The 56,162-nt window shown below is 65.0% G+C and carries 53 protein-coding genes and 2 pseudogenes (1 of these 55 running past the window's edge); 41 read left to right on the top strand and 14 right to left on the bottom strand.

Annotation, left to right across the window (positions count from 1 at the left end; all coding sequences use genetic code 11):
• From HV742_RS26355 to HV742_RS32600, 20 genes are all read left to right on the top strand, one after another.
• Window positions 1–289 carry the 3' portion of a hypothetical protein gene (locus HV742_RS26355; RefSeq protein WP_175146763.1) on the top strand. Its footprint begins 164 nt before the window's first position, so only the last 289 of its 453 coding nucleotides appear in the window; its start codon lies off the left edge, out of view; it ends in the stop codon at window positions 287–289.
• Window positions 290–293: 4 nt separating this feature from the next.
• Complete coding sequence (locus tag HV742_RS26350) at window positions 294–707, top strand: hypothetical protein (RefSeq protein ID WP_175146762.1); 414 nt, start codon at window positions 294–296, stop codon at window positions 705–707.
• A gap of 127 nt (window positions 708–834) precedes the next feature.
• Window positions 835–1,293 carry a phage neck terminator protein gene (locus HV742_RS26345; protein ID WP_175146761.1) on the top strand — a complete coding sequence of 153 codons (459 nt, stop codon included), beginning with the start codon at window positions 835–837 and terminating at the stop codon, window positions 1,291–1,293.
• Window positions 1,294–1,358: 65 nt separating this feature from the next.
• Entirely contained in the window at window positions 1,359–2,717 is a 1,359-nt protein-coding gene (locus HV742_RS26340) for a DUF3383 family protein (protein ID WP_175146760.1), read from the top strand.
• 15 nt (window positions 2,718–2,732) lie between these two features.
• Window positions 2,733–3,161 (top strand): phage structural protein, encoded by a 429-nt coding sequence (locus tag HV742_RS26335; protein WP_045953074.1) that lies wholly within the window; start codon window positions 2,733–2,735, stop codon window positions 3,159–3,161.
• On the top strand, window positions 3,161–3,670 hold the full coding sequence (locus HV742_RS26330) for a phage tail assembly chaperone (RefSeq protein ID WP_175146759.1): 510 nt from the start codon (window positions 3,161–3,163) through the stop codon (window positions 3,668–3,670). Before HV742_RS26335 ends, HV742_RS26330 begins: the two co-directional genes overlap by 1 nt.
• 142 nt (window positions 3,671–3,812) lie before the next feature.
• Window positions 3,813–6,275: a tape measure protein gene (locus tag HV742_RS26325; protein WP_175146758.1), complete on the top strand. Its 2,463-nt coding sequence runs from the start codon at window positions 3,813–3,815 to the stop codon at window positions 6,273–6,275.
• Between the two features lie 13 nt (window positions 6,276–6,288).
• Window positions 6,289–6,909 (top strand): phage baseplate protein, encoded by a 621-nt coding sequence (locus tag HV742_RS26320; protein WP_175146757.1) that lies wholly within the window; start codon window positions 6,289–6,291, stop codon window positions 6,907–6,909.
• 4 nt (window positions 6,910–6,913) lie between these two features.
• Complete coding sequence (locus HV742_RS26315) at window positions 6,914–7,246, top strand: phage baseplate plug family protein (protein ID WP_175146756.1); 333 nt, start codon at window positions 6,914–6,916, stop codon at window positions 7,244–7,246.
• Complete coding sequence (locus tag HV742_RS26310; RefSeq protein WP_175146755.1) at window positions 7,233–8,150, top strand: phage protein; 918 nt, start codon at window positions 7,233–7,235, stop codon at window positions 8,148–8,150. Before HV742_RS26315 ends, HV742_RS26310 begins: the two co-directional genes overlap by 14 nt.
• Window positions 8,147–8,845 (top strand): Gp138 family membrane-puncturing spike protein, encoded by a 699-nt coding sequence (locus HV742_RS26305; protein ID WP_175146754.1) that lies wholly within the window; start codon window positions 8,147–8,149, stop codon window positions 8,843–8,845. The genes HV742_RS26310 and HV742_RS26305 overlap by 4 nt, the downstream gene beginning before the upstream one ends.
• The gene (locus HV742_RS26300; protein ID WP_059269816.1) at window positions 8,845–9,213 is read left to right on the top strand and encodes a contractile injection system sheath initiator; all 369 of its coding nucleotides are present in this window, start codon (window positions 8,845–8,847) and stop codon (window positions 9,211–9,213) included. Before HV742_RS26305 ends, HV742_RS26300 begins: the two co-directional genes overlap by 1 nt.
• Before the next feature lie 21 nt (window positions 9,214–9,234).
• Complete coding sequence (locus HV742_RS26295; RefSeq protein ID WP_175146753.1) at window positions 9,235–10,686, top strand: baseplate J/gp47 family protein; 1,452 nt, start codon at window positions 9,235–9,237, stop codon at window positions 10,684–10,686.
• Window positions 10,686–11,351, top strand: a complete 666-nt coding sequence (locus HV742_RS26290) for a baseplate wedge 1 family protein (protein ID WP_175146752.1) — start codon at window positions 10,686–10,688, stop codon at window positions 11,349–11,351. Before HV742_RS26295 ends, HV742_RS26290 begins: the two co-directional genes overlap by 1 nt.
• Complete coding sequence (locus HV742_RS32145; protein WP_217482422.1) at window positions 11,351–12,682, top strand: phage tail protein; 1,332 nt, start codon at window positions 11,351–11,353, stop codon at window positions 12,680–12,682. Before HV742_RS26290 ends, HV742_RS32145 begins: the two co-directional genes overlap by 1 nt.
• A gap of 9 nt (window positions 12,683–12,691) precedes the next feature.
• Window positions 12,692–13,312: a phage tail assembly chaperone gene (locus HV742_RS26280; RefSeq protein ID WP_217482421.1), complete on the top strand. Its 621-nt coding sequence runs from the start codon at window positions 12,692–12,694 to the stop codon at window positions 13,310–13,312.
• 98 nt (window positions 13,313–13,410) lie between these two features.
• Window positions 13,411–13,854, top strand: coding sequence for a hypothetical protein (locus HV742_RS26275; protein WP_054446237.1), 444 nt, complete (start codon window positions 13,411–13,413; stop codon window positions 13,852–13,854).
• A 2-nt stretch (window positions 13,855–13,856) separates the two neighbouring features.
• Window positions 13,857–14,348, top strand: a complete 492-nt coding sequence (locus HV742_RS26270; protein WP_175146751.1) for a hypothetical protein — start codon at window positions 13,857–13,859, stop codon at window positions 14,346–14,348.
• Window positions 14,345–14,746 (top strand): hypothetical protein, encoded by a 402-nt coding sequence (locus tag HV742_RS26265; RefSeq protein WP_254601260.1) that lies wholly within the window; start codon window positions 14,345–14,347, stop codon window positions 14,744–14,746. The genes HV742_RS26270 and HV742_RS26265 overlap by 4 nt, the downstream gene beginning before the upstream one ends.
• A complete protein-coding gene (locus tag HV742_RS32600) occupies window positions 14,661–14,840 on the top strand; it encodes a hypothetical protein (RefSeq protein WP_437340603.1) in 180 nt (59 codons plus the stop codon). Before HV742_RS26265 ends, HV742_RS32600 begins: the two co-directional genes overlap by 86 nt.
• A 160-nt stretch (window positions 14,841–15,000) precedes the next feature.
• On the opposite strand, the gene HV742_RS26260 is transcribed toward HV742_RS32600, so the two are convergent.
• Window positions 15,001–15,780, bottom strand: a complete 780-nt coding sequence (locus HV742_RS26260) for a hypothetical protein (protein WP_175146750.1) — start codon at window positions 15,778–15,780, stop codon at window positions 15,001–15,003.
• 957 nt (window positions 15,781–16,737) lie between these two features.
• On the opposite strand from HV742_RS26260, the gene HV742_RS26255 reads away from it, so the two are divergent.
• Complete coding sequence (locus HV742_RS26255; RefSeq protein WP_175146749.1) at window positions 16,738–17,289, top strand: hypothetical protein; 552 nt, start codon at window positions 16,738–16,740, stop codon at window positions 17,287–17,289.
• A gap of 191 nt (window positions 17,290–17,480) precedes the next feature.
• Here HV742_RS26255 and HV742_RS26250 read toward each other — a convergent pair whose 3' ends face one another.
• The gene (locus HV742_RS26250) at window positions 17,481–18,143 is read right to left on the bottom strand and encodes an Arc family DNA-binding protein (RefSeq protein ID WP_155868127.1); all 663 of its coding nucleotides are present in this window, start codon (window positions 18,141–18,143) and stop codon (window positions 17,481–17,483) included.
• Between the two features lie 100 nt (window positions 18,144–18,243).
• Here HV742_RS26250 and HV742_RS26245 point away from each other — a divergent pair, with 100 nt between their 5' ends.
• Both HV742_RS26245 and HV742_RS26240 read left to right on the top strand, forming a co-directional pair.
• Window positions 18,244–19,002: a BRO-N domain-containing protein gene (locus HV742_RS26245; protein WP_175146748.1), complete on the top strand. Its 759-nt coding sequence runs from the start codon at window positions 18,244–18,246 to the stop codon at window positions 19,000–19,002.
• A 222-nt stretch (window positions 19,003–19,224) separates the two neighbouring features.
• A complete protein-coding gene (locus tag HV742_RS26240) occupies window positions 19,225–19,518 on the top strand; it encodes a hypothetical protein (protein ID WP_026385306.1) in 294 nt (97 codons plus the stop codon).
• Window positions 19,519–20,394: 876 nt separating this feature from the next.
• Here the strand turns inward: HV742_RS26240 and HV742_RS26235 are convergent.
• The gene (locus HV742_RS26235; protein WP_223821377.1) at window positions 20,395–20,721 is read right to left on the bottom strand and encodes a hypothetical protein; all 327 of its coding nucleotides are present in this window, start codon (window positions 20,719–20,721) and stop codon (window positions 20,395–20,397) included.
• Window positions 20,722–20,802: 81 nt separating this feature from the next.
• Between HV742_RS26235 and HV742_RS26230 the strand changes: the two genes are divergently transcribed.
• Window positions 20,803–20,991, top strand: coding sequence for a hypothetical protein (locus HV742_RS26230; RefSeq protein ID WP_175146747.1), 189 nt, complete (start codon window positions 20,803–20,805; stop codon window positions 20,989–20,991).
• 11 nt (window positions 20,992–21,002) lie between these two features.
• Here the strand turns inward: HV742_RS26230 and HV742_RS26225 are convergent.
• Together HV742_RS26225 and HV742_RS26220 are read right to left on the bottom strand one after the other, a co-directional pair.
• Window positions 21,003–21,669, bottom strand: a pseudogene (locus tag HV742_RS26225) (SOS response-associated peptidase).
• 76 nt (window positions 21,670–21,745) lie between these two features.
• A complete protein-coding gene (locus tag HV742_RS26220; RefSeq protein ID WP_175146746.1) occupies window positions 21,746–23,266 on the bottom strand; it encodes an AAA family ATPase in 1,521 nt (506 codons plus the stop codon).
• 290 nt (window positions 23,267–23,556) lie between these two features.
• On the opposite strand from HV742_RS26220, the gene HV742_RS26215 reads away from it, so the two are divergent.
• The 10 genes and pseudogenes from HV742_RS26215 to HV742_RS32385 all read left to right on the top strand — a co-directional run.
• On the top strand, window positions 23,557–23,787 hold the full coding sequence (locus tag HV742_RS26215; RefSeq protein WP_080977462.1) for a hypothetical protein: 231 nt from the start codon (window positions 23,557–23,559) through the stop codon (window positions 23,785–23,787).
• Entirely contained in the window at window positions 23,784–25,163 is a 1,380-nt protein-coding gene (locus tag HV742_RS26210; protein ID WP_175146745.1) for a pilus assembly protein TadG-related protein, read from the top strand. The genes HV742_RS26215 and HV742_RS26210 overlap by 4 nt, the downstream gene beginning before the upstream one ends.
• Window positions 25,160–25,759, top strand: coding sequence for a TadE/TadG family type IV pilus assembly protein (locus tag HV742_RS26205; RefSeq protein WP_175146744.1), 600 nt, complete (start codon window positions 25,160–25,162; stop codon window positions 25,757–25,759). The genes HV742_RS26210 and HV742_RS26205 overlap by 4 nt, the downstream gene beginning before the upstream one ends.
• Window positions 25,760–25,854: 95 nt before the next feature.
• On the top strand, window positions 25,855–26,511 hold the full coding sequence (locus tag HV742_RS26200; RefSeq protein WP_254601258.1) for a hypothetical protein: 657 nt from the start codon (window positions 25,855–25,857) through the stop codon (window positions 26,509–26,511).
• Window positions 26,508–27,347, top strand: coding sequence for a Flp pilus assembly protein CpaB (gene cpaB, locus HV742_RS26195; RefSeq protein WP_175146743.1), 840 nt, complete (start codon window positions 26,508–26,510; stop codon window positions 27,345–27,347). The genes HV742_RS26200 and cpaB overlap by 4 nt, the downstream gene beginning before the upstream one ends.
• Complete coding sequence (locus tag HV742_RS26190; RefSeq protein WP_175146742.1) at window positions 27,344–28,711, top strand: type II and III secretion system protein family protein; 1,368 nt, start codon at window positions 27,344–27,346, stop codon at window positions 28,709–28,711. Before cpaB ends, HV742_RS26190 begins: the two co-directional genes overlap by 4 nt.
• A gap of 4 nt (window positions 28,712–28,715) precedes the next feature.
• Window positions 28,716–30,374 (top strand): TadA family conjugal transfer-associated ATPase, encoded by a 1,659-nt coding sequence (locus HV742_RS26185; RefSeq protein WP_175146741.1) that lies wholly within the window; start codon window positions 28,716–28,718, stop codon window positions 30,372–30,374.
• Entirely contained in the window at window positions 30,371–31,216 is an 846-nt protein-coding gene (locus HV742_RS26180) for a type II secretion system F family protein (protein ID WP_175146740.1), read from the top strand. Before HV742_RS26185 ends, HV742_RS26180 begins: the two co-directional genes overlap by 4 nt.
• A gap of 262 nt (window positions 31,217–31,478) precedes the next feature.
• Complete coding sequence (locus HV742_RS26175) at window positions 31,479–32,138, top strand: type II secretion system F family protein (RefSeq protein ID WP_254601257.1); 660 nt, start codon at window positions 31,479–31,481, stop codon at window positions 32,136–32,138.
• Window positions 32,139–32,194: 56 nt separating this feature from the next.
• Window positions 32,195–32,368 (top strand): annotated as a pseudogene (locus HV742_RS32385) (DUF192 domain-containing protein); the annotation flags it as partial.
• Window positions 32,369–32,374: 6 nt separating this feature from the next.
• On the opposite strand, the gene HV742_RS32380 reads toward HV742_RS32385, so the two are convergent.
• Window positions 32,375–33,178 (bottom strand): BPSS1780 family membrane protein, encoded by an 804-nt coding sequence (locus HV742_RS32380; RefSeq protein WP_049075141.1) that lies wholly within the window; start codon window positions 33,176–33,178, stop codon window positions 32,375–32,377.
• Window positions 33,179–33,242: 64 nt separating this feature from the next.
• A complete protein-coding gene (locus HV742_RS26165; protein WP_054417777.1) occupies window positions 33,243–34,211 on the bottom strand; it encodes a homoserine kinase in 969 nt (322 codons plus the stop codon).
• Window positions 34,212–34,397: 186 nt separating this feature from the next.
• Here HV742_RS26165 and dusA point away from each other — a divergent pair, with 186 nt between their 5' ends.
• On the top strand, window positions 34,398–35,414 hold the full coding sequence (gene dusA, locus HV742_RS26160) for a tRNA dihydrouridine(20/20a) synthase DusA (protein WP_081330275.1): 1,017 nt from the start codon (window positions 34,398–34,400) through the stop codon (window positions 35,412–35,414).
• A 126-nt stretch (window positions 35,415–35,540) separates the two neighbouring features.
• On the opposite strand, the gene HV742_RS26155 is transcribed toward dusA, so the two are convergent.
• Both HV742_RS26155 and HV742_RS26150 read right to left on the bottom strand, forming a co-directional pair.
• On the bottom strand, window positions 35,541–35,999 hold the full coding sequence (locus tag HV742_RS26155) for a CBS domain-containing protein (protein WP_049075134.1): 459 nt from the start codon (window positions 35,997–35,999) through the stop codon (window positions 35,541–35,543).
• Window positions 36,000–36,030: 31 nt separating this feature from the next.
• Window positions 36,031–37,344: a YihY family inner membrane protein gene (locus HV742_RS26150; RefSeq protein ID WP_049075132.1), complete on the bottom strand. Its 1,314-nt coding sequence runs from the start codon at window positions 37,342–37,344 to the stop codon at window positions 36,031–36,033.
• 17 nt (window positions 37,345–37,361) lie between these two features.
• Between HV742_RS26150 and HV742_RS26145 the strand changes: the two genes are divergently transcribed.
• From HV742_RS26145 to HV742_RS26135, 3 genes are all read left to right on the top strand, one after another.
• Window positions 37,362–37,733, top strand: coding sequence for a DUF2069 domain-containing protein (locus tag HV742_RS26145; RefSeq protein WP_049075127.1), 372 nt, complete (start codon window positions 37,362–37,364; stop codon window positions 37,731–37,733).
• Window positions 37,730–39,217, top strand: a complete 1,488-nt coding sequence (locus tag HV742_RS26140) for a protein adenylyltransferase SelO (protein ID WP_175146738.1) — start codon at window positions 37,730–37,732, stop codon at window positions 39,215–39,217. The genes HV742_RS26145 and HV742_RS26140 overlap by 4 nt, the downstream gene beginning before the upstream one ends.
• Window positions 39,218–39,431: 214 nt before the next feature.
• Window positions 39,432–40,151 carry a response regulator transcription factor gene (locus HV742_RS26135; protein WP_049075123.1) on the top strand — a complete coding sequence of 240 codons (720 nt, stop codon included), beginning with the start codon at window positions 39,432–39,434 and terminating at the stop codon, window positions 40,149–40,151.
• Here the strand turns inward: HV742_RS26135 and HV742_RS26130 are convergent.
• Together HV742_RS26130 and HV742_RS26125 are read right to left on the bottom strand one after the other, a co-directional pair.
• Window positions 40,133–41,548: a sensor histidine kinase gene (locus HV742_RS26130; protein ID WP_254601256.1), complete on the bottom strand. Its 1,416-nt coding sequence runs from the start codon at window positions 41,546–41,548 to the stop codon at window positions 40,133–40,135. The genes HV742_RS26135 and HV742_RS26130 overlap by 19 nt on opposite strands.
• Window positions 41,549–41,556: 8 nt before the next feature.
• Window positions 41,557–43,530, bottom strand: coding sequence for a bifunctional diguanylate cyclase/phosphodiesterase (locus HV742_RS26125; protein ID WP_175146736.1), 1,974 nt, complete (start codon window positions 43,528–43,530; stop codon window positions 41,557–41,559).
• 533 nt (window positions 43,531–44,063) lie between these two features.
• On the opposite strand from HV742_RS26125, the gene HV742_RS26120 reads away from it, so the two are divergent.
• From HV742_RS26120 to HV742_RS26110, 3 genes are read left to right on the top strand one after another with little or no spacing between them, the layout of a single operon-like run.
• Window positions 44,064–45,530 (top strand): putative bifunctional diguanylate cyclase/phosphodiesterase, encoded by a 1,467-nt coding sequence (locus HV742_RS26120; RefSeq protein ID WP_175146735.1) that lies wholly within the window; start codon window positions 44,064–44,066, stop codon window positions 45,528–45,530.
• A gap of 34 nt (window positions 45,531–45,564) precedes the next feature.
• The gene (aroC, locus tag HV742_RS26115; RefSeq protein WP_049075116.1) at window positions 45,565–46,632 is read left to right on the top strand and encodes a chorismate synthase; all 1,068 of its coding nucleotides are present in this window, start codon (window positions 45,565–45,567) and stop codon (window positions 46,630–46,632) included.
• A gap of 40 nt (window positions 46,633–46,672) precedes the next feature.
• On the top strand, window positions 46,673–47,512 hold the full coding sequence (locus HV742_RS26110) for a M48 family metallopeptidase (protein WP_175146734.1): 840 nt from the start codon (window positions 46,673–46,675) through the stop codon (window positions 47,510–47,512).
• 115 nt (window positions 47,513–47,627) lie between these two features.
• Here HV742_RS26110 and HV742_RS26105 read toward each other — a convergent pair whose 3' ends face one another.
• From HV742_RS26105 to HV742_RS26095, 3 genes are all read right to left on the bottom strand, one after another.
• Window positions 47,628–49,595 carry a bifunctional diguanylate cyclase/phosphodiesterase gene (locus HV742_RS26105; protein ID WP_059269755.1) on the bottom strand — a complete coding sequence of 656 codons (1,968 nt, stop codon included), beginning with the start codon at window positions 49,593–49,595 and terminating at the stop codon, window positions 47,628–47,630.
• A 19-nt stretch (window positions 49,596–49,614) separates the two neighbouring features.
• Window positions 49,615–50,298: a transglutaminase-like cysteine peptidase gene (locus tag HV742_RS26100; RefSeq protein WP_100503775.1), complete on the bottom strand. Its 684-nt coding sequence runs from the start codon at window positions 50,296–50,298 to the stop codon at window positions 49,615–49,617.
• Between the two features lie 136 nt (window positions 50,299–50,434).
• On the bottom strand, window positions 50,435–56,162 hold a 5,728-nt coding region (locus tag HV742_RS26095; protein ID WP_175146733.1), incomplete at its 5' end, for a VCBS domain-containing protein.

Raw genomic sequence — 56,162 nt, 5'->3', positions numbered from 1 at the left:
GCACATCCCCGCCCGGCCAGCCATCCGCGACTTTGCCGAGAAGAATGGCGAAGTGCTGGGCGTGGCCATGGAGCGGATGGCGGGCGCCGTCCAAGACGGCAGCTTGACCGTGGAGCAGGCTCTGGATCAGTTGGGTACGTTCGCTGAAAAGCACCAGAAGGCGCACATCCAGCATTCCAAGGAATGGGCCAAGCCCAACGCGAAATCGACGGTGGCCAGGAAGGGGAGCGATGTGCCCCTGATCGACCACGGGCTGCTGGTGAACGCTGTCCGGTACCAGAAGGTGTAGTGGCGTGAGTTTCCGAAAGCCGCATGTCATCCGTGGCCAGTTGCCCGGCCGCCGGGAGCGCGGGCGCTGGATCGAGGGCGAGCCCATTCCCGATAGAACCATTTCCGCCTCGGTGCAGCCGGCCAAGGTGGGCGACTACGAGCAATTGCAGGCAACCCCCGAAGGGCGCCGCATACGGGCGGCCGTCCGGATCTACACCTGCGAGCTGTTGAGCGTGGCCGGCCAGGACTGGACCGGCGGTGATCGGCTGGTCTGGGGCGCGGGGCCACTGGCGGGTGAATACCTGCTGGTGGGCGTGGCGCCCTGGCAGTCGGGCGTCATTCCCCATTACCGCTACCTGGCTGTGCTGTTGGCCGACCAGGAACAACAGAATTCCCAGCACACCCCGGCCACCTGGACCGGGCGCGGACGGGGCTAAGCGTCCGCAGGGTCTCTCCCTGGGTCCGGCCGGGCAATCCAGGTCACCGGAGAGGGCGGCGCCGAGTCGCAGACCGTGCAAGCACGGGCGCGATAGTCCCATCGGCGCATACATCCGCAGGACAACCATGACACCGGAAGACGCGATTTTCGAACTGATCGAGGCGGCCGCCGCCGGCATCCCCGTGATCTTTGCCAACGAGAACGGCACACGGCCGGCGCCGCCGTACATCGCCATGGCGGTGCGCTGGGCGCAGGCCAGCCGGGCCGAGCAGGGCGAGGTGGATGAGGACGGCAACGCGTTGATATCTCAACACAATGACGCCACGGTGGAGCTGCAAGGGTTCGGCGCCGGCGCCTATGACGGCCTGGACACGCTTCAGCTACGCCTGCAGCAACCTGAACTCGAGGAGCGCGCCGAAGCCCTTGGCCTGGCGGTCTTTGATCGAGGCCGTCTGCAGAACATCCCCGTCTTGCGCGAGGGTGCGCGGTATGAGCAGCGCGCCCTCCTGGAGCTGGGCGTGCGCTATGTCGTCGCGAGCCTGGCGGCCGTGCCTGTTATCGAATCGGTCGCGCCCGCCACGTAGGCGCGCGGCCGCTTCCCCTTTGCCACCTGGCCGCCTTGCTGGCGGCTGTTTTACTGGAGCCACGCATGGCAAACCTTGAACGGATCGTCAATGTGGCGATCTCCCTGAACACCACCGCGATCAAGCAGCAGAATTTCTCGGACATCCTGGTGCTGGGCGCGCACGCGCTGGCGGTCGGCCGCATCCTGGTCGTCTCGGAGGCGGCCGAACTGCTGGAGCTGGGCCTGAGCCAGGCCGACCCGCTGTACATCGCTGTGCGCGACGCCTTCAAGCAGATTCCGACCGTGCGGCGAGTCTTCGTCGGCCGGCGCCACATCGAGACCTCGCATGTCGCGGTTACGCGTGCAAGCGCCAGCGATTATGTGATCAGGCTGTCCTGGCCAGTTTCGAGTGGCACCTTGCCGCTGGTGGCGTGCCGATTCACGGGGCGGGCCGATAGCACGCCGGCGGACATAGCCGCCGGCCTGGTTCAGGCCATCGTCGACAGTGGCGCCCCGGTGTCGCCGACCTCGGTTGGCTCGGATATCTACATCACCGCCAAGCAAGCCGGCCTTGCCGTGGCGGTCTCGGTTAAAGGCGATTTGTTCTTGAATGTTGCCCGCAGCCAGGAAACGCCTACGGCTGCGCTGACCGCCTGCAGCAAGGAGAACGCTGATTGGTATGGCGTTGCCCTGGCCAGCCGCTATGAGGAGGATATCCTCGACGCGGCCGAATGGGTCGAATCGAACGGACGGCTGTTTGGCGTTTCCAGCGCCCAGGCCGGCATCCTCGACGCGGCCGCCACCGACGATCTGGCCTCGAAATGCCAGCAGAAGCAGTATTTCCGCACGCACGTCTGGTTTCACGGTAAGGCTGACAGCGAGGCGCTGGATGCGGCGGTGGCGGCCAACCGCTTCACGTTCTACCCGGGCGGGGAAACCTGGGCCAACGCGCGCCTGGCCGGCATTACCTACGACGGGCTGGCCGAGGGCCAGGCGCTGGCGGCGCACGCCAAGAACGCCAACACCTTCGAGCAGATGCGCAGCTTCGCCGTGACCCAGAACGGCAAGGTGGCCGCGGGCGAGTGGATCGACGTCATCCGCGGCCGCGACTGGCTGGCCGAGCAGGTCAAGATCGAGGTGGCCACCCAGCTCGTCAACGCACCCGGCAAGGTGCCGTTCACCGACGACGGTATCCAGGTTCTGGTGGCCGGCGTGCGCAAGGCCCTGATGCTGGCCCAGGCCCGCGGCCTGGTGGCGCCCGATGAGGTCGACGCCGCCGGCAAGATCATCCCGGGCTTTGTGATCTCGGCGCCGCTGTCGATGAACATTCCCACCAATGACAAGGCCAATCGCGTCCTGCGCGATCTCAAGTTCAGCGCTCGACTGGCCGGCGCCATCCATGTCGGCGACATCAAGGGCAACCTGACCTATCAACAAATCTAAGCGGAGCACCTGAGCATGTCCGTAAAAAGCTATGCCCCGAGCCGGGTAAAGATCGTGATGGGCGCGATCGCGCTCAGCGGCCTGGCCGAAGACACCTTTGTCACCGTGGCCGAGATCGGCGAGGGAATTACCTCGGTTTCGGGCGTCGATGGCGAGGTGGCCCGCGCCATGTCGCGCGACACACGCCTGCGCATCACCGTGACGCTGTTGCAAACCAGCGCCAGCAACGCGCATCTGTCGGCCTTGCACCAGGCCGACAAGGCCACCGACGGCGACGGCGCCGTGCCTGTGGCCGTGACCGACCTGCGGGGCAAGTCGCTGCACGCCTCGGATTCCGCCTGGATCGTCAAAAGCCCCGAAGCCGGCTACGGCGCCAAGGTCGGCACCCGTGAATGGGTGATCGAAACGGGTCCTTCCATCAACGTCATCGGAGGCAATAGCTGATGAGTCGCACGCTGTCGGTTCCCATTGGAACCACCACCTTCCATATCCTCAAGTTCGACGCGTTCACCCAACTCAAGCTCCTGGGCGACCTGCAGAAAGAAATCTTGCCAGCCGCCGGTTCGCTGTTTGGTGCCGTCGTGGGTGGCCAAGCGAGCGACGGCTCGGCTGGGGCTGGCGAGGCCACACTGCAGGACGAGCAGGCCGTCATGCAAGCCCTGCGACACCTGTCCAGCCGCCTGGGTGGTGACGACCTGCAGAAGTGGTTTGGGCTGCTGGTCGGCCCTGACAACGTCAGCTTCGAACTTGATGGCCGCGAGCCGCAAAAGCTCACCGATGCCCATCGCGGGCTGGCCTTCCAGGACTTCTCCGAAATCCTGGAGCTCATGTACCACGTCCTGATGCACAACTTCGCCGGCCCTTTGGCGCGTTGGGCCAGCCGCTTTGGTCTGGCCCGCGGGAAGCTGGGGAATCTGTCGGCGTCTTCCGCCCCGACTTTGAGCGAGAGCTGATCATCTGGCGGCCGATCCTGGCCCGTCTCGTCAGTCCCGAGGCAGCGCGCCAGGGGCATGTGGACCTGCTGGACATCCTGAAGCTGAATGCCCTGATGGACGCGCAGGAGGCCCAGCAGGCCCACGCCAATAGGAAAGACCGATGAATGTAGTTCGCGAGCTGGTTACCCTCCTGCGGTACGAGGTGGACGATTCGGGCCTGCAGCGGTACCAGCAGGCCTACGCGGATGTCCAGAACGCCATTGCACGGGTCACAGAATCCGCCGTGCAACGCATGCGCGAGAGCTTGCGGCAGGCTGCTACGCTGCGGCCCGCAGCGGTACCCACGCCGGCCATCAGCACGCCTACGTCCGTAGGTCTGCCGTCCGCACCTCGTGGCGCGGCGGAGGCTGTGGCCGGCGTTGGGGCGGCATCGGCTTTTCCGGTCAACGTCGCGGATGCGCGAGCTCGGATTGGGCAGGTTCAGGCCGCCTACGGCACCCTCATGGCCAAGGCGCGCAGCGGCCTGCACACGGTTCGGGAAATCGGAATCGGCACCTGGGAGGGCATTCGCCTGGGCATCCAGGACGCGCGCCAGGCTCAGGACAGAATGACCCGCGCGCAATGGCAGGGCGTGCGCGTACTCAAGGAGCAGGCCGGCGCCTTCTCGGGCCTGCGCAAGATCGTCGGCACGGTGTTTGGCGTGGCTGTTGTCCGGCGGATCTTCAGCGACATCGATGCGTGGGGCCAGATGGAGGCCCGCATGCGCCAGGCGACCGCTTCGGCGCAGGAGTACACGGAGGTTGATCAACAACTGGCCCGCGTGGCCCGCCTGGCCTACAAATCGTACGAGTCCAGCGCCGAGCTGTTCGTCCGCACGCGCCGCACCATGGCCGACCTGGGCAAAAGCACCCAGGACACGGTGGACGTGACGGAAGGCCTGGCGCTTGGGATGGCGCTATCCAGCACCAAGGCGCAGGACCAGGAATCGGTCATCGCCTCGCTGACCACAGCCATCATGCAGGGCAAGCTGGCCATGCACCAGTACAGCACGCTGATGCGGGCGGCGCCTCGCCTGCAGGTGGCGCTGGCGGACGGGCTGGGCTTAACCACGGACAAGCTGCTCGAGCAGGTGAAGGCCGGCCGCCTCACCAGCGACAGGTTCCTGCCGGCGCTCCAGTCGCAACTGGTGAAGATGCGCATCGAGGCGCAGGACATGCCGGTGACCATGGCGGACGCCATGACGGTCTGGAACAACGCCTTTCAGCGGTTCTGGGGGCAGGCCTGGCTCGGGCGCCAGGCGGTGCTGGCTGTCACCCGCGCCATTGAGTTCCTGGCCGATCACATTCAGACGGTGGTTGGGCTGCTGGCCCTGACCGGCGGCGCCTGGGGCTTGGTGAAGCTGCGGGCTTGGCTTCGCCTGGCCACGGTGCAATCGGGCGGGCTCATCCGTTCGCTGGTCTCCGCCACGCGCGCGGCGATCGGGCTGGATACGGCCATGGCGCTACGCCGCGGCCCCGCCGGCGCGCGCCGGATGCTCGCCCTCTGGAACCGTACGCTTGTGCCGATGCTCCGGATGGCTGCGTTGCTGTACACGATCTACCTGCTGATGGACGACATTGGCGTTTGGTATCGGGGCGGCGACTCGATGCTGGGTGACCTGATCGGCCCGGTGGAGGAATGGAAGGACGAGATCCAGACGGTCAAGACTTTCCTCATACAGATCAAGGACATGCTCGGCGGAGCTGGTCAGGACCTGAAGCCCTGGCTCAAGGGGCTTGGCACGATCCTGATCATGGCCTATGGGCTATGGAAGATCTTCCGAGGGCTGTTGTGGGTCCTGGGCGTGGTCCGCAATGTGTTCGTGTTCTTGGCGACGCGGGTGGTGCCGATGCTATGGCGTGCCTTCGTGATGACGCCGTGGGGCCGCGTCGCGACGCTCGTCATCGGCGGCCTGTGGCTGATCTGGAAGTACTGGGATCAGATCAACAAGGCCCTGGGTGACGCCTGGACCTGGTTGCGGAGCAAGGCCAAAGGGACCTTCTTCGAGCCGGTCCTCGAGTACATCGACGCATTGTGGACGTTCTGGGTGGGGCTGGTGAGGGGCGTCGTTGCTCTGTTCACCGGCGACTGGGACGGCGCGATCGCGCATTGGCGCAACGCCTTCAGCGGGTTGTGGAAGTTCTTCGAGGATATCGGCGGCCGCATGATCGCCAAGATCCAGGAGATCGGGGCCGCCATCACCAAGTGGATTACCGACAAGGTCGAGGCGGCCGCGAAGTGGCTGGAGCGGCTGCTGCCGGGGGAGATGCTGACCGACGACCAGAAGGCCGCCATGGCCGCCCCGAAGGAGCTGCTGGGCCACAAGGCTGTCTGGCAGGCGTTTGCAAACGGCACGGGTGTTCCGCTCGTGTCGGCCGGTGCTGCCGTGCGCGCCGGCGCGCCTGGTGGGCGAGGCCCTATGACCGTAGAGATCCACAACGAAACCACGGTCAATGCGCCTGGCGCCGATCCGAGCGCGGTTGCCGGCGCGACCGCGCGCGGCTTGGCCAACACCCAGCGGCGCAGCATTGACCGCCTGGCAGAGTTTCTGGACTTTCATACGGGCGTAGAAGCCGCAAGGTAGGGGTAGAGCCGCGATGAGCTTCGTGTCGATGGTGTTCGGGTGGGGCGGGGGCAGCAGCATCGGCGTGCTGCCCCTGGATGCCCTGATCAGCGAGAGAACCTCGCTCAACAGTCGGGCGACCGAGTACCCGGTCGAGGACGGCCCGCCGGTGACCGACCATGTCGTCCAGGAATCGGAGCTGCTTACCCTGGAAGGCTGGGTGACGGCGGCGGAAGCCTCGTTGCTGGGCGGGATGAAGACGATCGCTTCGCGCATTGGCGGGCATGGCGGAGGCGGCCGCTCCAAGCTGATCGGGGCCAAAGAGGCGCTGCGCAAGATCCACGCAGACCGGCTGCCAGTGACCGTGGTGACCGGCTTGGATGTCTATGTCGGGTTCGCCATGGAGCGGTGCGATATCGACCGCAACAACGAGGACGGCGAGCGGTTCAGTATCAGCGCGGACTTCCGCAAGATCCGCAAGGTCGCGATGCGCCAGGCCGTGATCCCGCCCGAAAAGGTCAAGGGCGGCGTGAAGGGCAAGGCGGGCGCCACCAAGACCAACGCCGGCAAGGCCACCCCCAAGGAAGTGTCGGTGCTCAAGAGCGATACCGGCCAAATCATCGGGAAGATCAAACAGGTCATCTTCGGGAAATGACGCGATGCTGCAGATACCGATCCTGGACGCCAATGACAGCCTCACTGAGGTGGAGCTGGACGGCGCCACGTTCTTTCTGGGCCTGTCCTGGAACAGCGAGGCCGAACGATGGACGCTGTCCATCGAGAACGCCTACAACGAGGTGATCGTCGCCGGCATCGCCGTTGTGCCCGACTCGCCGTTGCTGGCGCTGTATCGGCACTTGGCGGTGCCGGCCGGCGAGCTGGTGGCGCTGGCGCCCGACCGGCGCGATGCGATCGACCGGCAGGCCTTACCTGCCGGCAAGGTGGCGCTGGTGTACGTCGAGGCGGCTGAGGTGGCCCATGGCGCGGTTTGATCGCGTGTACCGCCTGCTGGTGGGCAAGCCTAACCAGAAGGGGCTGGAGATCCGGCAGCCCATGCGGGTCACCTTCGAAGTCAGCAAGGACGCCCAGGAAGAGCCCAACGACCACAAGATCAGGATCTACAACCTGGCCGCGGACACTCGCCGGGCGCTGGAGGAGCCGGGTTTGCGCTGCGTGCTGTACGCCGGCTATGCCGAAGAGGGCGGGCCGCTGTTGATGGCGTCGGGCAGCGTGGTTTACGCATACACCTGGTACGAACTGCCGGATGTGGTGACGGAGCTTGCCGTGAAGGACGGCTACACCGAGGTGAGGGACACCGTCGTCTCGATTGGCCTGGGGCCGGGCGCGCAGGCCAGCGCCATCATCCGGGATGTGGCGCGCCAGATGGGATTGCCCCTGGTGATGGCCGACGACGTGCCGGACCGCCGATGGCAGCAGGGGTTTTCGTTCTACGGAGCCGCCCGCACCGCGCTGCACAAGGTGACGCAGGGCACCGGCCTGGAATGGTCGATCCAGAACCAGCAATTGCAGGTTGTGCGCCGGCGCGGGACGACCCGTCGCAAGGCCGTGGTGCTGGCGGCCGACACCGGGCTGATTGGCTATCCGGAGCGCACGCGCGAGGCGGCAAGGGAAAAAGCCCGTGTGCGCGACAGCCAGACAAACGACGACGTCCGCCTGGTCAGCGCCCGCCAGCAGCTCGACGGCTGGCGCGTGACTTCGTTGTTGCTGCCTACGATCAATCCTGGCGACCTGGTCAAACTGGAGAGCCGCACGGTGCAGGCCTTCCAGCGGGTGGAGGCGGTGCGTCACTACGGCGACAGTGCCGGCGGCGACTGGCAGTCCGAGCTGCAGTTGGTCGATCCGCATTTGCCGCATCGCGAGAAGAGAAAGACATGAAAAACCCGATCGCGGGGCTTCGGGCCCTGATCGACGCCGAGCTGGCGGACGTGTATACGACCCTGCCGGGGGAAGTCGTGTCCTATGACGGCGTCACGGTGACCGCTCGCCCGGCCCTGGCCAAGCGCCTGGCAAACGGCGAAGTCCTGAAACCGCCCCAGATCGTCCGGGTGCCGGTCAGGTGGTTCACCGGGGATGTGAACGGCGCGCTGGCGCTCATATCCGTACCGCTCAAGCCAGGCGACCCGATCACGCTGTCGTTTTCGGCCCGTTCCATCGAGAACTGGCTGGCCGGCGACGATGGACCGCCCGACGATCCCCGTCAGTTCGACCTGTCGGATGCGTTCGCCAGCCCCGTGGTGCGGCCGGGAGTCGCCAGGGCCGATACCGAGAATCTGAGCATTCAGTACGGCCAGGCCTCGATGAAACTGTCGCCCACCGGCGCACTGAGCTTCGTGGTGGCGTCCTGGACAGTGCAGGCCGAGCAGACCACGTTCAACACGTCGCTGACCGTGAACGGGCCGCTGCGGTACACGCAGGGCCTGTCCGGCGAAGGAGGCGAGGGCGGTGCATCGATGACCGTCCGCGGCGGTGTGGCGTTCGAGGGCGGCCGGCTTACTCATGACGGCAAGGATGTAGGTGCCACGCACGTGCATCCCAACGGCATGGGCGGAATGACGGAGAAACCTGTCTGATGACGATCGATCTTGCACTGTCCGACGATCACGACCTGGCGCTGGACCTTGTCGGCCGCGCTTCGTTGATCGACGGCGCCGCCAAGGTGGCGCAACAGATCAAGGTGACGCTGCTGGCTTTCCTGGGCGAGTGGTTCCTCGATACCAGCTTCGGCGTGCCGTACTTCGAGGAAGTCCTGGTAAAGGCCCCCAACCGAGCCGCGGTCGAGGCTGCGTTTCGCGCCCGGATCGGTGACGTGCCTGGCGTGTCCCGCGTCCGGCGCCTGGGTCTGGAAATCGATCACGGCCGCCGGCTTCTGCGCGTCTCCTACGAGGCCGACACGTCGGCAGGCCTGCTTGCCCAGGTAGTCGACCTGCATCGCCCCTGAAACCATTTTCTTGAGTAATCCATGGCCTACGGTCTCACGCCGGACGGGTTCGTCCGCATGCGCCTGCCTGAAATCCGGCAGGAAATCATCGAAGACCTGCGCGCCCGTTTGAGGGCGGCAGGCGTAAACGACGCCATCGAAACGCGGCCAGACAGTGTCATCGGCCTGCTGATCGACACCTTCGCCGAGCGAGCGGCGGCCCTCTGGGAGCAGATGGAGGGCGTTTACCTGTCGATGTATCCAGGCTCGGCCGTCGGCGTGTCGCTGGATCGGTCGGTCGCCTTCACCGGGGTGACGCGCCAACCTGACCAGCAGGCACGGGCTTATGTCGTCCTGTATGGAGTTGAGGGTACGGCTGTTCCCGCCGGCGCCTTGGTGCGCCACCGGGTCAGCCAGAACCTCTGGGCGCTCGTCGGGGATGCGCAGATCCGCAGAACCGCCGCCGCGGATGTCTGGCTGCGACCCGTGGTGACGCCCGCGGCGTTGTACGAGGTGGCCGTCGACGGCCACGCCTGCTCCTACACTTCCGGTCCCACCACCAACCTGCCGACGATCCTGGCCGGCCTCGTGGCCGCGTTGGCGTCCACAGGCCTGGCCGCTTCCAGCGACGGCGCGGCTATTCGCCTTCGAACCGATGGCCGGGTGGCGCGCGCTTTCACCTGGTCACCGAACTTGGACCTGGTGCGCCTGGGCTCACCGGCGCTGGCCGTCTCGGCCGACCCGTCGGAAGAAGCGGCCGCGCCGGGCGACTTGAATGGCATCGTGACGGCCGTGGATGGTTGGGATGCGGTGGAGAACCTGCAGGCCGGCGTTCCGGGGCGCTTGGCCGAGAATGACGCCGCGCTGCGAGCGCGATATCCCACCGGCTTGTTCCGCCTCGGTGCGGCGACCCTGCCAAGCCTCGCGCCAAACATCCGGGATCAGGTGCCTGGCGTACGGGCGCTACGTGTGTTCCAGAACACCAGCGATGACGTTGACGTGGCAGGCCGGCCGCCGCATTGCATCCATGTGGTCGTGGACGGTGGCCTGGACGACGAAGTTGCCCAGGCAATCTTCTGGACCAAAGGGGGCGGCATCGATACCCATGGGGCGACACGCGTGGTTGTGACCGACAAGCAAGGCGCCCGGCATCCCATCCAGTTCGACCGGCCGCAGCGGGTCTTTGTCTGGGTGTGGTGCGCGGTGACGCTGCTGCCGCCCTCTGAACAGGCGTTCCCGCCGGATGGATTCGACGCGATCACGGCAAGTCTCGCCGCGGCGGGAGATGGCTTCTCGATCGGGGACGACGTGATCCGCCAGCGGCTCTTCGGCGCGATCTACCGCACGCCGGGCATTGCCACGGTGGATCTGCGGCTGGCCTATTCCACGGATCCCACGTTCGTTCCCCGCCAGGCTGACTACACCACGTCCAACATCGACATCCTGGATTCCCAGGTGGCCGTGTTTGACCAATCTCGTATCAAGGTGACCTGATGGATCTGCAGCAAGACCATGCCGGCATCGCCTGGTCCCACTGGCTGGGCCAGTTCCAAGGCAAGCCGAGGCTTGAAGCCTTGGTCAAGGCGTTGCTGAAGCCGGTCGACGGCCTGCAGGGCGCGTTGCTCGCCATGTACGAGCAGCGCTGGCTGGATACGGCCGAGGGGCGGCAGCTCGACGGCATTGGCGAAATCGTCGGGCTGCCACGCATGATCGATGACGCGATCTATGTGCGGTTCTTCGGCTTTGCCGGGCAACCAAACGTCGGCGGCTTTGGTGAGGTGCGACTGCGCCGATCCAACGAGCGGTCGGTGGCTGGCTCGACCCGGCTGCTCGATGCCGAATACCGAAAGCTGCTGTATTGGAAGATCGCCCTGAACAACGGCCACGGCACGACGCCCGAAATCATGGCCTCACTCAAACCGATTTTCGACGTCAACAACGTGGTGGTGCAGGACGCCGGCAACGCCAAGATCCGCATTTGGGTCAGCCGGATTCCAGGCCCGAACGACCCGCTGATGGTCAATCCCTACAAATGGGTGCCGGCGGCCGCTGGCGTGGGCGTGCAAATTATCTCCGGCTCAACGGAAAAGCCGTTTGGCTTTCGTGAGCAGGGTTTCTACGGTTTTGGCGCCGGCGTGCTGGCGCGGGAAATTCACTGATGGCTGAAACCAACTTCTTCCAGCTCTTCAAGGCAACGTGGGCACAGAACGGCACCACGGACCGGATCTCGGCTGCCCAGTACAGCACAGGGTGGGCCTACATCGGGTCGTTGCCGCCGACGGTGGAGCAATTCAATGCTGTGCAGCAGTTCACGGATCAGAAGCTGACCTGGGTTTACCGGCATCTGGAGGCCGTGGCCACCTTGACCGGCCGGGAGCTCACGGCGGCGGGTAGCGATGCGATCTCGTACGCATTCCAGAACTTGAATGCCTCGAGGCTGACCGCTGGCACCGTGCCGGTTGAGCGCCTGCCGGAAAGGGCCCCATCTATGACGGTAGGCGCGGCCTCCAAATGGGAAACGCCGCGCAATATCTCCATCAGCGGCGGGGCGACGGCGCGAGCCAAATTGTTCGACGGATCTGCGGATGTGGCGCTGCAGGTGACAGGCCTGAGCATGAGCGCGGCCACGGGCGTGCTGCTGCCGGTGAATGGTGGCACAGGGCTGAATTGGATTCCACCCGGCAACTACCTGGTCGGCAATGGCACTGCGCCGATGACTTTCAAGACGCCAGGTCAGGTGTTCAGCGATCTCGGCATTGCCGAGGCCATCATCGACATGGCTCGGAGGATCTTGTATAGCCCAGCGTTCACGGGTGCGCCTACCGCCCCGACGCCGGCGCTGACGGACAACAGCACCCGGCTCGCCACCACGGCATTCGTATCCGGCAACTCCCTGCGCAAGTGCTCGGCCAACGCGCTGCCCGTCACTAACATTGGTCCTGTCTTCGTGACCGAGTTCGGTGAAATCTGGAGCTGGGTCAGCACGCTCAGCTACACCGGCTATAGGTCACCAAACTGCGGCCAGATCGCTTACTTCGCAACGGATCAAGTTCCGATGGGCTGGTTGAAGGCGAACGGCACTGAGGCATCCCGAACCGCCTTCGCCGGCATTTTCTCGGTCATTGGGACAAGGTTCGGCGTTGGTGATGGCGCTACGACATTTGGCTTGCCCGATCAGCGCGGCGAATTTATCCGTGGTTGGGATGACAGCCGAGGCGTCGATAGCGGCCGGGTTGTTGGTTCGGCGCAGGCGGCCACAGCAATTCGCCTGCTGATTGACAACTACGTAGGCTACGCCGCGGGCACGTTTGCTATTGGCATGCGGAACGTCGATGGGGTTCTGTTCGGCGAAGGAGGTGAAAGCCGCACTGTCGGATCAGATTCGACTTTCTATGTCGCCAGCACCCTGGTTAGAGGCGGCGCGAATGACAACACTGCCTATTTCGTCAGGCCGCGCAACGTCGCGCTAATGGCCTGCATCAAGATTTAAGAGAAATCCATGGACATCCAGAAAACCAAAATCGTCTCGCAGCTGGGGCCGGATGGCTACCTGGTCGGGCCGACCATTGCCGACGAGTCGCCGCTGGAGCCGGGCGTGTTCCTGATCCCCGGTGGCGCCATCGACCGCGTCCCGCCCGAAATGCAGCCCGGCATCGCGTACCGCCCTGATGATGCCGGCGACGGCTGGATCGAGGAAGAGGATCATCGCATCGAAACGCTGTATCGCACCAGCGACGGCTCGGTGTATCCGTTCGGTGCGCAGCACGCCGATGAAACCTACAACGGCATCGGCCCCATCCCCGCCTGGCTGACTGCCAATCCCCGGCCCGACGCCTGGAGCGTCTGGAAAGACGGAGCCTGGGTGCGTGACGAAGCCGCGTGGCAGGCGGAAAAGATGGCCACTGAACGCGCTTGGCGCGGTGCACAGCTAAATGCCACCGATGCCCTGGTTCAGCGTCATCGAGACGAAACAGAAAACGCTGTGCCGACCACATTGAGCGCTGAGCAGTACCAGGAGCTGCAGGAGTTCCGCCACTCCCTGCGACAGTGGCCGGAGACGGAAGGCTTCCCGTCGACCGATCTGCGCCCCGTGGCGCCGGCCTGGCTGTCCCTGCGCTGATCAGGCGCCCGTATCCACATCGCTCATAGACCGCCTCGGCGGTCTTTTTTTCGTCCATCCGGGAGGCAGCAATGCGACCCCATCAAAGGAATTTCTGCATGGAACCCACATCTGCCGGCTTCGGCGGCGGCGCCGCGGTGAAAGTGGCGCTGGCCTACGGCGCGCCTGCCGCGCTGGCCGCCATCCTCGGGCTGCTGATCATGCCGCCCAAGACCTCAAGGGAGTTCACCGTGCGCTCGATATGCACGGTCGCTTGCTCGTTCATCTTCGGGCCAGCGCTGGCGGTCGCCGTCCTTACGTGGAAGCCCAGCCTGATGGAAGCCATGACCTGGCTCGCCCGGCATGGTGCCGACGGTGACGATCTGGCGCTGGCGAGGTTCTATGTCCTTGGGCCGAGCATGCTGCTCGCGGGCCTGCCGGCCTGGTGGGTGCTGGGCGCCTATATGCAGTGGATGTCGCGCATTCGGGAAATTGGGGTGGTGGCTTGGGTGAAAGAGGTGCTGGCGCTATTGCCGTGGCGCCGGACTGGCGGGGAGGGATGAGCATGGACTTGAAAGAGGTTGTAGAGCGGGCGATCGAGCCGGCGCTGGCGTTGCTGCCGGCTCGCATGGATACGCCTGCGTCGCGCGTCATGTTGCTGGCCATCGGCCTGCAGGAAAGCCGGTTCGAGCACCGGCGGCAGATCGGTGGGCCGGCGCGCGGTTTCTGGCAATTCGAAAAAGGTTCAAGAGCGAGCCGTGGCGGCGTCTGGGGCGTATGCCTGCACCCAGCGAGCAAGGGCCACCTGGCAGTGCTGTGCAAGGCCCGTAGCGTGGCGTGCGATCCCGATGCGATCTATGCGGCGCTGGAATATGACGACGTGCTGGCTGCAGGTGTGGCGCGGTTGCTGCTGTGGACCGATCCGAAGGCGCTGCCGACTATCGGTGACGCTGACGCTGGATGGGCGCTGTACCTGCGCACCTGGCGGCCGGGCAAGCCCAAGCCGGACAGTTGGCCGGATCTCTATCGCCAGGTCGTCGCGCAGGTGCAGCCGTGAACCCGTTCTGGAGGATGGCCGCGCCCTGGATCGGCGGCGCCGCGGTGGTGCTGGTGCTGGGCGCCGGTGTGGTGCTGTACGGGTCCAGCCGCTACCACGACGGCATCGCCAAGGCCAACGCCGATCATGCGCTAGCCGAACTCAATGAGTTCAAGGCCCAGACCGGCCGTCTGGCCGCCATCGCCACCACATTCGAAGCGAACATGGCGGTGCTGCGCGCCGCCGCGCCCAAGATCATCGAGAGGTACACCCGTGTCGAAGTCCAAAGTCCTTTGCCTGCTGGTTGCCGTATTGACGTTGGGCGGCTGCAGCATATCAACGAAGCCGTCCGCCTGGCCAATTCTGCCGGCCAACCTAGCCCAGCCGTGCCCGCCGGTGCCCGAGGTGACCAGCGATAGCTGGGACGACTTTGCGCGTAGCTATCTGGCGCTAGCTGTTTTGTATGGGCAGTGTGCAGCGAGGCATCGGGCTGTGGTCAGGGCGTGGCCCTAGTAGCTGCGTCACTTGGCGGGCTGGCTAAAAAGAAGTTTTTTCCATTCCCTCTATGAGAATTTTTTGAAGAACAAGTACATGATGTATCTGGGTGGTTGTAAAGGTTGAAAGTCGTTTCTTTGTAACTTCGGTCGGCGTGGTGATGATTGCTAAACGTTTATTATTTTAATCGCCCTATAAAGGCGGCAAGGATGGCAATGGCGGCGGAAAGGATCCCTAGAAGGATTTGAAACCCGATCTGATTTCTGTGTCTCCTGGTTTCTTGGATGTATTTGTCCAATGTAATGAGTGCGCGGGGGGTTATATTGTATTTGTTTCCATTTGCTTTTTCTAATTCTTTTGTTTCAACCAATGAGTTGAGAACATATTCCCAGCTTATTAAAGATTTGCTGTAATCTGGGTGGCGGAGTAGCCATTTTTTGGAGGGGAGGAAGCTTTGAACTGAGATGGTTGGGCTCCGTTCGGTTTTTGCGATAAGTACCGCCTTTTTTAGTGCTGTTATTCTCCCGGATCGGAGGAGATTCTTCTTGTTGAATGCCCATTGTGCAATTGTGTCGTGATGGTAGTCTAGGAGGTGCTGACCTTTCCGTATGTGTGAAATAAAGTCGGCTGGTGAGTTGAATTTATATTTTCTTAGAGCGAAATGATGCTCAATTGTTATTGGGGTTCGAGTTAAGCAAACAAAGCTCTGGTTGGAAGTGTCTTGGTCAGGAATTCCATATGCCTTTATGGATGCTTTGTCTTGGTGGACTTCAGTTATTTCCCAGTATTCGTAATTGGATTTACCTGGGATTTTTACGTGGAATTCTTCATAAATTTTTTTCTTGGTTTTTTTGTGGATTTTTTTTTGTTTCGTAGAAGGGCTTTGAAGCGCCCTGGTTAATGCTTCACTCAGAATATGGTAATCATGAGGGGTGGTTAGGTCGCTAGGTATGTCCATGATGATTGGGTATTATTTGATATTTTAATATTTGAAATTGGGTTTCGAATGTTCTTTTTGGGGTGGGTGGAACGGCGGGGGGCGCGCTTTTATGATATTTCTGAGTGCTCACGTTGTTTGAAATTGGATGCGGTAAAAACGCTCCAGTCTTTGAGGGAGGAGGAAATGTATTGCGAGATAGGTATGGGCGTCGCGAGCGTTGTGGAAATATCGCCATCGACCGAAAAAGATACATGATGACGCACTGCGCTGTTTGGGCGTTGGCAGAGCGCTTACGGTCTCTGTGCACTGTAAGCGCATGGCAGGTTCGGTGCGGCAACTATATAACCCACAATTAATACTGATCCCCTGGGATATGCGGCGGCGTAACTCGGTTTCTGGGCGCAAGCCAAACCGTGTTACGTTGTGTTTGCCCGTTGAGACCAACCACGCCCATATCTGCCAGAATGGGAAGAATGTAGTTAATTGTCCTCTGTCGGCCTTGTCTCGTTGCTCGGCAGAGCGGTCCGGCTGTGTCCAGATCGTCGGATGACCGGATTTCAATAGGGTTGTTTGGCCCTACATTGTTGTCGAGAAGAAACTGATAGGCGGCTTGGACTCGTTCAAGGTCAATAGACAGACGTGACAGCCCAGATTCAGTTCGTATGGCGTAGAAGTTGGATCCCGTCTCTTCAACGGTAAAAATACTTCCCTGCGTGAAGTCAGGTGTTAGATACTGATGCCCAACTGCGACATGTTGGAGGAATCGGTCGGCAATTTCTACTGCAGTGTAGGTGCGGCGTGGTGGTAGAGTATTCACGATTTCGTTGGATAGGTTTCTGAAGGTTAGATTCTGATTGGTTCTGTGAATTCTCGTCAACTCATTCTGGGTTAAACAGCAGCTGCCAATGAGTGCGGCCTAAACGTCATGAAATCGCTTTATCATGCGCAAAGCTAACTTTTTAAGGTGAAGGCGCGATGGTAGAAGTCTGGTGGATTCAAATGTTGGGGACGGGCCTCACCGCAGCTATGATCAACCAGCTCGCGCAATGGTTCATTCAACGTCGGCGTGATCGGCTAGCCTCCCGCAATGCGGCTTTGACCACTTGCGTGAAGTTGGAGGCCTATGCGGTAGCATGTGCCGAAGCGGCGACAGAAATACATGCATATCTGGACGACCCAGAACATGAGACGGAGCCGTCCTACTCGATACCGGACTTCGAGGGGCTGCCGGACGGCGAAGATTTGAGGCACATGCCAATGTCGCTCGCTGCCCAGATACTCAACTTCCCTCTAGTTGTTTCGTTTCATCGCAGCTATCTTTATTCATGTTGGAAGCATAGTGGTCCGCCCCAGACTCTTGAATGGGCACGTGAAGAAATCGCGTTAGTAGGTTATAGAGGACATGTCCTAGCCACTGACATCGCCCGCATGTACGGATTCCGTGCGTGGACGCCGGCGCTGCCCGATTGGGATTTCGTCTCAGTTCTTGAGCGGCACAAGAGGTCTGTCGATTTGAAGAGAGTCTAGGAGGCTGTCTTGGTGACCTCGCGATGTGGACGGTCATCACCCGTCAGATGAAATCTGTCTGATGTCTTTGGGGTAGACGGCATCGCGGGCAGCCTCGATAGCAGACCTTCCCTACGACAAAAAGCCGGCAACTTGCCGGCTTTGCTTTTGGGTGTCGATGTTGGAAGCGGTCTCGGCGGGCCGGTGCGAGGTCAGTCCTTCTGCTCTTTGTCGCCCTTTGGCGCGCGGCCTAGCCCTTTCTTTGGTGCGTTCTGACCCGGAATCTTGGGTGTGCGTGAGGGGGTTCCGTTGTCACCAAGAATGGGGTTGCCGTACTTGTCCTTGTTCCGCCCCTCAAAAATGCCGGCGATCGTGCTTAGCGGTTTTAGCATCGCGTCGCGTGATGTTGGGATCAAAACGAGATCTTCTGACGAGGGTTCGGGAAGCTTCCCAGTCATCCGCAGAACGGCCAGCGCGAGCTGGGTTGCAATGGCGTCTTTCTCGGATTCAGGTGGCGGAAGGCTGGCCACCATCTCCATTAGGCGAGGGCCATCAGGGATAGGCGGCTGTAAATCGCCTTCAGATCGAACGACCGCCGGAGCGTACCCATTCACCGTTTCGGCACCGCCGGCAGCTTTGACTCGATCCAGCAGCATGCTGTATTCGTCTTTGGTCAAAAGCTTCAGCATGGCTCGACTGATGTCGGTCACCATGCGCTCTTCCCAGGGCCTTTCCTCCCAAGGCGTAAAGCTGTGCTCGAGCCGTTGGATGATCTCCTGAGTGACGGAGCGGCCCTGCTTTTTTGCTGCATCCTCAAGTCGCTCTTTGAGATCTGCAGGCATTCGGAAATTCACTTGGGGATCTGTACGTGCCATGGCCCGGAGGATAGTACATCACCGTGCTTGACAGCAATAAAGCACGGTACTAGTATTTTCGCAAACAAAGCACGGTGCTTTGTGTTGCGGAGACTCTTCAATGAGCAAGATCCTGCCTTACCAGAAGGATGGTTTTTCCATCCGCGCGATTGAGATCGGCGGCGAACCGTGGTTTGTCGGCAAGGATGTCGCGGTGGCCCTCGGCTACGCCGATACCGTGAATGCCCTCAAGCAGCATTGCAAGGGGGTGGTAAAGCACCACCCCCTGCCTACGCCAGGCGGTGTGCAGGAGGTCCGCATCATCAACGAGCCTGACTTATTCCGGTTGGTTGTGAGTAGTGCTCTACCAGGGGCCGCGAAGTTTGAGCGTTGGGTGTTTGAGGAAGTCCTGCCTTCCATCCGGAAGACCGGTGGCTATCGTGCCGCGTCGCCTGTGCGGTCGGTCACAGAAGCCGCCCGAGCTTTCCCGCCGCTGTTTCGTGCTGCCCGGTTGCTGGGGTGCGACAAGAACGCGGCCGCGATTGCCGCCAACCAGGCTGTCATATCCGCCACGCAGGTCAACCTGTTGCAGCAACTGGGTCACACCCATCTGGAAGCCGAACACCAGGAAGCGCATTTTTTCACGCCTACCGAATTGGGCCAGATGCTGGGCGGCCTATCGGGCCGAAAGGTGAACCTGCTGCTGGCCGAGGCTGGGATGCAGGCCAAGCGCGGCGACGAATGGGAGGCGCTGCACGCCGGACGATCTTTCGCACGCATCTATGACACCGGCAAGAAGCATGGTTCCGGCGTGCCGATCCAGCAGGTGAAGTGGTCGTCCGCCGTGCTACCGCTGCTGAGGAAAGAGGATGTCGCATGAGGCGTGGCCAGGCCATGGTGAGCACACCGCGCACCTACATCATCCGAGATGGTGATGCCCATGAGAACAGTCTCGTTAGAGACCAAAAAGTCGCACAAAGAATTTGGCTCTCCGGACCAGGTAGGCATACTGATCTGGCGGACCCAATAGGAAACGCCCCGCTGGCAGCAACCAGCGAGGCGTTAGGTCTGTGACAAGCCCTGTAGGAAGGAAGAATCACAAATGGAAGTTAGCACCGACTCAAAATTCGCTCAAGCGTCCCAGGCGCCGGAGGTTGCCTATCTACCTACTGCCGGCCTGCAGCCGGTGAAGAACGCAGCGCGCCGTGGCCGGCTGCCGAAGGGCGTGGCGTTGATTCGTAGGCCCGCTGTTTGCGCGGGGGACGTCCAGGCTGCGCCGGCGATCACGGACCCCATCGAAACGGTGCGGCAGATGTTGGCCTCGATGCAGGCGTCGTTGAATTTCGCCGTGGCCATGCTCGCGGAATACGAGAAGGCTCACCGGCGGGCGGGGTAGGGGCGGTCATCGGAGGCAGGCGCACGAGTATCAACTTGGCGCTGGCGCGCCACCGCGGCAATGAACGAGGCGGTCAATGCCTCGATCATTGCCTTGTCCTCGTCCGGAAGGGCCGCCCAACGCTCGGGCGTGATGGTGTCGAAGGGCCAGGGGTGCATGCGGCAAGACTACTCTTGGCCTCTCGTGGCTGCTCAGGCGAAGCCCAATTTCAGACGATATGCGGGGGCTGGTCGATGAATGCGCGTTGTCGCGGCATCAGGCGGCTTGCCTCCTAGCCTGATCTAGGATCGTAGTCATACACGGCCGGCGACTTCTACGGCTAGCCGCCGGCTCGCGTTTCATCACTTGCGGGTCATCACTATCCGGAAGCGCATTCCGTTCAGAATTCGCATGATCCGGACGTTCGTACGAAAGTTGATCTCGAAAATCACCTTTCGGCGAACCGGAAAGTCCAGGTCCATAAGCGGGGTCCTTGGAGAGGAGCTTACTTGGAACTCGGCGCCGTTTGACAGCGGATAGGTGACCCGAATACGATCACATTGTGTTTAGCTATCTAAACCACGCCTAGATGCACGAACCGCAGCCTGTAAGCGCGTGCATTTTGGTCGGCCCCAGTTCCGTTGCAGCGGATCTGGGGCTTTTATTTTGTGGCTTTGACCACGGATTGAAGTCTAACAGTTGCGTACAATCCCCAACGCGGAGTTCCGCCTCTTTTTGGTTTCGTATTTGGCGTAAAAATATGGGACGTTAAAGGGAGATTTCGTCTTGTTGTAGGGGTGTTGGTGGATTTTAATTTTTCTCTTTATCCTCTTTTCTCGCGTGTTTGGAGATTGGGTGGATGTTGTTTTTCCACACGACGGAAAAATTGCTATGAGGTTAAGGCGTCACCCACTGCATCCACCACCCCTGGTAGTACCTACAGCCTGCGATTTCCTCGAACCCCACCACCATCATGCCTCGGTCTGAGGCGAACGTCAGGAGTTGAGGTTCCAGTAGATCCGGGATGGCGCTAGGCACAGTGGCGCCGAACTTCGCCAGGGCGTCCATGGTCATGCGCGGAACGTGCCGATTCAGGCCCTTGTGAAGCATGGAGTACATCCGGACCGTGCCCACGATGGGCTGGCCTGGATCGTTGTCGCGGCGGCGCTCGCCGAGGTGGTGTGTGCGTAGCACGCTGCACTGAAATTGCACGGTCTTGCTCAAAAATACTGTATGTTTGTACAGTATAATTTGGTCTGAGATTGGCGCAATTAGGCCCCGATTTCGGTCGTGAGGGGACGGAACATGGCGGACGTGACGGACTGGCAGCAGCGGGACGAATACTACTGGGCAGGGCCTGGCGGTTGGACCATCTGCCGGGTGTTCGCGCAGAACCGGTGGCAGTACGAGGTCTGGGCGGCAAACAGCACGCGCCACGGTATGGAGCCGTCCCTGGCTGCCGCGATCACGCTCTACGACAAGGCGACAAGGTGAAAGGCTGACGCCTATTTCTCCATGGGCGTGGCCACGAGGCGGTCCACAGGAAAGGGCACCAGGAAGTCTCGTGTCGCATCCGCTGGTGCGGTGAGCCAGTCGCCGTAGGCGCCCTCGGGCAAGATGACGACCATCCGCTTCTCCTTGCCGGCCTAGTGGTAGTCGCGGAACAGTGGATCCTGGTCGGCGTTGATGGTGAGCATGGTGTAGCTCTCCTGCAGCTGGCCGGCGGCGTCGCGCCAGCGGTCCCACAGGCCGGCGATGCCCAGCGGCGCGCCGTCGGCCCGGGTGAAGCGGGTCGCCAACGCGGCGCCCGACCGCCAGTCAGGTTCGAAGATGGCGTCGGCCGGGATGATGCAGTGCTGGGCCCGGCGCCAGGCGTTGCCGAAGGTGAATGACTTCGCTGCGGTCTCGCTGCGGGCGTTGATGGTCGACAGCTTGCCGGCCTTGTCCAGGCCGTCGGCCTTCGTCATCGCGCTGATCAGCCTCCCAGCGCCCCACAACCGCCTCGCGGTCCGGCACTGCCCCATCTCCGGCCTCATGCTCGACCGGCCGCCGGATGAAAACGCCCGGGTAGCGTGGCCACATGTCGTACTTGCCGCTGGCCGGCTTGTTGGGCGCGCCGAACTTCTTGAGCAGCAGCTCGGCGTCTTTCAGGCTCTGGTAGTGGCTGCACATCGCACCCTCCCACATCACACCCTTCCATTGGATGAGCCAGTATATGGTTAGTCTGTTATGCGCCGTACGGACTGCGTCAGCTCAGCATCGAGGCAACTAGCTCAATCATATCGTCAGTGCGGGTATTGAAATAATGCTTCGCGAGCGTGCTGTACAAACGTTGTCGAATCATGGGTTTGCCAAGCGCAGGATAGCGGGCGGCCAGCGTATCGACGACAACCCTGACCGCCACCTTGGCCTGTCTGCGGATCTTGCCTTCTTCGGGATTTAACTGAGGGCCTAGCTCTTGCCGGCGGAATGTGAGTTGAGGGTCGTTAAAGGCAATGCGTAAGGCCCGTTCCGCGTTTGCCTGGTCGTTCACCAGGTAGTCTATGAGTCCGACTTCGGGTGTGGTCGGCAGATACTTGACTTGATTTCCCAACTGCGCGAGTGCTTCTAAGCGGGGATAGTTTTGCCTGGTTTGCCAGTCAGGGACGACCTCTGTTTGGACATCTTGATCTAACAGGGCATATGCTTGAGTCGCTTGCGGCAGTATTTCGCCTTGTCGAGCCACAAAGCGTAGGACAGAATCGTATGTCCCCAGAGGAACAATCCTAAAACTAGGGCGAGGAATGGGACGATCCGGCGGATAGATGAGTGCGAGGCAGTGATCGACCAACACGCTCGTGAACGCTTCGGCGGCCTCGTCTTCAACGTAGATGATCTTATCTGGCACCCTCTCCTCAGTATGGGCAAGGCTTCCCAGGATGTACGTGGGAAAGCACCCCTTGTAACCCCTGATGATCTCATCCCCCCGGGCTTCAAGGAATATCAGGTTGCTGCGCGGGGCGCTCTTTATTAGGCTGACCGAATGAGTTGAGAAAATGATAGTCAGATTTCTCGCTTCAGCAACTTCTTGAAGATAATCATGTAGCTCAATTTGGGCTCGCGGGTGTAGTGCAATTTCAAGTTCGTCAATCAGCACCAGCGAGTTGGCCGGCCATGTCATCAGGTTCTTGATCAGCTTTATTACGCACAGCTCCCCAAGACTAAAATTACGTTCGGTGTAGTATTGCGTGCGCTCGCCGGGAGGCGTTGTTTTTTGAAGTAAATAGACTGGTGTTTGTACCCCGCGCGTCACGTTTATTGTGCGCAGTTCCGTAAACTTACTTGTGCCGAAAATTCGGTTGGCGGCGGCAATAATCTCTGGTGGAGCCGCTTGAACATTATTGGGACGAACCTCTTCAGGCCTAGGTGTTATCCGCTCGGCGGTCGCGCCTACATAGTTCACGCCGGAAAACCCGATTGCGTCGAGTACATCGCCACCCGATTTGGGCCGGGGGACCCACCTGGTACCACCATATGTGTAGGTCACCTGGCGACCGTCGCATGCGTATGTGACGGCGGCTCCGTCGAAGTTATCGATACGGGGGGAGATTGACGATGGACGGAAATGCAGCGGAAATGCATTTGGCTTGCCGATGCGGAGTAAGCACGCTAGGAGGGAAGTCTTCCCCGATCCATTGGCACCCGTTAACAAATGAACGCCCGGACCGGGAATCGAGAACTCCAGTTGTCTTATGTGCTTTAGATTCTTGATGACAATCGTGGCTGCCATTTGCGCATCCTGTTGTAGCTAGATGCAGCAATATATGTCAAAAATCAGTGCGATGGTACCTTACACGATCACGGTGCTAGCTTGGTACAGGCTTCTTATCAATGCCCTAGCGCTCGTGAAACGAGTACCTACGTAACATAGGGCGTCCGCTTCGGTACCTATGTGTCTAAAACTAATCTCAAAGGCCCTATAAATCAGGGCATTAGAGAAGAAGGTTGGTCGTCATGTTTTAGACAAGTCGATGGTAATTTCCTTTCAATTTCAAAGGCATATCTCCGGTTCGATGTAGTCTGACGGAATATGTTGTGATCGTAGCCCTGGTGGCGGTGGCGGCGATCGCCGTTTACCAATACCTTGGCCAGGTCGTGCGTTCGCAGACCGCCGCCATGGCTCGGGAATTGGCGGGCGAAGACGGCAGCGCGCAATCGCGTGCCGCCCAAGCGGCGGTGCGCAAGGCCGCGGGACAGACGGGCGCGCGTTCGCTCAAGTCCTTCACTGGCAACGCGGTGGTCGAGCCATGACGCGGCACGTCCCCGGTCTCACGTGGCAAGCCGGACAGCGCGGGCAGGTGTTGGCGCCGGGCCTGCTGTTGCTGGGCGTGCTTGCGGCCGTGCTGGCCATGCTGCATGGCCTGGGGCGGATGGTCGAGGCGCGGGCGCGACTGACCCACGCGGCGGATGCGGCGGCCTACAGCGGCGCGCTGGAACAGGCGCGCCGGCTCAATTTCCTGGCCTATGCCAATCGCGCGCAGGTCGCCCACCAGATCGCGATGGCACACATGGTGACGCTGGGCGCGTCGATGGCCTTCACGGACACGCTCGCCGGCCAGCGGCGGCGCAACAATCCTCCTGGGAACCTGCTCGCCACCCTGTTTGGCCGCGACGTGGGGCAGGCCTATCGCGCGGCGCGTGCCGATCCCCAGACGCAAGTTGGCCTGGCACAGGCGTATGCCGAACACGACCGGGTGGTGCACGAAGTGCTCGCGGCGGCGTCTGCCGCCGCCGTTGCCGGGCTGCCGGCCGCGCGTGAGCGGCTGATGCGGGCGGTGCTGCAAGACAACTATGGGGATGGCACGTCGGCCGCGCAACCGGTGCCGCGGGTACTGCGCGACGCGTGGCCGGGCTACGTGCGGCGGCGCGCCGCGACACCCGGCATCGGCCTTTGGTCTGCGGTCGAACAGGCGGTGGACCGCTACGGCTTTCTCGGCCGGCGCGACGGGACGCGGCGCAATGCGCTGCCGGCCAACGCGCGGTGCCCGAAATCGCCGCATGTCTTGCGGCGCCGGGGCTCGACCTGGCTGGGCGCGGACGGACGTTGGGGGGCGCTGGACACGCAGTCGTTCCATTCCTCGCGCTGGAATCGCTGGGCGGGTTGCTACTACCGCGAATACAGCATGGGCTGGGGCGCCGTGCTCGGACCCGATGGCAAGCCACCGGCCGAGGTGGAATATGCAGTGGGTCCGCCTGTCGATTTCACCGCGCTGGATTTCTGGCGCTGGGTGAAGGAGTCGACCACGTGGGACCTGGGTACCGGCATACAGACGCCACTAGCCAATTCCTACGCCCTGGCACACGTACGGCGTTGGCCCGGAAGGGGAGTGCCGGACGATTACGAGGTGACGAACGGTGCCGTGCCGCTGCGCTTTACGCTGGCCGTGAGCCTGCAATCGCGCGCGGCGCCGCTTGCACGACCCCGCAATGTAGGGATGGCGCCTGGCGCCAGCGCCGCCGGGGGCACGGCGATCACCGTCACCAGTGCCGCCGAGACCTATTTCGCAAGACCGTTGCCGCGGCCCGATGGCCAAGACGAATTGGCCACGCTGTTTCGTCCTTACTGGCAGGCACGGTTGTCGGCGCGGACGCAGGCATCCGCGCCGTCGGGTGGGGAAGCACCATGAGGCGTCGCATCCTTGGACAGCATGGGCAGGCCATGGTCGAGGCGCTGCTCCTGCTGCCGATCCTGATCCTGCTGCTCCTGGCGATCGCCTGGGTGGGCAAGACGCAGTACACCGCGCTGACACTGCTCCAAGACAGCCGCGCAGCTGCGATGTTGATCGCCATGGGCGCGGGCGCGGAAGCGCATGACGTCCCGCGCGGGGTGCGTCTCCAGCTCGTGGCCGGTGCCGGCGATGACGAAGGGCAAGGCGAATGGTCGGCCGCGGATGCGCGCCGGGTGTCGGCCATGTCCTCCGCGGACGTATCCGGCGGGGCGGGCTGGGGCGATGTGCGCCTAGTGCGTCGCATCGCGGTCGCGGCGGGGGCGGGCAATGCGCGGGACGACGACGAGGTACAGCGGCGTATAGGCGCCGCCATGACGATGCGGAATCGGGCAGCCGCGAACTCGGTATCCCTGGCGCGTGTTGTCGCGCCGGTGATCGAAGCGGTGGACGCACCATGGCACCGGTCTTCGTTGTCCCTCGATTGGCTGTCGTCCTGGGCGGACGTGGTGCCTGCCGACAAGCGCATGAACGACGACAAGCGGGGACATCCATGAACGCGCGGTCGGCGATGAGAGGGCGCCGTCATCATCGTGCCAGGTATGGCTGGGGCCGTGCCCTGGCTGGGAGGCTGGCCGTTTGCGGATTGGCGATGACAGCCGTCGTGTGGCCGGATCCGGCGAGCGCGACCACGCCAGCCACTTCCCAGCCGACGGCGATGACGCCGGCGGCAATGCGTTTCCCGGCTGGGTCGCGGGTTGAGCCCTTGGCGGATCGATTGTGGCTGTATGGCTTGCCGCTGCAGGCGGTGGTGTTCGATGCGCCCGTCGACGTCCCGGAATTGATCCGCACCCTGTCGCGCCAGCAACCCGCATTGCGCGATCTCATGGTGCTGCCCGGCGTGGCGATCCTGTCCGGGCGCCTGGGCGATGCCCTCTGGATGGCCGTGTTGGCAAGTCCCGTGGCGGGGCGCAGCGTGGGCAGCGTGTCATCGTTGCTGGTGTCGACGACGCGTCAGGATGCGCCACTGCCGGCCTGGTTGCCACCCGCGGCGCGCTTGGAGCTTGATGTCGTCGTGGCAGACGGCGGGGTGCGCATGTCTGAGCGCATCTGGCAACATCCACTCCCCCCGGCGCGCCTGGCGTCGGTCATACGCCAGGGATTGCGGCGCCACGGTTGGGAGGACGATGGCAAGCGTGCCGATGCCGGCGACTGGCAGTCGTGGCGCCGCCGCGGTGAGCGGTTGGACTGGCTGCTGTTGCCGGTGGATGCTGGCAGCGGTTTGTGGATCCGGCGGAGGGTCCCATGACGCGCGTCGTTTTCCCGGGCCTGCGCAAGTTGGCGGTCCCATTGTTGGCGCTGGCAGCCGGGCTGGTGTCGGCCTGGGCCGTCCGAGAGCACGTGCGGCAGCGGATAGCGCGCCTGGAGGCCGCGGCCAGCACGCCGCTGGTCAGCCGCCTGGTGGCGGCGCGTGACTTACCGGCGGGCACCGTGCTGGAGGCGTCGCAGTTGGCGGTACGCGAAGTTCCGGCGATATGGGCACCCGCGGCCAGCATCGATCCGCAGGCGGTTGACGGGGTACTGGGCACTCGACTGGCGGCCGACCTGGCGGGCGGCGAACTGTTGCTCAGTGCGTGCCTGGGTGCGGCCGATCCCACGTCATCACGTTCGCTGGCCGCGCGGATCGCGCCAGGACAGCGTGCGTTCGTGGTGGCGGCTGCCGATCTGGGGGGCCTGGCGGGCATGTTGAAGGCGGGCGATGCCATTGATATCTACGTCTCCCGGACAATCCGGGGACGAGAGGCGACCGTGCCGGTGTTGCAAGGCATGCGGGTACTGACCGCTACCGATACCGGCGACGGCGGTGGCCACGGCCAGATCACGCTGGCGGCTCGTCCCGACGAGGCCGTGCGGTACCTCTCGGCCAGACAGTCGGGAACGCTGACCGCGGTGCTGCGCAACCGGAACGACCCGGGGGACATCGACGCCGGCCCCGCGCACGATCCGCTGCCTCCGGTTGGCCCGGCGCCGACACCGCAGCGCTCTTCGGGGGTGGTCATCCTGTACGGCGACCGGCCGGACGAACGCGCCCAAACCCTTGCGCCGACCTCGGCGCTGGCGGATTTCGAATCGGAGCACCCATGAGGATCGGACGGATTGAGTCTATCGAGGTCCTGGCCGCGCTGTGCCTGGCACTGGCCTGCCCGCCGGCGTGGTCAGCGGTCGAGACGCTCGAGATGCAGGTCGGCGAGAGCCGCGTACTGGCGCAGCCTGGCGTCACACGCGTGGCCATCGGCAACAGCCAGGTGCTGAGCGCGGTGGCAACCGACGATCGCGAGGTCGTGGTGTCGGCGCGCGCCGAAGGCGTGTCCTCGATGCATGTGTGGGCGGAGGCGGGCCTTGCGAGCTATGACGTGCGCGTGGTGGCGGCCGGCACGCCGCGTCTGCTGGCCGAAGTCGACTCCCTGTTGGCGCGTATTCCCGGCACGCGCAGCACCCTGGTGGGCGGTCAGGTCGTCATAGAGGGGGAGGGTCTGTCCGACGATGACCGCGCCCGGGTGGCGGCGCTGGCACAGCGGTATCCCGAGGTCGTGGACTTCACCGGACAGGTGGGCTGGGACAGCATGGTGTTGCTGGACGTGCAGGTGGTTGAAATCCCCAGTTCGCGATTGCGCGAGTTCGGCGTTCGTTGGGATGGCGTGACGCAAGGGGGGCTGAACGCGGCGCTGGCCTGGGACGCCGGCTCGCGGGGCAGGATGAGCCGGCCCGGCGAGCAACCAGTAGACACCCCCTTGCCGGTCTCGTCCGCGGCAGGCTATTTCGGCGTCAACGCGCTGCTGTCGGCCCGCATCGCGGCGCTGGCCCAGCGTGGCGAAGCCGTGATGCTGGCCCAGCCGCAATTGCTGGCGCGCAGCGGCGCCAGCGCGACCTTTCTTGCGGGGGGCGAAGTGCCTTACGTCTCGACCGATTCGCGTGGCAATCCCACGACGTTGTTCAAGCCCTATGGGGTGTCGTTGCGGATCACGCCGCGTATCGATCGCAACGGCGTCATCCGTTCGCAGATCGAGGTCGAGGCCAGCTCCGTCGACATGGCCTTGACCGCGGCCGGCGGGCCGGCGCTGCGTACCCGTCGGGCGTCGACGGAATTCAACGTGCGGTCCGGTGACACGCTGGTCATCGGCGGCTTCCTGTCGCGAGAGCGTTCCGACGAGGTCACCGGCCTGCCCGGGCTGAAGGACATCCCGATCCTCGGCGCGCTGTTTTCGTCACACCGCTACCAGTTGCGCGAGACCGAATTGGCGATCTTCGTGACGCCAAGGATCGTGTCGCGCAATGAGCCGGCCATGGCCGACCAGCTGCGGCGCGGGCGTGAGCTGGTCGATGCGGCTTTTCCGCAGGCGCCGCGGTTGGGCGGGGCCGTGCCTGCGTCGGGTTGGAGCGTCTACGCGGGAGCGGGATCGCAATGGCTCCGCGATACCGGGGCCCCCATTTCTGCTGACAAGGAGTAGTGCCATGCTTGATATCGAGATGACTTTTGAAGATGCCGTCACACGCAGGATCAGGGCAACCGCGCCGACGCTGATCGGTCGGGGTGTCCATTGCGACCTGCGCATCGCCAATTGGCGGGTGGGGCGCCAGCATGCGCGGCTGCGGCGCGAGGCCTCGGGAATCGTGCTCGAGGATCTTGGCGCCTTGGGCGGGACGTTCGTCAATGGCTTGCGCGTCACACGTCATGCGCCCGTGCGGCCCGATGACGAGATTCTCATCGGACCTTGCCGCCTGCGGGTGGCGCCGGCGCGTCCGGAGGGGCACATCGGCATAGTGGCTCGGCTGTCGATGCCCGCGTCCGCCGACCAGCGCACGGATTCCGCGGCGGACGCACCGGTGTCGTCGTTGGCCAACCTGGACCTGCGCCGCCGCCTGCACACCGCGCTGTTGGCCGCGCTGGACCTGCGCCGACGCGATGTGGCCGGCATGAGTGATGCCGTGCTGCGCGCCGAGGCGGCCCGGTTGCTGACACGCATCCTGGCCGACGACGAGGCGCTGCCGTCAGGGGCGGATCGGGCGTCGCTGTGTCGCGAGGTGCTGGATGAGGCGGTGGGGCTGGGACCGCTGGAACCGCTGCTGGCGGCGCCCGATATCACCGAGATCATGGTCAACCGGCACGATGAGATCTATGTCGAGCGCGATGGCCGGCTCTGGCGCCACGCCGCCGCGTTCACCGGCGAGCAGTCCGTGCGCCGGGTCATCGAGCGCATCGTGATGCCGTTGGGACGCCGCATCGACGAAAGTTCGCCAATGGTCGACGCGCGGTTGCCGGATGGCTCGCGGGTACACGCCGTCATCCCGCCGGTCGCGCTCAAGGGGGCCAGCCTGACGATCCGCAAGTTTCCCGCGCATCGGCCGGACATGTCCGACCTGCTGGCGGCGGGTTCGCTCAGCGCCGCCATGGCGCAATTCCTTGCCCATTGCGTGCGGCTGCGCAAGAACCTGGTGGTTTCGGGAGGGACCGGAGCGGGCAAGACCACGTTGCTGAATGTCCTCTCCAATGAAATCCCGGAGGGGGAACGCGTCGTCACGGTCGAGGATGCGGCGGAATTGCGACTCAACCATGCGCACTTGGTGGCGCTGGAAGCGCGGCCGGCCAACCAGGAAGGACGCGGACGCATCGACATTCGCGAATTGGTGCGCAATGCGCTGCGCATGCGACCGGATCGGATCGTGGTGGGCGAGTGCCGCGGGGCGGAGGCCTTCGACATGCTGACCGCGATGAATACCGGGCACGAGGGTTCCCTTACCACGCTGCACGCCAATTCCGCGCGGGATGCCCTGTCGCGGTTGGAGTCGATGGTGCTGATGGCGGGGCTGGACTTGCCACTGGCCGCGATCCGCGAGCAGATCGCGGCCAGCGTCGACATCATCGTGCAGCAAGCCCGGCTGTCCGACGGGCGGCGCGTTGTCGTGTCCATCGTGGAAGTCACCGGCATGGAAAGCGGTCGGATCCAGTTGCAGGAGTTGTTCCGGCATGAGCGCTCGGGAGGTTTCGTCGGCTGCGGCATCGTGCCTGGTTTCGCGCAGGAATGGCTGGAGGCTGGAGCGGACCTGGACATGGCGTGGTTTGGCATCGATGGGGCGACTGCCGGGGCCGGTGGCGAGGCGACGCTGCCATGACCTGGCTGGCCATGCTGGCGGCGCTGGCCTGCGCCACGCTCCTGGCTTGGCAGGTGCAGCGCTGGCTGGCGCCGATGTTGCGGCGTCATCGCGAACGCTATACGCGGGAGGCAGGCAGCCGGCTCGACGCGTTGTTCGTGTTCATCGAGCCAGCCCGGCTGTGGGTGGGCACCGTGGCGCTGGCGGGATTGGCGGCGGCGCTGGTTTTCGCGGCGACTGCCAGCGGCATTGGCGCCGCGTTGGCCAGCGCGGCGGCGTGGCGCCTGCCGCGATTCCTGGTCCACGCCATGCATCGCCGACGCGTGCGGCGCTTCGAGCAACAGTTGCCGTTGGCTTTGCTGATGCTGGCGTCGGCGCTGCGCGCGGGGGTTTCCCTGATGCCCGCCTTGCGCCAGGTCGCGGCCCTGGGCGGCGGGCCCGTGGCCCAGGAATTCGGCCTGATGCTGCGCGAGCAACGTCTGGGCGTGCCCTGGGACGAGGCGCTGGAGCGCCTGAATGTCCGGATGGCGGGAGAGTCGACGACCCTGATGGTGGTGGCAATGCGGATATCGGCGCGGACGGGGGGTAATCTGGCCGAGGCGCTCGACAGCATTGCGCAGACCCTGCGCGCGAGGCTGCAGCTGCAGGACCGGGTCCGGGCATTGACGGCACAGGGACGCTTGCAGGCCTGGATCGTGGGGGCGTTGCCATTGCTGTTGCTGGTCGTGCTGGACTGGCTCGAGCCCGACAGCATGGCGCCGCTCTGGCATACGCCACGGGGGTGGCTGGTGCTGGCGTTGGTGGCGACGCTGGAAACCCTGGGCATCCTGTTGATCCGGCGCATCGTCCGGATCGACGCCTGAGCAGGAGGTCGGCATGTGGCTTGTGCTGGCGATGGCGGGCGCGGGGTCGGGGGTGGGATGGCTGGCGTGGCGGCTGTTGCGGCACGCATCGCGGGAGGCCCCGGGCATGGATGTCCTGCCGTGGTGGTGGCGCGTGGGGGCGCCGTGGGCGGAGCGGATCGCACCGCGCCTGGTGCCGCTTTGCCCTCGTCACGGATATGCATGGCTGTGTGGGATGGCCGCGCGCGCAGGCTTGCCCGCGGCGGTTCGCGCCGAGCACCTCGTGGCCGCGAGCCTGCTGGCGGCGATTGGCGGCGCGGCGGTGGCGGGCGCGGGGCTGTGGGTAGTACCAGGTGTCGGCCCGAACGGAGCCCTTGCTGGCCTGGCGCGCACAAGTGACTGGTCGGACGCGCTGTCGTGGTCGCTGGCCGGTGCCGGCTTGGCCGGTCCGTTGCCGGCGTTGTGGCTGCGGGCGCGGGTGGTCGAACGGCGCCGGCGTATCGAGCGGGAACTGCCGTTCGTGCTCGACATGATGATCCTGTGCGTCGAGGCCGGCCTGAGCGTGCAGGCGGCGTTGCAGCAGGCGACGTCGAGCGGGCCGGGCGGGCCGCTGCGAGAGGGCGTCGCGGGCGCGCTGGCGCAGATGCGGGCGGGCGTGACCCGGTCCACGGCATTGCGCGCGATGGCGGATCATTGCGGCAGTCCGCTGGTGCACGATTGGATTGCCGCCCTGGTCCAGGCGGACGCCCTGGGCATCGGCCTGTCGCCCGTGTTGCGGGCGCAGGTCGCCCAGTGTCGTCATGCCCGCCAGCAGCGGGCCGAGCAATTGGCGCTGCAGGCGCCGGTCAGGATGCTGCTGCCCCTGGTCGGCTGCATCTTTCCCTGCACGTTCATCGTGCTGGCGTTCCCCATCGCCGTCCAGCTGCTGCGGGGGGGAGCGTGAGCGCCCGCCCGGCCCTGCCGCGCGGGCGGCTCAGGCTGTTGTGGGTCAAGGGCTGGATGGGGCGGCTGCGGGGGTTGCTGGGCCGGCCGCCGCCAGGGCCACGATCGGGGATCTTGCTGGCGCCATGCCGGGCGGTGCATACCTTCGGCATGCGATACGCCATCGACGTGGCGTTCGTGTCGCGAGATGGCTGCGTGCTGAAGGTGTGCAGGGCGTTGCCGCCCCGCCGGATCGCGTCATGCCTCGGCGCTGTGGCCGTTGTCGAAGTTCGGGCTGGCGCTGTTGATGCCGAACACGGAGGTGTACGACGGATAGAAGCTGCAATAGAACACGCCCGCCGCCGCGATCGTGAACGGGATCTGCAACGTGCTGGCCAATTGCGGCGACAGCCCCAGCGCGACCAGCAACCCCGAGCACAGGTCCAGGAACAGCGCGATCAGGACCCAGGTGGCGGCGTACACCAGGAAGGCCCACTTGTTGCGCCAGCAGGCGATGCCAGAGAAGAACAGGGCCTGGGTCAGGCGCAGTCCATGCCATGCCACCAGCACCGGCGCATACCAGAACAGGGCTGCGATCACGATGTAGATGATCGTGAAGATGATGAGCGGCGCGCGTAGCGCCATCAGGATGGGCTCCATGCTGTTCTCGATGGATGCGATGCGCATGCCTTCGGAGAACGCGGCCGAGAAGGGCAGGAACGTTGCGAGGCCGGCCGCCAGGCTGACCGCCGCGTACAGCAGGCCCATCAGGAACAGCTTGCGGAATACGCCGGGCTGCTTCAGGGGCTTGGCCCACATCGAGGGCAGCATCACGCGATCCGCTTCGACGTGTTTGCAGGCGGCCAGGCTCATCAAGGTGACCGACGGCATCAGCGCGATGAACAGGATCGGACCCACGATCTGCGCGGCGAAGGCGAAAATGACCAGAAGGCTGTTGATCAGCGCCCAGGTGTACATGGCCAGGGGTTGCTTGCGGAACAGACGGAAGCCGTCTCGGACCCATTGCCAGCCGGAAGACGCGGGGAGGAATGCTGCTTGCATGGCTCTCTTGGGGGTGATCTCTCAAAAAGGGACGTGCTACCCCCAATTATGGGGGGCGTAACGATTACGGCAATACCGGCAGGCCCGGGCGGTGGCGTGCCTGCAACACTCTCTCGAAATGTCGGGGATCGTGCGGCTTGAGCGTCTGGGCCGGACGCGGCAGGAAAAAGTCGTACAGGCGCGACAGCCAGAAGCGCAGGGCGGCGGCGCGCAGCATCAACGGCCAGGCCTGGCGTTCAGCGTCGGTGAATGGACGCACCTGGGCGTAAGCAGCCAGCCAGGACTCGACCAGTTCGGGGATGAATTCGCCGGTATCGCGCTCGATGCACCAGTCATTGACGCTGACGGCCACGTCGAACAGCCAGGTATCGCAGCCGGCGAAATAGAAGTCGATGATGCCGCCCATGAGCGGATCCTCGAAGGTGCCGGCAAACAGCACGTTGTCGCGGAACAGGTCGCAATGGGCCGGGCCAGCGGGCAGCGCCTGCCAGGCCGGGCTGGCGGCCGCTGCCTGCTGGGCGGCCAGCTCCGATTGCAGCAACTGCGCCTGGCCCGGTTCCAGGAAGGGCAGGACCTTGGGCGCGGTTTCGACCCACCAGGACAGGCCGCGCAGGTTGGGCTGCTGGATCGGAAAGTCCCGCGCCGCCATGTGGGCGCGGGCCAGCGTGGCGCCGGCCAGGGCGCAATGGGCGGCTCCCGGTGCCGGTTCGTAGCCGCCGGGCAGGCGCGAGACGATGGCGCAAGGCTTGCCGTGCAGGGTGGTCAGGCGGGTGCCGTCGCGCAGCGTCTGCGGTTGCGGCACGGGGATGCCGCGGCTGGCCAGGTGGTACATCAGCTCGATGTAGAACGGCAGCTGGGCATGCGTGAGCACCTCGAACAGCGTCAGCACGTACTCGCCGCGGCTGGTGTAGAGGAAATAGTTGGTGTTTTCGATGCCCGCCGTGATCCCCCGCAGCGAGACGAACTCGCCCAGGTCGAAATGCGCCAGCAGGGCGCGCGCGTCGTCGTCGGATACGGGGGTGAAAACGGCCATTGATGTCAGGGAAATAGGGGTTAACGGACGCGGGGTGAGGCACGCCTGGATAGGCGTGCGCGCGGCGGCGGCGCAATTTTAGACCACATGGCCGGCAGGGTCAGGACGATTACCAGCCGGACCCGCCGGGCAGAATCCCGCCAAGCACCGTAAAATACCGCATCCCCTTGTTTTGCTGAGTGATTCTTGGACTCCCCCGACTGGCGGCTGTGTGTCGCCCCGATGATCGACGTGACCGACCGGCATTGCCGCTATTTCCACCGGCTGCTGGCGCCGCGCGCGCGTCTTTACACCGAAATGATCACCACCGGCGCGCTGCTGTATGGCAACGTGGCGCGCCATCTCGACTTCGACGAAGCCGAGCATCCGGTTGCGCTGCAACTGGGCGGCAGCGAGCCGGACGCGCTGGCGCAGTCGGCCAGGCTGGGGCGGCAGTGGGGCTATGACGAAATCAACCTGAATTGCGGTTGCCCGTCGGAACGGGTGCAGAAGGGCGCGTTCGGCGCCTGCCTGATGGCCGAGCCCGACCTGGTTGCCGATTGCATCAAGGCGATGCAGGACGCGGTCGATATCCCCGTGACGGTCAAGCATCGCCTGGGGCTGGACTATGACGAGTCCTACGCCTTCGTGCGCGATTTCGTCGGCAAGATCCACGACACCGGCTGCCGGGTGTTCATCGCCCATGCGCGCAACGCGGTGCTCAAGGGCCTGTCGCCCAAGGACAATCGCGAGATTCCGCCGCTGCGCTACGACGTGGTGAGCCAGCTCAAGCGGGATTTCCCCGACTGCGTGTTCGTGCTGAACGGGGGGCTGGCCGATGCGGCGCAGTCGGTGCGCGCGGCTGCCGACTTCGACGGCGTCATGCTGGGCCGCGCGGCCTGGCACACGCCGCGAGTGCTGTCGGAGGTGTCACTGCAATTGTGGCCTTCGGTGCGCTTGCCCAGCGATGCCCAGGTGGTCGACGCGATGATGGAATACGCCACGCGCCAGGTGGCGCAGGGCGTGCCGCTACGAGTGATGACGCGGCCGATGCTGGGCCTGGTGAACGGCCAGTCGGGCGCGCGGCGCTGGCGCCGCATGTTGTCGGATCCGGCGCTGCTGGCCGCGAACGATCCCGCCCTGATCTACGATGCCTGGCGCAGCCAGCGCCATGCGCCGCCGGAACGCGATGCCGCGTTGACGGCCACGCCGGCGAGCGCCTGAATCCAGGCGCAACGGCAACGCCTGAATGCAACAACGCCCGGGTGGCCGCAAGGCCACCCGGGCGTTTTCGATGCATGACGGTTGCCGGCCGGCGGACCGCGCCGCCGCCGAGCAATCGCCCAAGGCTCAGGACTGGGGCGACTCCGCGCTTTCCGCGGGCCAGTCGCGGATGTAGGCCTTGAGCATGTTGTTTTCGAATTGCTGGGCCGCCACGATGGCCTGGGCCATGTCGTAGAACGAAATCACGCCCATCAGCGTGGGGCCGTCCATGACGGGAATGTAGCGCGCGTGCTTTTCGAGCATCAGGCGCTGCACTTCGTCGGCGCTGGTGTTGGGCGATACGCTGACCGGCGCGTCGTCCATGATGGAACGGATGGTGGTTTCGCCCGCGCCGCCATGCGCGTGCATGTGGCGGATGATCTCGCGGAACGTCAGCATGCCGACCAGCGTGCCGAATTCCATGATGACGAGCGAGCCGATATCCTGCTCGCTCATGGTTTGCACGGCCTGGGACACGGGCATGTCCGGCGATGCCGTGTAAAGCGTGTCTCCCTTGACGCGCAGAATCTCGCTGACCTTCAACATCGGTTTCTCCTGGGCGGTGGCGCCCTGATTGCTATTTCTTGCTCGCTTCCAGTTGCAGGACCGGGGCGACGCCATTTCCGGTATTTTGCGCTTCTCCGCAGAGTTCTTCCAGCACCGGCGCGTTTTCCTGGGAAATCACGGCTCCGGCAACCCGCAGGATTTCGCTGTCTTTGCGTACCCGCGGTTGGGTACGGTCCAGCAGGAAGCGGTCCACCAGGGGCGCCAACGAGGTTTCGCGGGCATCGCAGGTCAGGACCCACAAGTCGTCGGGCGTACGGGTCACCAGATTCATGTCGCAGAGGGTTTCCAGGACATCGTTCAGTTCATCCTGGTGCAATTTCAGCTTCGAGGCGAGCCGATTGGCCGGCAGGCCCGGCGGCATGCGGGACTGAGCCCGCCGCAGCGCGCGCAGCACGTCCAGCGCGTCGACGAAGGGGGCGCCGGCGTAGCGATTGAACTCCCAGCGTCCCAGGCGGATCAGCGGGGCGCTGGCGGCCAGGGTGGCGCCCAGCAGGACCGCCAGCCAGGACAGGTAGATCCACAAGAGGAAGATCGGCAGTGTGGCGAACGCGCCGTAGATGACCGTATAGGTGGGGAACCGCGTCAGGTAATAGGCGAAGGCCGACTTCATGACTTCCAGCGCGATCGCCGTGACGCAACCGCCAATGAGGGCATCGCGCCACAGCACCTGGCGGTTCGGCACCACCACGAACAGGGCGGCGAAGCCCAGGGCGGTCAGCACCAGCGGAATGAACGAGATGGCCATGCTGACGATTTCCGGCACGTCGCGCACCAGTCCCAGCGATTCGCGCGCCACGAACGAGGTGGCCCAGAGGCTGGCGCCGGCCACCACCGGGCCCAGGGTGATGACGGCCCAGTAGACCAGCGCCCGCTGCGGCAGCGGGCGCTGCCGGGTGACATGCCAGATGTCGTTGAAAGCCGTGTCGATCGTCATGATCAGCAGCAGCGAGGTCACCAGCAGGAACGCGCCGCCAATCGCGGTCAGGCGCGAGGCCTGGCGGGCGAACTGGTTCAGGTATTCCATGATGTTGTCCGAGACGGACGGCGGCATCAGGCTGTTGGCGAGGAAGTCCTCGAGCGCTACCCGGAATTCCTGGAACACCGGAAAGGCCGTGAACAGCGACAGCACCACGGCCAGCATCGGCACGATCGCCAGCACCGTGGTGAAGGTGAGGCTGGAGGCGACCTGCAGCAGCTTTTCCTCGTCGGCGCGCTGCGCGGTGAAGACAAAGGCGCGCCCGACCCGCGCCGCCCACGATGCGCGCGGGGGCGGGGGCTCGGGGGCCGCCGGCGAGGCGGCGGCAGGCTCGGCGGGGCGGTTCATCAGGCGATAATAGCAGCATGAACCCTGAACTCAACCCCCGCTTGCGCCTGGCGGCCTCGGTGTCGCTGTTCGCCCTGATCGTGCTGTGCGTCACCTGGGAAACCGTGGTGGCGCCGCTGCGTCCGGGCGGTTCCTGGATGCTGCTCAAGGCCTTGCCGCTGGTGCTGCCGCTGCGCGGCATTGTGCGCGGCAACCTCTATACGTATCAGTGGGCATCGATGCTGTCGCTGCTCTACCTGATGGAGGGCGTGGTGCGGGCCATGTCGGATCCGGCGCCGCTGTCGGTGCTGATGGCGTGGGGCGAGATCCTGCTGTCGACGCTGTTCTTCGTCAGCGCCATTTTCTACGTGCGGCCGGCCAAGCGGGCCGCCAGGAGCCAACGCGCATGAGCGCCCATTCCCTGTCCGAACTGCATGCCGTCAACTCGTTCGCGGCGCTGCCGGCCGCGTTCCATACGCGGCTCGCGCCGCAACCGCTGAACAACCCGCGGCTGCTGCATGCCAATGCCGAGGCGGCCGCGCTGATCGGGTTGGATCCGGCCGTGCTGCGGACACCGGAATTCCTGCGGGTGTTTTCCGGGGCGGAGCCGCTGCCGGGCGGCGATAGCCTGGCTGCCGTGTATAGCGGCCACCAGTTCGGAGTCTGGGCAGGACAGTTGGGTGACGGCCGTGCCCATCTGCTGGGCGAGGTCGAGGGGCCGTCCGGCGCCTGGGAGCTGCAGCTCAAGGGCTCCGGCCTGACGCCGTATTCGCGCATGGGCGATGGCCGCGCGGTGCTGCGCTCGTCAGTGCGCGAATACCTGGCCAGCGAGGCCATGCACGGCCTGGGCATCCCCACCACGCGCGCCCTGGCGCTGGTGGCGTCGGACGATCCGGTGTGGCGCGAAACCGTGGAAACCGCCGCCATCGTGACCCGCATGTCGCCCAGTTTCGTGCGCTTCGGGTCGTTCGAGCATTGGTCCTCGCGACGCCAGCCGGACCTGCTCAAGACGCTGGCCGACTACGTCATCGACCGCTACTACCCCGAATGCCGGGCCGCGCCCGCCGGCGAGGCGCACAGCGACACCGCGCCCTACGTGCGCCTGCTGCGCGAGGTCACCCGGCGCACCGCCTTGCTGATGGCGGACTGGCAGGCGGTGGGCTTCTGCCACGGCGTCATGAACACGGACAACATGTCCATCCTCGGCCTGACCCTGGACTACGGCCCCTATGGCTTCATGGACGGTTTCCGGCTCGGCCATGTCTGCAACCATTCGGATTCCGAAGGCCGCTATTCCTGGAATCGCCAGCCGTCGGTGGCGCTATGGAATCTGTACCGGCTGGGGGGCAGCCTGCACACCCTGGTCCAGGACGTGGATGCCTTGCGCGCGGTGCTCGATGAGTTCGAAGGCGTCTTCACCCGCGCCTTCCATGACCGCATGGGGGCCAAGCTGGGCCTGGCCGCATGGCGGCCGGCGGACGAGCCGCTACTGGACGATCTGCTCAAGCTGATGGATGCCAATCAGGCGGATTTCACCCTGACCTGGCGGCGGCTGGCGGACGCGGCGCTGGGCCGGCGCGCGCCGTTCCAGGACCTGTTCATCGATCGCGGCGCCGCTTCGGACTGGCTCGACCGTCTGCTGGCGCGCCAGGCCGAGGACGGGCGCCCGGCGACCGAGGTGGTCACGTCCATGAACCGCGTCAACCCCCTATATGTATTGCGCAACCACTTGGCCGAAGAGGCGATCCGTGCCGCCAAGGCCGGCGACGCCAGCGAAATCGACACCTTGATGATGTTGTTGCGCGATCCCTTCACGGCGCGAGACGGCTACGAAAAGTATGCCGGCCTGCCGCCGGACTGGGCCAATGGCATCGAAGTCAGTTGTTCGTCTTGATGTTCGTTTTGCGCGTTTTTTGGCGACAAAACGGTATTTTGAGCGGGGAAGGCAAGGAAAATTGGCGCAATGAGACGAAAAATCGCGGTTTTTTTCTCTGCAATCATTCGTTTCCATTGTAAAAGTCGTAAGATTGTCGCCTGCGGGACACTCAGGTGGCATGCCTGTCACTGGGGCATTTGTCGACAATTTTCAATATAAAAGCACTCTGAATATGCCTGGCGCAGATGGTTTGCTGTGTATCGGCCTGCTTGAGGATGACGCGGACTTCCGGGAGGAGTTGGCGTTGGGCCTGGGCGGGTACGGTTTCCGTGTGGCGTTCGCCTGTGACAATGCCGCGGCGTTCTACCGCCGCTTGCAGGAACAACCTTGCGATATCGTCATTCTCGATGCCCATCTTCCGGGAGAAGACGGTTTTTCGGTGGCGACGCGGCTGCGCGCGCTCAGTCCGGTCGGCATTGTCATGCTGACCGGGCGCAGCGCGCTCGAAGACCGGGTGCGCGGCCTGGAAGGCGGCGCCGATGTCTACATGACCAAGCCGGTCGACCTGCTTGAACTCAGTTCGGTAATTCGCAGCCTGGCGCGGCGCATGCGCCTGGCCAAGTCGCCGCGACCGGCCGACGCCGAGACGCGCGCGGCCGCCGACACGTCGTGGTCGCTGCAGGATGGTGGCTGGATCCTGGTGGCGCCCGATGGCGCCTCGCTGCACCTGAGCGCCCAGGAACGCACGTTCCTGGTGGCCCTGATGGACGCGGCCGGTTCCGCGGTCAGCCGCCAGGCGCTGGCCGAGCTGTTCCTGCCCGACAGCCCGGGCGGTTTCGAGTTGCGCCGCATCGACGTGCTGGTCAGCCGCCTGCGCGCCAAGGCGCAGAGCGCGGGCCTGAAACTGCCCGTGCTGTCCGTGCGCGGCCAGGGCTACGTGTTCGCCGCCTGATCCTTCGCCGCCTGAGCGGGCGTATCCGGCTCGGGGGGCCGGGCGGGCAGGGTGATGACGAAGCGCGTGCCCACGCCCACTTCGCTCTGCATCGTGAGCGAGCCGCCCTGGCTCTGGCAGATGCGGCGGGCCAGGTACAGCCCGATTCCCATGCCTTGCGTTTCGCGGTGCGCCGCGCGCCGGAAGCGCGGTTCGAAGATACGGGCCTGCTCTTCCGGGCCGATGCCCGGGCCACGATCCGTGACCGCCACCCACGCCATCGGCGCGCCGTTTGCTTCGGCGTGGCCGGTCTCGATGCGGATCGGTTCGCTGGCCGGTGAATACTTGACCGCGTTGTGGATCAGGTTGCGCACCACCACACCCGTGAGCGCGCGGTCGCAATAGACCGGCAGCGAGCCGCTGCCCGCTTGCAGCCGCAGCGCGTGGGCGGTGTCGGGCTGCATGGCGGCGACGGCGTCGCGGGCCAGCTCGGTCATGTCGGTCAGTTCGGCCCGCGGTGTCCAGGCTTGCTCGCCCAGTCGGTCCTGGTTCAGCAGTTGTTCCATCAGTTCGGTCATCCGGCTGACCGAACGGTGAATGCGCGCCAGGCGGCTGTCCACGGTTTCGCCGCTGCCCGACAAAATCATGTCGAGCGACTGGGCCGCCGCGCTGATCGTGGCCAGCGGCGCGCGCAGTTCGTGCGAGATCAGGGCATTCATCTGGCGCTGGGTATCGAGGGCGCCAGCCATTTCCACCAGTCGCAATTCCCCTTCGACCCATTGCTCGGCATCGTTGGCATTCCGCTGCGTGGCTGCCTGCCGCGAGCGCGGTTCCAACCCGGCCAGCAGGAGAGCGGCCAGTACCAGCAGCAGCCGCGCCAGCGGCGCCGCCAGCGCGCCATCGCCCGGCGCGGACCAGGCGTCATGGCCCAGGATCCAGACCGATGCCAGGTGCGCCGCGCCCAGGGCCAAGGCGGCGGCTCGGCGCGGCATGGGGCCGGCGGCGGCGGCCAGGAACCATACCGCCAGTACCGCGCTGGCGGCGGCGCCGGCGCCGGCGACCAGCGTTGGCATCAGGCGGCCGCTGGCGTCGTAGACGAAGATCAGCGCCAGCGCCGCCAGGCCGGTCAGCGCGATGCCGGCCCAGCGACACGCCATCGCCAGGCGCGCGGCGGCGGGGCGGCCGGCGATCAGGGGAATGGACAGGGCCAGCAGGGCGGCGTAGGAGCCGGCCTGCAACGCGCCGGCGGGAAACAGCGCGGGCTGGGCGCGCAGCACGCCCTCCACCAGGACGAAGGCCAGGCCGGCGCCGTAGATCGGCGCGCGGGTATAGAGCCAGCTGATCGCGCAGGCTACCGCGCAAGCCAGGGCGGTGCCGGCGGCCAGGCCGATCTGCAGATCGGGGAGGTGAAGAAGCAATCCTTCCGTCAACGAGAAATCCACTGTTGGTCAGGCGCAGGGTCGTGTGCGCGGGCGAAGTTTACGCCAGCGCCGCGAAGCGCGTGGACGCCGATTTTCTCCAGGATGGAACGCGCGGCATCGTCGGGCACGTCTTCGGCGTACACCGCCATGCCGAGCGAAGCGGCGGTGGCCACGACGGTCGCGGCCAGGTGCTGGCTGCCAGGGCTGTGCGCGATGCCGGTGATGAAGCTGCCGCACAGTTTCACGTATGACAGGGGGTAGGCGTGCAGGTGTTCCATCGCGCCGAACTGTTGCGACAGGCGCGACAGGCCGACGCGGCCGCCGGCGGCGGTGACGGTCTGGCACAACTGGCCCATGTCGGCGCCGTGTTCCATCAGGGCGGCCGCGTCCACCTCGATGATCAGGCGGCTGGCCAGGGCCGGCCGATCGGCCAGCATGCGTTCCAGCCGCGACAGGAAAGCGCCCTGGGCCAGCGAGGCTTGCGAGATATGGACCGCCAGCGCGTCGGGGTGGGTGTACAGCCAGTCCAGCCCGAGGCGGACCGCCTGGATGTCGCATTCGGCCGAGAGCCCCAGGCGCACCGCCGGCGGCATGAAGATGGCGGCCGGCACGGGATCGGCGCCGCTGGTGTCGTGCAGGGTCAGGCTGGCTTCGTAGTGCAGCAGGGCGCCCGCGACATCGGCCAAGGGCTGGGTCGAGAGCGAGAACCGATGCTGCTCCAGCGCGGTGGCCAGGGCATCGTGCCAGCTGTATTCACCGATGCGGGTGCTGTCGGCCGCCTGGCTGGCCGGCGCGATCTGGTCGTCGTCGGCGCTTTCCGCGCACATCAGGGCGTGGTCCAGCCGCGCCAGTGTGTCGCGCATGTTGTCGCCCGGCGTGAACGCGGTCATCGCCAGCGCCCAGCGGCACCAGCCCTGCTTGTCCATCGGCACCCGCAAGGAGCGCAGTTCGCGTCGCACGCGTTCGGCCAGCATGCCGGCCTGGGGGGCCGAGGTGCGCGGCATCAGCAGTGCGAAGTCCGAGCCGCCGATGCGCGCCAGCGTCATGTGCGGGTCGCCGCTACCGTCGACCAGCTTGCGCAGGCGGTCGGACGATGAGCGCAGCCACTGGTCGGTAAAGGCGCGCGACAGGTGGCGGTTGATCTGGGCCAGATCGCGCTGGCGGAACATCAGGAGATGGCCGCCGGCCTCGGGCTCCTGGCTGGCCAGCGCCTGGCGGAAGTGGTCGATGAAGAACTTGCGGTTCGGCAGGCGGGTGACGGCGTCGCGCTGGATCTCGCTTTGCAGCGATTCGATGCGGGCGTTCTGCTCCTGCACGGTCGCGGCGACCTGGCGCTGGGCGTCGACCAAGGCCTGGTCCACGCCCGCCAGTTCACAGGCGCGGCCGGGCGCGCCCGCGGCGCCCGGCGCCAGCGCGCGTACCCGTTCGCAGATATCCCGAGAGGCCCGCGTTTCGATCCAGCGCAACAGATTGGTGGCGAACAAGAGCCAGAAAACACCGGCGGCCAGCGTCAGCCCGATGACCCGGACGCCGCCTTGCCAGAGCGTCTCGCGCGCCAGCCGGGCATCGGCCTGGACCGTGACGGTACCCAGGCGCCGGCCATCCGTGCCGACATACGGCCGGGTCGCCGCAGGCGCTTCGAGCCCCAGCCAGGCGGGGCGCCAGTCGCGCGCGGCCTCGGTTTGTCCGGCCGCCGGATCGCGGCGCTCGATTTGTGTGTCCCCGTTTTCTCCGGCAATGCGCACCAGGGTGTACATGCCGGCGCCGAACAGGTCATCGGCCAGCTTGCGCGGGTCGCGCGCGCCGTCGGGGTTGTGCGACAAGGCCCAGGCCAGCGCGCTGGCGCCGGCCTGACCCTGCTGGGCCAGTTGCGAATTCAGATAGCGGTGGGCGGCCAGCATCCCCAGGGCCTGCGCGCCGAGCAGGATGAAGGCAATCAGGAGAGCGGTACAGAGGATCAGCCGGCGTAGTGTGAACATGGGTCAGGGATTCCCTTCGTGGCCCGTATTGTTGCCGGTGCCGCGCCAGGCCGGCATGCCAGTGAAAGGGGGAACATCAGGCAGCGCAAGCGCCCGTAAGCGAAAAAGGCTGGATAAGAAACGTGACACACGTTACTAATACCTCAGTGTCGTCGCCTGCGCTGTAATTCGGCATGTCACAGAACATACAGAATATTACGAAATGACCTGCGATATCAGACAGCCTGTGCAATTATTTCGATCGTGATAATTGCCCGGATGATAACTATTGAGACAGGCCGTATTAATTTTCCGGTTCAGGCTGTCGTAGTAAGAACACGGCATGGCGCAAAGGACCGGCCAGCGACTGCTATCCAAGGACCGTCATGACCCCTCGCGAGCAACCAGATCAGGGCAGGAATCGAAGGAAAGGGAGCGCGTTGCTCCTGAAGTGTGGCGTTTTTTTGCGAAAATAATGCATAATTTAAAAAATGTTACAGCCCTTGGGTTTCTTTCCGGACCGCAACGCCAAGGGTTTCTAGATAGGGGGCTCCGTGCGTGAGAGTTACCTGCTCGCACTGTGCCTGACGCTCGCGGGCGCACTTGCAGCGACATGTTTGTTTTTCGTCCGCCGGGAACGCGTGCTGCGCGGCCGGCTGACGCGTGACGAATTGACCGGCGTCCTGAGCCAGCGGGAGCTGCAGCGTCGCGCCCGCGCGTGGCTGAATCAGGCCGAACGGCAGTCGGGCCGGGGGGTGTTCGGACCCCGCGGACCGGCCCCGGAAGACCGGGAATCCCTCGGCATCGCGCGCACTCGCCCTGGCACCCGCGGCATCGGCGCGTTCTTCCTGGTCAGTTTCGACCAGTACGCCGAGATCAGCGCGATGCTGCGCGCCGGCGAGGACCAGACCCTGCTGGTGATGGTGGCCGACCGGCTCAGCCTCGTGACCCGTGCGCTGGGCGGCATGGTGGCCCGCACCGGCACCGATGCCTTCACCGTATGCATTCCCGACGTGGACGAGCAGGGCGCCGCGCAGGTGTCCGCCAAGCTGCTCGAAGACTTGTCCGTGCCCTATGAACTGGGTGGCCGACCCCTGATCGCGGTGTTTCGCGTGGGGGCGGCGTTGTATCCAGACCACGGTCGCAGCGTGGAAGAACTGCAGCGCTGCGTGCAGGTCGCCATGGTGCCCCTCAAGGAGCGCGGCGGACCGGGCTGGAACATGTTCGATTTCCGCATGCTGGCGCGCCAGCGCGACCAGCAGGGGTTGGAAAACGACCTGCGGCTGGCGCTGACCACCGCGTCGATGGACCAGTTCGAGCTGTACTACCAGCCGGTGTGCGACAGCGGCACCGGTGTGGTGCAAGGCTGCGAGGCCCTGCTGCGCTGGCACCACCCCGAACTGGGCAGTGTGTCTCCGGCCGTGACCATCGAGCTGGCCGAGCGCAGCGGCCTGATCGTGCCGCTGGGCGCCTGGATCCTGGAGCGCGCCTGCTCGCAGGCCGCGCTGTGGCCGCCAGCCTGGCGCGTGCACGTGAACCTGTCGGTCAAGCAGATGAACGAGGACGGTCTGGTGCAGCTGGTTTCCGACGTGCTGGCCACGACCAAGCTGGCGCCGCGCAAGCTGGTGCTGGAGATCACCGAGTCGCTTTTCATCCTGCACTACGAGCGCCACGTGAAGATCTTGAACACGCTGCGGGCCAAGGGCATCGGCGTGGCGCTGGATGACTTCGGTTGCGGCTACTCCAGCCTGAACCACCTGCGGCACCTGCCCATCGATTGGGTCAAGATCGACCGCAGCTTCATTTCCGCGCTTGAATCCGACGCCGGCAGCCGCGAGGTGGTGTCGGCGCTTTTCGGACTGTGTCAGGCGATGCACCTGCCGGTGGTGGCCGAGGGCGTCGAAACCGAAGGTCAACGCGAGATCCTCAAGTCGCTGGGCTGCCGCGTGATGCAGGGCTTCCTGCTGGGACGCCCGGCGCCGGCCGCGGAAATTCAGGCTTTGGCGTCGGCGGTGTCATAATCTGGGTTGCTTGCAAACCCACTGTTGACTTCCTATGCCCGGCAATACCCTCGGTACTCTGTTCACCGTCACGAATTTTGGCGAATCCCACGGGCCGGCCATCGGTTGCGTCATCGATGGCTGCCCGCCGGGCATGCCCCTGGAAGCGGCCGACATCCAGCGCGAACTGGACCGCCGCCGCCCTGGCACGTCGCGCCACGTCACCCAGCGCCAGGAAGCGGACCAGGTCGAAATCCTGTCGGGCGTCTACGAGGGCCTGACCACGGGCACGCCCATCGGCCTGCTGATCCGCAACACCGATGCGCGCAGCAAGGACTACTCCAACATCACCGACACCTTCCGGCCGGGCCATGCCGACTACGCCTACTGGCGCAAGTTCGGCCTGCGCGATCCGCGCGGCGGCGGCCGTTCGTCGGCGCGCCTGACGGCGCCCACGGTGGCCGCCGGCGCCGTGGCCAAGAAGTGGCTGGCCGAGCAGTACGGCGTGAAGGTGCGCGGCTACATGAGCCAGCTGGGCCCCATCGCGATTCCGTTCGTGTCGTGGGATGAAGTGCCGAACAATCCGTTCTACGCGCCCAACGCCGAGGTCGTGCCCGAACTGGAAGCCTATATGGACCAACTGCGGCGCGATGGCGATTCGGTCGGCGCGCGCATCGAGGTGGTGGCCGAGAACCTGCCGGCCGGGTGGGGCGAGCCTATTTATGATCGCCTGGATGCCGACATCGCCCACGTGATGATGGGCCTGAACGCGGTCAAGGGCGTCTCGATCGGCGCCGGCTTCGATTGCATCGCGCAGCGCGGCTCCGAGCATGGCGACGAGATCACGCCCGATGGCTTCCTGACCAACCACGCCGGCGGCGTGCTGGGCGGCATTTCGACCGGCCAGCCGGTCACGGTTTCGCTGGCCATCAAGCCCACCTCCAGCATCCGGGTCGAGCGCCGCTCGGTCAACCGCGCCAACGAACCCGTCATGGTGCAGACGCTGGGCCGTCACGATCCCTGTGTCGGCATCCGCGCCACGCCCATCGCCGAGGCCATGCTGGCCCTGGTGCTGATCGACCACGCGCTGCGCCATCGCGGCCAGTGCGGCGAGCCGGGCTGAGGCCGGATTCCATCGTTCCTGACCGTTGTAGGAGGCTGGCATGAGCCTGAACCGTTATCCGTTGCGCCGCATGGCGGCCGCGCTGTCCCTGGTGGCCCTGGCGGGGTGCACCGGGATGAACACCACCCAGTCCGGCGCCATCGGCGTCAATCGCACCCAGTACATGTCCAGCATGGTGCCGTCGCAGGCCCTGGAGCAGGAGGCGAACCAGCAATACGCCGATATCATCAAGCAGGCGCAGGCCAAGAACCTGCTGGATCGCGACGCGCAGCAGGTGTCGCGGGTGCGCGCCATTTCGCAGCGCCTGATCGCGCAGACCGGCGTGTTCCGCCCCGACGCGTCCGCGTGGAAGTGGGAAGTGCACGTGCTGACCAGCGACGAGGTCAACGCCTGGTGCATGCCGGGGGGCAAGATCGCCGTCTATACCGGCCTGATCAACAAGATCAAGCCCACTGACGACGAGCTGGCGGCGGTGCTGGGCCATGAGATCTCCCATGCCTTGCGCGAACATGCGCGCGAGCGCGTGTCGCAGCAGATGGCCACCAATCTCGGCTTGCAGGTGTTGTCCATCGCCACGGGGTCGAGCGCCGCGTCGGACCTGGGCGGCAAGCTCAGCGACGTGATGTTCACGCTGCCCAACAGCCGCACGCATGAAACCGAGGCCGACCGCATGGGCGTCGAGCTGGCCGCGCGCGCGGGTTTCGATCCGCGCGCCGCGGTCACGCTATGGCAGAAGATGGGCGCCGCCGACAATGGCAGCGCCCCGCCCGAGATCCTGTCGACCCACCCCTCGGCGGCCTCGCGCATCACCGACCTGCAGGGCGCGGCCCAGCAGGTGCTGCCGCTGTACCAGCAATCCAAGGCCGGCGCGGCGCGCTAGCGCGCCGCCAGGCGGGGGCGGGCGCAACGCCAGGCCCGCCGGTGCCCTTCAGGCGCGGGATCCCCCGCGGCGGGACTGCCGCAAGCCCCTCCTGCCGATTTGACGACTGCCGGCCTCAGGCCGGCAGTTTCACGCCCGGGCCGCGCATCACGCTGATGCCCAGGTCGGCCAGGATGCGGCGCGTTTCGCTGTCCGGCACGTCTTCCGCGTAGACCGCGATATCGAGCTTGCGCGCGGTTTCCAGCACAGATGCGGTCAATTGCTGGCTGCCGGGGCTTTGCGACATGCCGCCGATGAAGCCGCCGCCCAGTTTCACGTAGGACAGCGGCAGCGTGTGCAGTTGCGCCACCGCGCCGAACTGCTGCGCCAGGCGGCGCACGCCGATATGGGCGCCGAATTCCGACGCCACCCGGGCCAGCGTGGCGATCTGCTCGTGACACTCGACCAGCCCGTGGGCATCGATTTCCAGGAACAGGCGCCGCGCCAGTGCCTTGCGTTCGGTCAGCAGCAGCGCCAGCTGCCGGAAATATTTCTGGCCGCGCAGCGAGGGCAGGGCGACGCGCAGGGTCAGCTCGCCGTCGTGGGCGGCCAGCCAGTCCAACCCCAGGCTCACGGCCTGCAGGTCGCAGTCGGCCACCAGGTCGAGCCGCACCGCGGGCGGAATGAACAGAGTGGCGGGAATCGGCGCCTGGTCGGCGGCGGTGCGCAGCATCAGCATCGCCTCGGTACGGATGGGAACGCCGGCGGCGTCGCGCAGCGGCTCGGTGGCCAGCTCGAAGCGGTGGTCTTCCAGCGCCGACAGGATCGCGTCCTTCCAGGCGCGCTCGCCGGATTCGGAGGGCGATTGCGCGTCGGCGGCGCCCGCGATCACGACCTGGTCGTTGCCGGCGCTCTCGGCCCGCATCAGGCCGAAGTCCAGTCGTGACAGCACGGGGCCGGCCTGGTTGCCGCGGCTATAGTCGGCCATGGCCTGGGCCCAGCGGCACAGGTGGCCCTCGCCGACCGGAATGCGCGAGGCGTGCAGGTCGGCGCGCAGTTGTTCGGCGATCATCATCGCCTGCGGCGCCGCGCAGCCCGGCAGCAGCAGGGCGAAATCGGAACCGTTCAGGCGCGCCAGCAGCGGATCGGCCACGTGCAGCGACTTGAGCGAGGCCTGGATGCGTTCGCAGGCGGCGCGCAGCCACTGGTCGATGAACTCGCGCGGCATGTGGCGGTTCAGGTCGGCCAGGTCGCGCTGGCGGAACACCAGCACATGGCCGCCGTCCGTGCCGGCGCGGGCCGGTGCGTGACCGGCGGCCGGGCCGGTTTCGAGCGCGCGGCGGAATTCGTTGACGAAGTACTTGCGGTTGGGCAGGCGGGTGACCGGGTCCTGGTTCAGCTCCAGCTCCAGGGATTCGATCTTGGCGTTCTGTTCCTCGGCGCTGGCGTAGACGCGTTCGCGGGTCTGGTTGAGCGCCTGCACCACGTCGGACAGTTCCGGCACGCGCGCTTCCATCTGCCGCGGCGGCGTGTCCTGGCCGATGCTGCGGACGTGGTCGCTGACCTCGCGCAGCAGCCGGTTCTTGATCCAGCCGACCAGCGCGAAGGCGAACAGCGCCCAGATCAGGCCCGCGCCCAGCACCAGCGCGATCATGCGCAGGCTGCTGCGCCACAGGGCTTCCCAGGCGTAGGCGTCGTTGGCCACCAGCGTCACCTCGCCGATCTGGCGCCAGCCGTCGCTGACGGCGTGCGAGGCCGAGCGCGCGTCCAGCGGCGCCAGGGCGCGGAACCAGGCGGGCACCGAGGCGGCGGTGGCGGTCGATTGGCGCTCGATCAGCACCTTGCCTTCCGGATCGGCCAGGCGCACCAGCGAGAAGTGGCCGCCGTCGTACAGCGCCGACACCAGCAGTTCCTGCACCACCGGGTCGTTGTTGGCCGGCTGCGACAACGACAGCGCCAGCGACACGGCGGCGTCGGTGGCCTGCACCTGCAATTGGCCCGACAGGTATTCGCGGGCGGCGTTGACGCTGAGCGCCAGGGTGCCCAGCAGGATGACGCCGATCGCGAGGGTGACGCTGAGCAGGAGCTGTCGAAGTATGGACATAGTCTTGTGGTTCCGGACGTCAGGGGCGTATGCCTTCCCGTTCCATGCGTTGGAGTAGATCGCGCCAGCGGCTGAGGCGGTCAACCGGTGCGGCGGGTTTGCCGTCGACGTAGACGCCGTCGGCATTGAAGCTGAAGACCGGCGTCAGGTCGCGCCGTTGCGACGCCGGCAGGATGGTCGAGACCAGGCTGTCCAGCACCAGCGGTACTGCATTGGGTGTTTCGTAGTAGCCCAGCACCATGTGGGCGATCTGGCTGCTGCTGGCCGGGCCGCCCACCCGCGCGCGGACATAGATGAAGCGCAGCTTGCTGGCCGGCACGCCCATCGACAACAGGGTGAAATACTTGCCGATGACGTAGTCTTCGCAATCGCCCGCGCCCTTGCCCAGCGATTCGAGCGGCGTGGCCCAGTAGTCGTCCTTGCCCCAGATCGTGATGTCGTCGCCCGACAGCAGCGCGCGGTTCCAGAAATCGTTCGCCACCACCAGCCGGTCCTTTTCCAGCGCGGGGGGCGTGGCGCGCAGCAATTGCAGCCAATTCGACACCGCCTTGGCGCCCTTGGCGCCATAGCGGCTGGCCGACAGGCTTTGCAACTTGTCGGCGTTGACCTCCAGGGCGGAACTGCCGCCCCAGCCGCAAGCCAGGCAGAGCAAAACCAGTCGGCACAGATTCAGCGTGGCGCGGAAACGGCGGGTTGATCGCATGAAACGGATTTTCACATTTTTCCGGTCGATCCAGTCGTCATCCGGAAAAAATCCCGCGCACGCCGTCCGCGTGCCGCGCTGGTCCTGCCTTGTTCGACCGGACAAGGCCGTTGCGCGGCCCTGTCCGGGGGACTGCTTAGCCGTGGTCGACGTTCAGTTTGCCCTTCTGCAACAGGTCATTGATGATGGCCTGGTTGTTCAGCTGGCCGCCCTGAGTCAGGTCGACGTTCTCCAGCACGATCTTCTGGTCCGCGCCCTGGGCGCCGAGCTTGCCCTGGGTGTTGACGTCGATGACCGTGTTGTTGCCTTCCTTGTGGAAGTTCAGGTACTGGGTCAGCGTGCCGTCCTTCTCGCCAACCAGCAGGTCCTTCAGGTCCAGGATGTCGCCGCCATCGGCCGGCTTGTCCAGCGAGAAGTCCTTGATCGTGTCGACAGCCGGCTTGGCGGTGGTGCCCTGGTCGCCCAGTTCCCACTTGAAGGTATCGCTGCCGGCGCCGCCGATCAGCGTGTCGTCGCCCTTGCCGCCGATCAGCAGGTCGTTGCCGTTGCCGCCTTCCAGCACGTCGTTGCCCGACCCCCCGTGCAGTACGTCATTGCCGTCGCCGCCGTACAGCTTGTCGTCGCCGGCGCCACCGTAAATGATGTCGTTGCCATCATCGCCATACAGGGTATCGTTGCCGCCCTGGCCGTAGATGATGTCGTCGCCGGTGCCGCCGTGGATCGTGTCATCGCCGCCGCGCGGGTCGTCGGCGAGGTTGAAGTCGGCGTGGTGGTCCTTGATGTACTGGTACAGGTCGCCGCTGGTCGGCGCGTGTCCGTCGCGCATTTCCAGGAACACCTGCAGCGCCTTCAGGCCCGAGCCCTGCGCCAGATCGGCGGGGCGGCCGCCCACCGAGGCCCAGTTCAGCACGTTGCCATCGGTGTTGAGCGTGTCGCCGAAGATGATGTCATTACCGGCACCACCGTTGATGATGTCGTTGCCGACAGCAGCCGGATCGGTGCTGGACGAGCCGCCCTGCAGCGCGGCGGCCAGGTCCTTGGCGGTGTTGACGATCTGCGGCTGGCCGACAGCGCCGGTGATGTTGGTGCCCTCGATCTTGACCGTACCGGTGCCAGTCGTGCTCGAGTTGTCAAAGAACTTCAGGTAGGCCTCGTTGACCCCCGTGCCGATGCCGATGGCGTGCACGGTGCTCTTGCCGCTCAGGCCCTTGAACTTGTCGACGGCGTCCTTCATGTCGTAGTAGTTCGTGGTGCTGCCGCCCGACCACCAGTCGCCGTTGCTGCCACGGTTGCTGAAGGTCGGATCGCCGTCCGTCAGGAAGTACGTGACGTTCTCGAAGGCCTGGCCGTTGGACGAGGTAGGCTGCTTGTTGAACCACTTCACGGCTTCGTCGAACGCGCCTTCGTAGTTGGTGCCGCCGCTGGCGCTGAGCTTCTCGATGGCCTTGATGAGGTCGCCGACGTTGCTCGCGTTCAAGCCGTTGATCGTGTACTTGGTGCTGGCCGTCGATTCGAAGCCGATCAGCGCCACGTTGACGATGCCGTCATGGCCCTTGAGGGTGTTCGCCAGGTTCTTGAGCGCGTCGATGGTCAGCTGCATGCGCGTCAGGCCCTTGGTGCCGGAGGCTTCCGACATACTGCCCGACGTGTCCACCACGATCGCGATGTTGTAGTTCTTGCCCGGCTCAACCGTGGTGACCGTGCCACCCTTGTCGCCAAGGATGACGTCGTCGCCGCTGCCGCCGTTGATGGGCGGCTTGGTGCCCGTGCCGCTGCCGTCGTTGTCGCCCGAGATGAAGTTGTTGGTCTTGATGGCGAAGTTGTAGTCGCCCGAGGTGTCCTTGCCACCGTTGGCGGTGCCGCCGTTGTCCCGCACCTGGAAGCCAAACGAGGTGTCCTGGCCGGCCGCCGACGGCGTGTAGACCAGCTTGCCCGCGGCGATGTCCGCGGCCGAGACCACGGTGTTGATCGAGACCGCCTGGCCATTCAGCGTCAGCGTGCCGTCGGTCGGCAGGCGCGTGATGATGACGCTGTCGAGCTGGTTGCCTTCGGCGCCGTCATTGAAGTTGAACTCGGCGGCGGTGAAGGTGTGGTTGCCGCCCGCGTCCACGGTGGTGGCGTTGTCGGCGGCCACCGGCGCGTCGTTGGTGCCGATCACGTCGACCGTTATCACTTGCTTGGCGGAGCCGTCGGCCGAGACGACCTCGAAGCTCTCTTTCAGCACGGCGCCGGCGGGCAGGTCCTGGACGGCCTTCAGGCTGTTGTTCAGCGTGTAAGTCCAGTTGCCGTTGGCGTCGATCGAGAACGTGCCGTACTTGCCCGCCACGTTGGCCTGGGCGACCAGCGTGCTCTGGCCGGCGTCGGCATCCGAGACCGTCAGCTTGCCGGAGGTCACCAGCGTCTTGTCCTCGATCACGGCGCCGGTGGACTGGCCGGTGATCTTGGCGATGTCATTGGTGCCGGTGACGGTGACCGTGATTTCCTTGAACGCGGTGCCGCCATGGCCGTCATCCACCGTGACCTTGATGGTGTCGGTAACGGTTTCGCCTTCCTTCAGCGCCTGCACCTTGGTGCTGGCGTTGTCCAGCGTGTAGGTCCACTTGCCGTTCTGATCGACGGTGAAAGTGCCGTACTGGCCCTTGCCCTCGTTGCTGACGGACCAGGTGTGGGTGTCGTTGGTGTCGACGTCGGTCTTGGTCAACTGGCCGGTCGTGACCAGCGTACCGTCTTCCTTGACCGCGCCAGTGGCCGTGCCGCCGATGGTCGGGGCGTCGTTGGTGCCGGTGATGTCGATGGTGATGACCTGGGTGGCCTTGCCGCCGTTGCCGTCGTCCACCGTTACCGTGATGGAGTCGGTGGCCTTCTGGCCTTCGGCCAGGGCCTGGACCTTGGCGCTGTTGTTGTCCAGCACGTAGGTCCACTTGCCGCTCTGGTCGAGCGTGAAGGTGCCGTACTGGCCCTTGCCGTCATTATTCAGCGACCAGGTGTGCTTGTCGTTGACGTCGACGTCGGCCTTGGCCAACTGGCCCGTCACCGTCTGGGTGCCATCTTCCTTGACGGCGCCGGTGGCCACGCCGCTGATGGTCGGGGCGTCGTTGGTGCCGTTGATGGTGATGGTGACCTTGCCGGTGGTGCCGTCGGCGGTGGTGACGGTGAACGTCTCGGTCAGGTGTTCCTTGGCGCCCAGCTGCTGGACGGCCTTGGCGTCGTTGTCGAGCTTGAAGGTCCAGTTGCCGTTGGCGTCGATCGAGAACGTGCCGTACTTGCCGGCGAAGTCGGTCTGCGGCTGGAAGGTGGCCTGGCCGGCGTCCTTGTCGGTGACATCGAGCTTGCCGTTGGCCGTGTAGATCTTGTCTTCCTGGACCGTGCCGGCGTCATCGCCCGGCTTGCTGGGGGTGATGACGGCGGCATCGTTGGTGCCGGTGATGTCGACGGTGATGGTCTTGGTCGCGGTTCCGCCGTTGCCGTCGTCGACGGTTACGGTGATGGTGTCGGTGACCTTCTGGCCTTCGGTCAGGGCCTGGACCTTGGCGCTGTCGTTGTCCAGCACGTAGGTCCACTTGCCGTTCTGGTCGACGGTGAAGGTGCCGTACTGGCCCTTGCCGTCGTTGTTGACGGACCAGGTGTGCTTGTCGTTGACGTCGACGTCGGTCTGGGTCAGTTGGCCGGACGCGGTGGTCGTGCCATCTTCCTTGACGGCGCCGGTGGCCACGCCGCTGATGGTCGGGGCGTCGTTGGTGCCGTTGATGGTGATGGTGACCTTGCCGGCGGTGCCGTCGGCGGTGGTGACGGTGAACGTCTCGGTCAGGTGCTCCTTGGCGCCCAGCTGCTGGACGGCCTTGGCGTCGTTGTCGAGCTTGAAGGTCCAGTTGCCGTTGGCGTCGATCGAGAATGTGCCGTACTTGCCGGCGAAGTCGGTCTGCGGACGGAATACGGCTTCGCCGGCGTCGGGGTCGGTGACGTCGAGCTTGCCGCTGGCCGTGTAGACCTTGTCTTCCTGGACCGTGCCGGCGTCATCACCCGGCTTGCTCGGGGTGATGATGGCGCCGTCGCTGGTGCCATCGACGGTGATGGTGATCACCTGCGTGGCCGTGCCGCCATGGCCGTCATCGACGGTCACGGTGATGGTGTCGGTCAGGTGCTCGCCGTCCTTGAGCGCCTTGACGTCCGGGTTGGCGTTGTCGAGCTTATAGGTCCACTTGCCATTCTGGTCGAGCGAGAAGGTGCCGTACTGACCCTTGCCGTCGTTGTTCAGCGACCACGTGTGCGTGTCGTTGGTGTCGACGTCATGCTGGGTCAGCTGGCCAGTGACTTCCTGGTTGCTGCCTTCCTTGATCTGGCCGGTGGCCGTGCCGGTGATGGTGGGGGCATCGTTGGTGCCGGTGACCGTCACGGTGACGACCTGGGTCGCCTTGCCGCCGTTGCCGTCGTCGACGGTTACGGTGATGGTGTCGGTGACCTTCTGGCCTTCGGCCAGGGCCTGGACCTTGGCGCTGTCGTTGTCCAGCGTGTAGGTCCACTTGCCAGTGGCGTCGATGGTGAACGAGCCGTACTGGCCCTTGCCATCGTTGTTCAGCGACCAGGTGTGCTTGTCGTTGACGTCGACGTCGTGCTGGGTCAGTTGGCCGGAGACTTCCTTGGCGCCGTCTTCCTCGACGTTGCCGGCGGCCGCGCCGGTGATGGTCGGCGCGTCGTTGGTGCCGTTGATGGTGATCACGACCTGCCCGGTGGTGCCATCGGCGGTGGTGACGGTGAAGGTCTCGGTCAGGCTTTCCTTGGCGCCCAGCTGCTGGACGGCCTTGGCGTCGTTGTCGAGCTTGAAGGTCCAGTTGCCGTTGGCATCGATCGAGAACGTGCCGTACTTGCCGGCGGCGTCGGTCTGCGGCGTGAACTTGGCTTCGCCGGCATCCTTGTCGGCGACATCGAGCTTGCCGTTGGCCGTGTAGACCTTGTCTTCCTGGACCGTGCCCGCGTCGTCGCCCGGCTTGCTCGGGGTGATGACGGCGGCGTCGTTGGTGCCGGTGATGGTGACCGTGATGGTCTTGGTCGCGGTTCCGCCGTGGCCGTCGTCGACGGTCACGGTGATGGTGTCGGTGACCTTTTCGCCGTCCTTCAGGGCCTGGACCTTGTCGCTGGCGTTGTCCAGCTCGAACTTCCAGTTGCCGCTCTGGTCGACGGTGAAGGTGCCGTACTGGCCCTTGCCGTCGTTGCTGACGGTCCAGGTGTGCTTGTCGCTGGCGTCGACGTCGGTCACGTCGAGCTTGCCGGTGGCGGTGGCGGTGCCGTCCTCGGTCACCGCGCCATCGGTCTTGCCGCTGAGCTTCGGATCGTCGTTGGTGCCGTCGATGGTGACGGTGATGGTGCTGGAGGTGCCGTCGGCGGTGGTGACGGTGAAGGTCTCGACCAGCTTCTCGCCCACGGCCAGGGCCTGGACCTTGGGATCGTTGTTGTCGAGCTCGTACTTCCAGTTGCCGTTGGCGTCGATGGAGAACTTGCCGTGCTCGCCCTTGGCGTCGGTCTGCGGGTTGAAGGTGGCTTCGCCCGCGTCCTTGTCGGTCACGTCCAGCTTGCCGCCGGTGGTCAGGTTGCCGTCTTCCTGGACCGTGCCCGCGTCGTCGCCCGGCTTGCTCGGGGTGATGACGGCGGCGTCGTTGGTGCCGGTGATGGTGACCGTGATGGTTTTGGTCGCCGTTCCGCCGTGGCCGTCGTCGACGGTCACGGTGATGGTGTCGGTGACCTTCTCGCCGTCCTTGAGGGCCTGGACCTTGTCGCTGGCGTTGTCCAGCTCGAACTTCCAGTTGCCGCTCTGGTCGACGGTGAAGGTGCCGTACTGGCCCTTGCCGTCGTTGCTGACGGTCCAGGTG

Source organism: Achromobacter ruhlandii (assembly GCF_902859695.1).
Classification (GTDB): domain Bacteria; phylum Pseudomonadota; class Gammaproteobacteria; order Burkholderiales; family Burkholderiaceae_B; genus Achromobacter; species Achromobacter ruhlandii.
This window is presented reverse-complemented; position numbering and strand designations above follow the sequence as displayed.

What these genes read in the sequence shown, in the direction of transcription:
- HV742_RS26210 (WP_175146745.1), top strand. Translation starts at nt 23,784, where the DNA reads ATGACGCGGCACGTCCCCGGTCTCACGTGGCAAGCCGGACAGCGCGGG.
- HV742_RS26185 (WP_175146741.1), top strand. Translation starts at nt 28,716, where the DNA reads ATGCTTGATATCGAGATGACTTTTGAAGATGCCGTCACACGCAGGATC.
- HV742_RS26295 (WP_175146753.1), top strand. Translation starts at nt 9,235, where the DNA reads ATGGCCTACGGTCTCACGCCGGACGGGTTCGTCCGCATGCGCCTGCCT.
- HV742_RS26230 (WP_175146747.1), top strand. Translation starts at nt 20,803, where the DNA reads ATGGCGGACGTGACGGACTGGCAGCAGCGGGACGAATACTACTGGGCA.
- HV742_RS26255 (WP_175146749.1), top strand. Translation starts at nt 16,738, where the DNA reads ATGGTAGAAGTCTGGTGGATTCAAATGTTGGGGACGGGCCTCACCGCA.
- HV742_RS26245 (WP_175146748.1), top strand. Translation starts at nt 18,244, where the DNA reads ATGAGCAAGATCCTGCCTTACCAGAAGGATGGTTTTTCCATCCGCGCG.
- HV742_RS26280 (WP_217482421.1), top strand. Translation starts at nt 12,692, where the DNA reads ATGGACATCCAGAAAACCAAAATCGTCTCGCAGCTGGGGCCGGATGGC.
- HV742_RS26330 (WP_175146759.1), top strand. Translation starts at nt 3,161, where the DNA reads ATGAGTCGCACGCTGTCGGTTCCCATTGGAACCACCACCTTCCATATC.
- HV742_RS26340 (WP_175146760.1), top strand. Translation starts at nt 1,359, where the DNA reads ATGGCAAACCTTGAACGGATCGTCAATGTGGCGATCTCCCTGAACACC.
- HV742_RS26300 (WP_059269816.1), top strand. Translation starts at nt 8,845, where the DNA reads ATGACGATCGATCTTGCACTGTCCGACGATCACGACCTGGCGCTGGAC.
- HV742_RS26125 (WP_175146736.1), bottom strand. Translation starts at nt 43,530, where the DNA reads ATGTTCACACTACGCCGGCTGATCCTCTGTACCGCTCTCCTGATTGCC.
- HV742_RS26290 (WP_175146752.1), top strand. Translation starts at nt 10,686, where the DNA reads ATGGATCTGCAGCAAGACCATGCCGGCATCGCCTGGTCCCACTGGCTG.
- HV742_RS26320 (WP_175146757.1), top strand. Translation starts at nt 6,289, where the DNA reads ATGAGCTTCGTGTCGATGGTGTTCGGGTGGGGCGGGGGCAGCAGCATC.
- HV742_RS26205 (WP_175146744.1), top strand. Translation starts at nt 25,160, where the DNA reads ATGAGGCGTCGCATCCTTGGACAGCATGGGCAGGCCATGGTCGAGGCG.
- HV742_RS26345 (WP_175146761.1), top strand. Translation starts at nt 835, where the DNA reads ATGACACCGGAAGACGCGATTTTCGAACTGATCGAGGCGGCCGCCGCC.
- HV742_RS26325 (WP_175146758.1), top strand. Translation starts at nt 3,813, where the DNA reads ATGAATGTAGTTCGCGAGCTGGTTACCCTCCTGCGGTACGAGGTGGAC.
- HV742_RS26250 (WP_155868127.1), bottom strand. Translation starts at nt 18,143, where the DNA reads ATGGCACGTACAGATCCCCAAGTGAATTTCCGAATGCCTGCAGATCTC.
- HV742_RS26135 (WP_049075123.1), top strand. Translation starts at nt 39,432, where the DNA reads ATGCCTGGCGCAGATGGTTTGCTGTGTATCGGCCTGCTTGAGGATGAC.
- HV742_RS26200 (WP_254601258.1), top strand. Translation starts at nt 25,855, where the DNA reads ATGACAGCCGTCGTGTGGCCGGATCCGGCGAGCGCGACCACGCCAGCC.
- HV742_RS26180 (WP_175146740.1), top strand. Translation starts at nt 30,371, where the DNA reads ATGACCTGGCTGGCCATGCTGGCGGCGCTGGCCTGCGCCACGCTCCTG.
- HV742_RS26140 (WP_175146738.1), top strand. Translation starts at nt 37,730, where the DNA reads ATGAGCGCCCATTCCCTGTCCGAACTGCATGCCGTCAACTCGTTCGCG.
- HV742_RS26150 (WP_049075132.1), bottom strand. Translation starts at nt 37,344, where the DNA reads ATGAACCGCCCCGCCGAGCCTGCCGCCGCCTCGCCGGCGGCCCCCGAG.
- HV742_RS26240 (WP_026385306.1), top strand. Translation starts at nt 19,225, where the DNA reads ATGGAAGTTAGCACCGACTCAAAATTCGCTCAAGCGTCCCAGGCGCCG.
- HV742_RS26155 (WP_049075134.1), bottom strand. Translation starts at nt 35,999, where the DNA reads ATGTTGAAGGTCAGCGAGATTCTGCGCGTCAAGGGAGACACGCTTTAC.
- HV742_RS26190 (WP_175146742.1), top strand. Translation starts at nt 27,344, where the DNA reads ATGAGGATCGGACGGATTGAGTCTATCGAGGTCCTGGCCGCGCTGTGC.
- HV742_RS26305 (WP_175146754.1), top strand. Translation starts at nt 8,147, where the DNA reads ATGAAAAACCCGATCGCGGGGCTTCGGGCCCTGATCGACGCCGAGCTG.
- HV742_RS26110 (WP_175146734.1), top strand. Translation starts at nt 46,673, where the DNA reads ATGAGCCTGAACCGTTATCCGTTGCGCCGCATGGCGGCCGCGCTGTCC.
- HV742_RS32145 (WP_217482422.1), top strand. Translation starts at nt 11,351, where the DNA reads ATGGCTGAAACCAACTTCTTCCAGCTCTTCAAGGCAACGTGGGCACAG.
- HV742_RS26105 (WP_059269755.1), bottom strand. Translation starts at nt 49,595, where the DNA reads ATGTCCATACTTCGACAGCTCCTGCTCAGCGTCACCCTCGCGATCGGC.
- HV742_RS26260 (WP_175146750.1), bottom strand. Translation starts at nt 15,780, where the DNA reads ATGGACATACCTAGCGACCTAACCACCCCTCATGATTACCATATTCTG.
- HV742_RS26335 (WP_045953074.1), top strand. Translation starts at nt 2,733, where the DNA reads ATGTCCGTAAAAAGCTATGCCCCGAGCCGGGTAAAGATCGTGATGGGC.
- cpaB (WP_175146743.1), top strand. Translation starts at nt 26,508, where the DNA reads ATGACGCGCGTCGTTTTCCCGGGCCTGCGCAAGTTGGCGGTCCCATTG.
- HV742_RS26100 (WP_100503775.1), bottom strand. Translation starts at nt 50,298, where the DNA reads ATGCGATCAACCCGCCGTTTCCGCGCCACGCTGAATCTGTGCCGACTG.
- HV742_RS26145 (WP_049075127.1), top strand. Translation starts at nt 37,362, where the DNA reads ATGAACCCTGAACTCAACCCCCGCTTGCGCCTGGCGGCCTCGGTGTCG.
- aroC (WP_049075116.1), top strand. Translation starts at nt 45,565, where the DNA reads ATGCCCGGCAATACCCTCGGTACTCTGTTCACCGTCACGAATTTTGGC.
- HV742_RS32380 (WP_049075141.1), bottom strand. Translation starts at nt 33,178, where the DNA reads ATGCAAGCAGCATTCCTCCCCGCGTCTTCCGGCTGGCAATGGGTCCGA.
- HV742_RS26315 (WP_175146756.1), top strand. Translation starts at nt 6,914, where the DNA reads ATGCTGCAGATACCGATCCTGGACGCCAATGACAGCCTCACTGAGGTG.
- HV742_RS26220 (WP_175146746.1), bottom strand. Translation starts at nt 23,266, where the DNA reads ATGGCAGCCACGATTGTCATCAAGAATCTAAAGCACATAAGACAACTG.
- HV742_RS26275 (WP_054446237.1), top strand. Translation starts at nt 13,411, where the DNA reads ATGGAACCCACATCTGCCGGCTTCGGCGGCGGCGCCGCGGTGAAAGTG.
- HV742_RS26270 (WP_175146751.1), top strand. Translation starts at nt 13,857, where the DNA reads ATGGACTTGAAAGAGGTTGTAGAGCGGGCGATCGAGCCGGCGCTGGCG.
- HV742_RS26165 (WP_054417777.1), bottom strand. Translation starts at nt 34,211, where the DNA reads ATGGCCGTTTTCACCCCCGTATCCGACGACGACGCGCGCGCCCTGCTG.
- HV742_RS26310 (WP_175146755.1), top strand. Translation starts at nt 7,233, where the DNA reads ATGGCGCGGTTTGATCGCGTGTACCGCCTGCTGGTGGGCAAGCCTAAC.